Origin of the sequence: Synechococcus sp. PCC 7335 (assembly GCF_000155595.1) — a bacterium.
GTDB lineage: Bacteria > Cyanobacteriota > Cyanobacteriia > Phormidesmidales > Phormidesmidaceae > Phormidesmis.
This window is the reverse complement of sequence record NZ_DS989904.1, coordinates 2,158,914-2,202,211: the sequence shown is the minus strand read 5'-3', so window position 1 is coordinate 2,202,211 and position 43,298 is coordinate 2,158,914. Positions and strand designations below refer to the sequence as shown.

Below are 43,298 nucleotides of genomic sequence, written 5' to 3'. Positions count from 1 at the left end.
CTGATGATTCAGCTACTAAACTATGTGCGCGGGCCAAGTATTCAGTGAAAATATCCGTCTATCACACACCTGAGGAAGTCCCCACTGACTCCGTTCCCGACTGCGCGATCGCAATCGACGTGCTGCGAGCAACCACCACTATAGCCGCTGCGTTTAATGCGGGTGCCGAAGCTGTTCAAGTCTTTAGTGATCTAGACAAACTGCTATCTGAAAGTGAAAGCTGGCCTGCCCTAAGTCGAATCAGAGCAGGAGAAAGAGGCGGTCAAAAAGTTGAAGGGTTCGATCTAGGGAATTCTCCTTTAGACCACTCGCCCGAACAGACCGAAGGCAAACGTCTATTCATGAGTACAACTAACGGTACCCGCTGCCTACAGCGGATTCAAGAAGTACCGATAGTGCTTACTGCTGCGCTTACGACTCGTCAGGCTGTCGTCGACTACCTGCTAGCCAACCAGCCCAAAACCACCTGGTTAGTCGGCTCCGGTTGGGAAGGTGAATACTCTCTTGAGGACACTGTCTGCGCTGGGGCTATCATCCAAAGAGGTATTGAGCAAGCCAATCTCGAGCTAGCAAGTACGATTGGCAATGATGCCGCCCTAGCTGCCATGAGTCTCTACTGCCAGTGGCAAAATCGGTTGGACAAGCTTCTACATCACGCAAGTCATGGTCAGCGTCTCTTAAGCAAAGACAATACCGCCGATATCAACTACTGCGCTCAGCTGGACATTCTAGATATCGTTCCAATTCAGCAGTCTCCGGGCGTTCTAGTCTGGAAACAGACTTAACACTTGCCTTCTACACCTAAACTAAGCTCTTGCACTTACTAGAGAACTGCGCCTCAGAACTGTGCCTCCGCTAGGCCATCAACGTTATATAAACTAACCGCCTAAGTATCTAAGATTCTTAAGCATCTTAGATAACGACTACGCTCTCCCCAGTATCAGATGCTCGCCGTAAAGCATCGCCTACTCTCAGTGCATATACACTTTCAGCCGCGCTTACATATAGCGGGGTCCCTTCAGTCAAGTTATCTAATATTCCCTGCGTATCTTTCACAAACAGACCCCGACGGGGCTCAATAGCAATCACACTCGTCCCCTGGGCAGTCATTAGCATCCCTTCGTTCCTATCAAAAAACAGTTTGCCTTGTTCGCCTTGCACTTCAATCTCTCGGTGATAAACCATCAGTCCTTCCCCTTTTCCATAGACCAGCTCTGCAATTAGCCCAGACTCAAACTGTAGCCGACCAGAACTTAGCATCTGTCTAAAGTAGATATCCTCTGCATCTTCTACTATTCGAGTCTGGCAGTTTACCTGGTTTACTCTACCGAACAAATTTGTTAGCCGGTGCACTCGCGAAAGCGCTCCACAGAAGGGAAAGCCAAAAAGTGCTTTCTGATAGGTCCACTTTTTAGGCGCAGGGGTTTGCGGATTAATCGTGCGGTAGCCTACATAGCTTGGTTTGCCAACTTTAGAAAGGTTTGAGCGCATAGCTAGATGCAGCCCACCCAATAGCTCGATATGTTCCACATGTAACAGTAATTGTTTCTGGGCCGCAAGCTTGACTAGCTGCTCTGCCTGTTGCACATCAAAAGATAGAGGATATTCCACCACTACATGCTTATCAGCCTCTAGCGCCGCCTTAACCACTTCACCATGCAACGAACTTATTGTACAAACTACAACCAGATCAATAGATTCGTCTGCAATCAGCTGCTGCCAGTACGCTATTGCTTGCATGCCATACTGATTTGCAAACTGTGCAGTCCGCTCAGTACTGTTTTCAGAAACGCCACTTCCAGAAACACCTACAAGATGTGATCGTTCATCTGCTAAGAACGCCTTTGCCCTTGCGCTAGCCGCATAGCCCGTCCCTACCAGTCCAACTCGAATAACTGACATATAAGTCTAAGCCGATAAATCATTCATGCACCGAGTTCAACCATCACATAATCTGGCTCCGACAAAATGTCCACTGCGTTCTCTAATTAGTTTTTCAAAGAAGCTCAGCATCGAATCGTATTTTCCAAAGCAACATAGACTCAATTAAATAGAGAAGACTCTCAATAGAGACTTTTTTGCGCCATCAACAGCCGCCGAACAGCTACATAAGTAAAGTTTATAGAAAAACAACTACTGATAAAATTAACCCCTCCAAAATCGTATTTAGTTGTTTAGCTAAATAAAGCAGTAACAGCTTCAAAGACTCCAGATAATTGAATTACAAGCCATATTTTCACTGTCTCACTCGCCATTAACCATAAGCAAAATAGGATCTTTCTTTAGAGTTAGATTACTAATACCTTTCAACCATCCACCTCAAGATAGTTACAGCTAAGTAGTTTTCTCGTAGTATCAAAATATGCTGTTAATTGACTTATCTATCCAGTCTTTCTGGCTAAACTAAGAGAGTTTAGTTAACAGCAAGGCAAACCAAGAGGATGTTCGCATGGCTAGCTACAAAGTCACTTTAGTTAACGAAACAGAAAACCTAAATACCACTATTGAAGTGGCAGATGATGAATACATTTTAGACGCAGCAGAAGAGCAAGGCATTGACCTGCCTTATTCTTGTCGTGCGGGTGCGTGCTCTACCTGTGCTGGGAAGCTCACAGAAGGGACTGTAGATCAATCCGACCAGTCTTTTCTAGATGATGATCAAATTGAGGCAGGTTATGTGCTTACTTGCGTTGCCTATCCGACTTCTGACTGTACAGTTATGACTCATCAAGAGGAGGAGCTGTACTAAACAATGTAGTGCAGCTTTAGAAGAAAGCCTCAGCCTCGTCGATGAGCTGAGGTTTTTTTGTAGCAATCACTGATACGCGAGCTTTGCGCTCAAATTACGCTAGAGTCGATTTCTAATCACAGCAAGGAGTGATGGCAGCCCCTATGAGGGAGATATGAAGTCTTCGTTCCTCATAGGGCATATTAGGATTAGATTGATAGCATTAGCAAGGATTAAACAGTCAGCCTACTAGTTAAAACGTGAGGACTCTTCAGAAATGAAAGCCATGATTTTGGCCGCAGGGAAAGGTACAAGAGTACGACCAATTACCTACACCATTCCCAAGCCAATGATTCCTATCTTGCAAAAACCCGTAATGGAGTTTCTGTTAGAGCTTTTGAAAAACCACGGTTTTGACCAGATTGTGGCCAATGTCAGTCATCTTGCTAATGAGATCGAAGGCTACTTCCGGGATGGCCAGCGATTTGGTGTTGAACTGGCCTATTCGTTCGAAGGCCGAATCACCGATGGCGAACTAGTCGGTGAAGCAATCGGCTCAGCTGGTGGGATGAGGAAGATACAAGACTTCTCACCTTTTTTCGATGATACGTTCATCGTCCTCTGTGGAGATGCTCTAATCGATCTCGATCTTACTGAGGCAGTCCGCCAGCACAAAGAGAAAAATTCCATTGCTACTATTGTTATGAAGCAAGTACCTCTTAAGCAGGTACCTAGCTATGGTGTGGTAGTTACTGATGAGAGCGGTAAAATCAAATCCTTTCAAGAAAAGCCGACCGTTGAAGAAGCGCTTAGTACAGATATAAATACTGGCATCTATATCTTTGAGCCGGAGGTCTTCAACTACATTCCTTCTGGTCAAGAGTTTGATATTGGGGGCGATCTCTTTCCGAAGCTTGTCGATGCCGGTGCGGCTTTCTATGGCATCCGTATGGACTTTGAATGGGTAGACATCGGCAAAGTTCCTGACTACTGGCAAGCTATTCAAGATGTACTTACCGGTCAGGTTAGAGGAGTAGGCATTCCAGGAAATGAAATTAGACCAGGCGTATTTGCCGGGCTCAATGTCAAGGCTAACTGGGAAGCTATAGAGATAGAAGGTCCAGTTTACATCGGCGGCATGACTCAGATAGAAGATGGTGCCAAAATAGTAGGCCCTAGTATGATCGGTCCGAACTGTATGATCTCTAGTGGAACCATCATCGATAAGAGTGTCGTCTTTGAATACTCTCGAATTGGACCTGACGTTCGCTTAGTCGATAAGCTTGTCTTTGGACGCTACTGTGTTGACAAGACTGGGGCGTCTATCGATGTTAAAGCTGCTGCACTAGACTGGCTAATCACTGATACCCGCCAGGATATTGTCGCCGAGCCGCCCATTGAGCATCGGGCGATCGCAGAACTCCTGAACAAGACTATCGCGAAGTAGATTGAGGTAGATTCTATCTCTCTAGTAAGGATAGTGTGGATCTTCAAAAGCCCTAAGCAACGATAGCTAGTCGTCTCTGAAGAACTCAAAAGGCTTTGTTTCACAAGGCTTGTAGTCTCTAAACCCATAGGTGAAGTTGCAAGGAAACGCTCTAGCCCCTGCAAAATCTGGAAAATGACCACGTCTCATATAGCGTTCAAAAGCCGATCACTACGGGGAACGTCGGTTCCAGTTCGCCTACTCAAGAGCTAAAGCTCCCGTTGCAGCAGGCGTCTTAGTCCCTCCGAAAATGGGAGGTTTTTCCAAGGACGACTAGCCAACCTGGCAGACAGAACAATAGCAAGTATCTCTACTTCGCTATCGGACGGCATGACGACTAAAAGCAAAAAAATGGACTGAACCGTTAGTGGTTCAGTCCATCGCAGCTATGAGAACAGCGCTATCAAAATGCGCTTGGAAAACTACATTACTGAAGAACCAAGCGTACATTTGCGTTCTGTAGACCAGGACGCTTAACTTCAGAGAGCGTTTTGTTCACAGCATACTTCTGGTTGATAGAGTTGATTAGCTCTGTCTGGTTGTGCTTTTTAGCAACACCCCAGAGATCAGCAATCAAGTCGAAAGAACCATCAGCATTGCGAGACCAGCCGATATCGTAGTCGCCTTCAAGCACCGCGACAATATCAGCACGAACGTTCTGTCCGTTGTAGCCACGAATGCTGTCTTCTGTTTTCACAGTCACACCTAGGTCACATAGTGAAGACTTCAAGATTTCAGCATCGGTGATCTTAGTGCGTAAAGTACTGAAATGAGACATTTGAGTTTCCTCCTGGAAAGAAATTGAGAGACAACGAAGTTAGAAATCGAAAGTAGTCAGTCATCAAACGAAGCAATGCCTGACTTGTTGAACCGTCAACCATATCACTATCAAAAGTAATACGACTGACCCTTCTTCCTGTAGGAGCAGGAAAAAAGACTGTTAGAACTCCATCCGCTGGTATTCCGCAACCGATGAAGCCGCTGGTCGAGCCCGCTGTCGAGCCCAATCACGCAGGGCTGTTACTTGCTCACTCATCGTCCTCGACAGCGGCAGCGTAGCGCGAATCGCCGCAATAATATCAAGCTGAGTGAACTCTCGCCCTTGCGCAAACGCCTCATACATCGCAGAGATTAATCCCTGCTCAATTTCAGCGCCTGAAAAACCTTCACATACTTTACTCAACTGGTCAAAGTCAAACCGTTCTATATCACTACGGCGCTTACCCAGATGAATCCTAAATATCTCTTTCCTTTCCTCTTCGTTGGGAAGATCAACAAAGAAGATTTCGTCAAATCTGCCCTTACGCAAGAACTCGCTAGGTAACCTTTCAACTCGATTTGCTGTTGCAATTACAAATACAGGTGAAGTTTTTTCCTGCATCCAGGTTAGAAAGCTGCCGAATATTCGGCTAGACGTTCCACCATCTGAATCAGCTGACCCTGCACTGCCTGCAAAAGCCTTATCAATCTCATCAATAAACAGAACAGCAGGCGATATCGATTCTGCTGTCTTGAGCGCCCCTCTTAGATTAGCCTCAGAGCGCCCGACCATGGAACCATCATAAACACGCCCCATGTCCAAGCGCAGCAAGGGTAGACCCCATAGCCTAGCTGTTGTCTTAGCGATTAGGGACTTTCCACAACCCGGAACGCCCAGAATTAGCATTCCCTTAGGCTGGGGTAACCCGTACTCGCGCGCCCTCTCAGTAAAAGCGTTCGATCGCTGCTTTAGCCAGTGCTTTAATTCTTCTAGGCCGCCAACAGAATCTAGCGTCTCATCTTCCTCTATATAATCTAGAATCCCATTGCGACGTATTAGCTGCTTCTTCTCAGATAAGACGATATTGACTTCGGCTTCTGTTAGCTTTCCTGCCATCACCCTGGACTTACGAAAAACCTTTTCAGCTTCGTCACGGGTTAATCCTAAAGCGGCTTTCAACAGTTTCTCGCGCCCCTCAGTACTGATACTAGAAACACCAGACTTTTCAAGTTCTGCACTCAAAACCTGATTAAGTTCTGCCATACTAGGTAGCGTGAAATCTAAAACAACAACTTCTTTCTCCAGCTCTATCGGAATTTGCTGAACTGGAGACATCAGTATGATTGTCTTTTGCGTGCCGCGAAAGCTTTCGATGGCGTCTCGCAGACTACGGGTTACTTCGGGGCTATCCTTAAAAGGATGCAAATCTTTGAAAACAAAAATACTTGGGTCCTTCTGGCGCATTGCCCAATTAACTGCTGCCTGAGGAGAAACCGTATTGTTTTGCTGGCCTGAACCCCCCTCTTTCCCGTACTCGACGACACCATGTGTCATTGTCCAGGTGTACATACGCTGCTGGGGCCTTTGCTGGGCAAGCGCTGCTATTGATCTTTCTGCCCGCTCTTCTTCAAAGGTGACCAGATAGATCAGTGGATATTGAGCTCGGATTAATACGTTTAGCTCTTCTCTCATGGCGATCGCCCCCAAATAAGACGATTTAGAACATCTATCTCGAATAGAATCAACAGACTAAGACAGAAACAACAGACTTTCCGTAGCCGGGCTAACAAACTGAGCCTTTTGTAATCTCATCCGCTTCAAGCAGTGATCAGCTCACCCTCATCAGGGCTTCTGGACTCTCTACTTGTCTTACAACCAAGGTTAGAGATCGTACTGAGTTCAGCCAGCTCGTCTATCACCTTAGAACCATGAGAGGTAACTAGAGCCAAGCCATCCTTCTGGACGGTCACAGCAGCGTTACACTCTGGGCAGTTGTGAATTTGATGAGCACTTCCATGGATATGAGCAGCGCTTTCTACGAGTTCAGCATTATTCATATAGAACTCAATCGCTCGCTGTGCCATTGATGACATGGTTTCGCCATCGACTGCTGCTCGGATCTTGAACTGCCGATGCAGCTCGTCCGAAAGATAAAATGTGACCTTTTGCTTGTCTGGCATGTCCAATAGAAATAATGTGACCCAGATGTATACATACACTATCGGCCTTGGCATGAGAACGTCAAGGCGTTATGCCAGCTTGACGGCAATAAATTTAAATAAGTTTACAATTTGCCAGTTCGCTGGGTACCCTCCTACATGTAGCCAAAGTAGGGCATGCAGCTAAAGTAGGGATGCGATATTGCAAAGTAAGGAGGCATTCTTACTTTGCAGCTAGAGTTGCCACTTAGTCCGCAACGGTTTTAGCTGATGAGAGTGTCATAAGCAATTCTACGAAAGCTATAGCTAGAGCCAATCCTTAGCAAATCACTCTCAACAGTAGTATCCTTACTGCGCTAGGTTAAAGCGCTAAGTCAGACAATGCCGAATCAGGAACCAGCTTTAGAAAGTGCATTAAAGCATTTCTTCGGGCACGATCAGTTTCGCTTTGAACAACGCTCTATTGTTGAGCAGGTTCTTAAGAACAAAGACGTTTTAGTCATTATGCCGACAGGGGGAGGAAAGTCCCTTTGTTATCAGCTGCCGGCATTACTTAGGCCCGGTACTACCATCGTTATTTCTCCTTTGATTGCTCTTATGCAAGATCAAGTTGTTGCTTTAAAAGACAACGGCATAGAGGCAACTTTCCTGAATAGTACGCTTTCTTTTGAAGAGGTGCGATCACGTCAGAAGGACTTACTCATGGGTAAGATCAAGATTCTGTACATCGCACCAGAGAGACTTTTCACATCCTCTTTTCATGATTTTCTAAAGCAACTTAGCCAAAAAGTCGGCATCAGCACTTTTGCTATCGACGAAGCTCACTGCGTTTCAGAGTGGGGACATGACTTTCGTCCTGAATACAGACAACTCTTTCAGATAAAACAGCTATATCCTCAGATCCCAATCATCGCGCTGACTGCGACCGCGACACAAAGAGTTCGCACTGATATCGTACAGCAGCTGCGCCTCAACGACCCAACTGTATATATTTCCAGCTTCAACAGACAAAATCTCTACTATGAAGTCATTCAAAAATCCAGAAAACCTTACCAGCAGCTTTTAGCAAAGATCCAACAGCACCAAGGGAAAGAGAAGGGTGCAGGAATTATATATTGCCTAAGTAGAAAGCATGTTGATGAAGTCTCTAATAACCTAACGAAAGATGGGATCTCAGCTTTGCCGTACCATGCCGGCCTCACTAACACGCAAAGAGAAAACAACCAAACGAAATTTATTAGAGATGATGTTCAGATCATCGTTGCGACCGTGGCCTTCGGAATGGGTATCAACAAACCAGACGTCCGCTTCGTCATACATTATGATCTTCCTCGCAACCTTGAAAGCTACTATCAAGAATCGGGTAGAGCGGGCCGCGATAGTGAAGCAGCAAGCTGCACTATTTTATTTGGCTGGGGTGATGTGCATACGGTCAGATATCTCATCGGCCAAAAAGCAGATCCCGGCGAACAGCGGATCGCTCAGCAACAGCTCAATCAGATAATTAGTTATGCAGAAAGTCCTATCTGTCGACGGCAAGTCCAGCTAAACTACTTTGGAGAACAATTTATTCCGCCCTGCAACAACTGCGATAACTGCCTCAGTCCAGTGCCTATAGAAGATTGGACTATCGAAGCGCAGAAGTTCCTTTCTTGCGTGTATCGCTGCGATCAGAGATTTGGCATGAACCATATCGTTGATGTTTTAAGAGGATCAAACAAAAAGCGTATCTTCGAACTTGGACACGATCGGCTGACCACTTACAGCATAGGGAAAGAACGCACCGCGGATGAATGGAGAATGCTTTGTCGAGCGATGATTTATCAAGGCTATTTAGAAGAGACAACTGATGGATATCCCATTTTAAGATTAACGAGAAAGAGCAATCAAATTCTTAAGAAGTTCGTTTCTGTAAAGATTCCAGTCACGCAAAAGATCGCTCAACCAATCGCTTCAAAAGAAAAAGTAACCAGCACTGAACTTAATGAGGAGTCTGTTTCTCTTATGAGACAGCTCAAAACCCTTCGCAAGGAATTAGCTGATCAACAGAATGTACCACCCTACGTCGTTTTTTCCGATTCTAGTCTTCGCCAGATGGCGCAGCTGCGTCCTCAAACAGCCGATGACTTTTCCAAAATATCCGGCGTCGGTAGTCGAAAACTCATCCAGTACGGCAAGATTTTCACCCAAGCTATTCGTAAGTTCTGTAGCGATCACAACCTAGAAGTTAGTACTGAATCTTTCTCCAAAGAGCCCACAGTAGTAGACAAAGGCAGCTCAAAATCCGACATCAGTTCAACACATCTTAAAACGCTAGATCTGTACCAGAACGGATTATCACCATCGGATATATCACTTACCCGTAACATCCGGCTGAGTACAGTAAACGGACATATTGCTGAGCTAATAAGCGCGGGCTATCCAATAGATATAAACAAACTAGTAGACAGAGAAAGACAAACCGTCATTAAACAGGCAATTGCTAAAGTCGGTCCACACTCATTGAGAAACATTCGAGAGGAAACAGGAGAAACCTACGATTATCAAGAAATCAAGCTTGTTCGAGCAAAATGGGAGCTGGAAATGCCCAGCGAGTAATTTAAAACAATTAAGGAGAAATAGACTGAAGTTCTATAGTTTGTTCTATCAATGCTGTGCCAGTGATAATGTCTATAGGCGACCCCGTTCCTTATGGTAGCCCTGACACTGACCACGAGTAGTCTTATTCAGATTAGTTCCAAGGGCGCGAAAAAGGAATGATGGCAGGACCTGCTGGGACGATATGGTAGGAACCTGGCGAACTAGATTAAGCTGAACTCGATGTGAGTCGCTTAACGTAATGATTGAGCTAAACGTAATGATTGAGCTAGCTGTAAAACAGTAGGGAATATCTTTCACAGAGAAGAGACTACGTGCGTTCATACGTCTTTCTACATGTAGCGGATACAGCTATTGAGACTACTCAACTAACTATCGAGAAACTATCCGCTAAATCCTACAATGCTATACCCTCTAATATCGGTTTTCTTTACTCTATGTTTGATAGCTTGACTAAGCAAATGATGATATGAATGGCATCTAGCAGTCTATACATCGACATCACGTCTGTTGGCACAATCGCTATTCGTAAACAGTAGCTATGCCCAGGGCTATTAACCTCAAAGCCTTAAGCGCGCGCGTTTATAACTCCGAGTACGAATATGTGATTTGAGACAACAGTACTATGTGACGGATCTTTTATTGGTTGTATCTGTCTAGTTAGGTAGGAATAAATACGTAAATTCGTAATTGGCCTTCAAAAGCCGTGTAATTTTCTACACCATATCGGACGCAGTCACTCAACCAAAATGCTCTTTAAACACACGTTATTTCCACTATTGGAAGCAGGATTTAGCTTCCTTGATAGGGTTTTACATACAGCGCTATACCTTACTGGCTCGACAGTTCACCCAATAGATAGCCTGTCTAGTATTGTAGTGATTGGCTTGCGTCCATCAAATAGATCCCTGTGATTGGGTATGGGCAAATTACGTACCCAGAGTTGACATATTTTTAATTATGGTTTTATTGTTAGGTGTCAATACGTAGTCAAGTAATTTTCATCTGATGAACTCAAGATTGAGTTAGTTCAGTCTTGCTCTCCTGATGATGGCACTTACTACCCCTTTACGTCCTAAAAGTTTAAGGTTTTGACGCTGTTAAGTTCCTTGTAATCGTTTCTTCTATCTTCGTAGCTCTATCTACATAAGTTCATCTGGCATCTGACGGCAAGGTGTCGCTTAAAACTTCATGACAGAGTAAACGTTGTTAGATTCAGCCTCTGCCGTCGGCAGATACTGTGTGCAGGTAGTACAAACAAGTCGCCAGAGCTGACAAGCTCTATCACATAGCGTCTGTTCATCCTTTTAAGCATACCCATTTACTTTCATCTACTCTCAACTATATTCCTATATAACCTTATCTAACTTCTACCAGTGTCTATCAGTGTTTGTTGACAGGTAACCACTGCACTTGCTAGGTCGCAACTGTCACATAGAACACTTTTTTGAACAGACTTCTATCTTTGTGACGAGTCATCTGTACATTACTTGCGTTCAAGTTGCTACGGACGCTCTATGTTCTTACGGACATACCACTTTTGTACAGCTTTTATATGAGTACTACCACGGTAGGTGAAGCTGCTTGGGTGAAATTAAGTTTGACCTGTACTGACTTCTTCACAATTCCTTTACACAGAATTTCTTCTAAAGCTCTTCCCTCTCAGTTTTTACACCCTCTCTAGGGTGCATCTTCCGATGCCTACATATTGGTAACAATAGGAAATCACAATGGAAATGAACACTCACAACGCTAGCCATTCCAACAATCAGATGTCGGGGCATGCTTCACTCATGAGTTTGGTGCCAGAGTCTGCGGTCACCCACAAAGCAGTCAACAATGGTTCCTGGTTCAATCCCAATACTTGGGCCTCAAAGCGAGTCCCTGGCGACAACGCGAATGTTTTGATTGCAGAAGGCGTCAAAGTTAACTACGACAACGAAAGCGATGCTCGCCTCAATACCGTTCGTATAGACGGTACGCTCGAGTTTGCGCGTGGTAAAGATACCAAAATGGTTGTTGAAACACTAGTCAACACCATGAAGGGAACGCTCAATATCGGCACAAAGAACAATTCGATTGCTGCTAACAGAACGGCTTCCATCATCATTACTGGCGAAGGGAAGATTGATACCAAATGGGACCCAACTCAGCTTAGCCGTGGCGTTATCAGCCACGGTAAAGTGAATATCTATGGTGCAGACAAAACAGACTTCATTGCTTTGAAAGGAGATGCCGAAGCGGGCGATCGCGTCCTCGAACTAGACAAGGTTCCTTCCGGTTGGCGAGTTGGCGATAAGCTGGTTCTTGGGGGTACTCGATACAATCGGTTTGGCTCTAACGAGAACAACAGTCGCTATGGTGATGAAGAGCTGACTATCACAAAGATAGAAGGCAATCGCATCAGCTTCACCAACGACGATGTCAAATCTGGCCAGAAGAAAGGTGAGCTCAGGTTTGACCATACTCGACCAGACATTCCAGAGAAAGGGCGACTCAAGCTCTACGTTGCCAACGTCACGCGCAACGTCTCCTTCGAGACCGAAGGGGGAGCAGACCTAGCAGACAACCAGCGTGGACACGTCATGTTCATGCACAACCCGGACGTCAGTGTCAACAACGCTGGGTTCTACAACCTAGGTCGTTCAGACAAGTCCAAAATGGTAGACGATCCGAAAAGGAATATTGACGGCTCACGCGGCTATGGCAAAAACCCTAGAGGGCGCTATAGCATGCACTTCCACCGAAACGGTGCGGATGATATCAACGGCCAGGCGGCAGTCGCTAGCGGTAACGCAGTGGTCGGTAGTCCTGGTTGGGGTATCGTTCACCATGATAGTCATGCGCACCTGTCGGACAACGTGGTGTTCGACGTCGCTGGCGCTGGCATCGTCGCCGAATCTGGCAACGAACTAGGGTCCTGGAAGAACAACATCACTATCAAAACGACTGGACCAGGTAGGTTTGTATCGACCAGCGAGGTCCAGAGACGCGAAGACAAGTTCGATATGGGCTTCAAAGGAGAAGGGTACTGGGTGCAGGGGGCTGCGCAAGTCGTCATGGAAGACAACGTTGCCATCAGTGCTCGGGATTCGGGTATCACCCTGTTCGGTGATGGTCAGGGTAACGAAGCGCGCGATGTCAGCACGATTCTGGTCAAGAACTTACCTCAGCGCATCCAAGACCTCTTCCCTGCTAACAAAGAGAAGGTCGATATCACCGATGTGCCGTTGAACAAGTTTAGTGGCTTTGAAAGCTACAACACAGATGTCGGCATCAACGTCTGGTCTCAGATAGCTAACTTCGATGGTCAAATGGAGCTAGATAACAGGGCACCTAACGCTATGCATAGCGGACGCGCTACTATCGACAACTTCAGTGTCTGGCAAACCCGCAGACAAGGCATCAACACAGACTACAGTTCAAACATCGACTATGTGGATGGCCTGATTGTTGGCGACATCGAAGATCCCGATGGTGATGGCATTGTTCACAACCATGCTACTAATGGACTTCGCTATATCGACTTGACGGTTCGCGGCTTTGGCGAAGGTTACAACGCTGAGTTCCCCGATGTAGAGAAGAACGGCATCGTTGAGACCTCAATTGAAGACAGTCTGTTTGGTAACAATACGTACAATATCGCAGAAGTAGGTGAGTTCAAACAAACCTATTATACTCTAGACGACTTTGCCACTCTCTTAGAGATAGACAACACTGAGTTTGAGATTAGCCAACAGAACAACAAACTGCCTGTTCCTAAGTTCAGCGGGACTACCGTAGGTGGGCTATCGGCAAGCTTCGATGCGAGTAAGTCTTACGACCCTATCAAGTTGAAATATCCCGGACCTAGTAAGGGCATTGCTAGCTATGGATGGGACTTTGATAATGATGGAGAGATGGATGATTTTGGCCGTACGGTCACGCACCACTTCAAGAAAGCGGGTAAGCATGACGTCACTTTGCGCGTGCTAGATAGCCAAGGGGCAGCACAAACGCTCACTCAAACCGTTGAGATCAGTCCCAAAGCCTATACCAATCCTTTCAAAGATGGAGAGATCAATAAAGGCACAAAACTCAGTGGCGCTAGACGCAGACGTCTAAGCAGTTTATCGGCAGGAGATGGATGGAAAGGGACAGATTTTGTTCGTGTAAACAACGGCAGCATACAGCTATCTAACCCTAGGCGCAGGCGAGCCGGGTTAGGACAGATCATTCAGAACGATAGTATTCACAAAGGGAAACAGACCCTTAGCTTCGGCCTGAAGAATATTGAAGGCAGCAAGGACAAGGTAAGAAGGAACAAAGTAACTGTTGAACTATGGGGTGTCAACGGTCAGTTCGACGGCCTCTTAGCAGAGGGTGATGGACCGACCCAGGCTGGTACCATACCAATGAATCGGACGTTGTTGTTTGGAAAAACTTACGGCGGTAACGACAAGAACGGCTTCTTCAACTTCAAGGACTTCACCGAAACGGTTGATCTGGGCAAGGGTTACCAGCATCTGGTGGCTAGAGTCAAGACCGATAGAACCAATGACCGAGGGGATTCTGTTGCGCTGTCTTACTTTGAGCTAGGTACTAAAGGCGAGCCCCAAGGAATACTTCCCATAACAAACACATTTAACTTGACTGAGCCACCCGAGCCAGCTCCATCTGGTCCAGCTCCAAAATTAGCTTCGCTTCGCCGATCACCTAGCATGGTTGCCTACTTTGATTTCAATGAAGGTAAAGGGCCCTCAGCAATTGATTCTAGTCGTTCTGGGGTAAAGCACGAGGGCGAACTAAAAGGGGACTCAATCTGGGTAAGGGGGCTCAAAGGCGATGGCGTTGCTTTTTCAGGGAATGGCGATGTTCGAGTTGCCGACTCGCGCAGCATCAATTTGGGGACCTACCAAGAGCGTACCGTATCTGTTTGGTTCAAAGCGGATGAAATTTCGAACAACAGTGGTAAGCAGGTTATCTACGAAGAGGGAGGCAAAATACGCGGGCTAAATATGTATCTAGACAAAAACCGACTCTTTGTAGGCGGTTGGAATGCCCCTCGCAGTGAAAGTGGCTGGTCTGGAACATGGCTAAAGACCAATAACGTTTCTGAGGATACCTGGCATCATGTGTCGCTAGTCCTTGATGGCGACGGCAAGCTCAGACCCAATTCGATTAGAGGCTATCTAGATGGCAAACAGTTTGGTGTTGGCGCGGCTTCTCAGCTGTGGAGTCATACAGGCGGTGTTGGTATTGGTGGCGTCGCTGGCAGTAGTCGCTTTCACGATGGCAAACGTACAGGTGGTGGATTGACAGGTCTAGTTGATGAAGTCTCTGTCTTCAACAAAGCGCTCAATCCGGGTCAGATTGAAACGCTTGCAGACCAGAATCTTTTGTAAAGTCCAACGCTATAGGACCATACCGCCTGATTGCGATATGGTCCTTACTCATACCTATATCATTAACTTTGGCTGCAGCCAAAGTTCTAGCTGCAGCCAGAAACGCCGGGCAAATAGAGAGTTTGCTTATGTATCTGTACCCCAACTTAGTTAATAAACGCTATAGAGTAAAACAAAAGGCCTTCACACACTCTCATGTGAAGGCCTTCTATGTGCGTAGAAGATATACGCAATTCAGTAAATGTAATTTAGTCAAAAAGCCTTTCGAGACCAAAGAACGTACCCAAGATTCGACCTACAGGCGAGAGCGCTAGGCCTACCGTATCTGAGATATTGGCTATTGCGGATCTAGACACAATCACAACATCGTCCTGACGTAGAGGTGGATTTGTTTCTTCATTAATGCCGTCGCTAAGGTCTACATCAACTGCTCTTCGTTCCACTGAGCCATCCGGATTAAGTCTGACTAGGCCTACCGTGCTTCTATCGGCTCTTTGAGCGTCAAAACCACCTGCTGCCAGTAGAACCTGATTAAGCGGCGTATTGGGCGCTACTTGAACCGGGCCGGATCTATTTGATTCACCTATGACGAAAACTGTGACTTCTTCCGGAGAAAAGTTAGCGTTGCCAAGCTCAATAGCCTCTTCTGGAGTTAAAGTTGTTGCTACTGGGATAGCAACCGTATCACCCGATCTCAAGGCAACATCATTTGACAGATTGCCCTCTTGTAGCAGCTCCCAAAGATTTACCTGCAATACCTGTGTTTGGCCGAAGCGGTCGGGACGGTAGACTTCAATCTGACGAATATCAGCTCTAGAAGTGATCCCACCAGCTAACCGTAGGGCATCTGTCAGGCTTGGAAAGGTGACAACACCATCGTCTCGAACATCTATGGTATAAGTGCCTGGACTTCCGACTTCGCCAACGACACCAATTTGAACTGCCCTTAAAGTAGTTGGGACTAAAGAAACAGTGGGCGATCGCAGATAAGGCGTATATCGCTGTGTAACTGCCTGCGCAGCATCTGATAGGGTAAGTCCAGCCAAAGAGATCTGACCCGTTACCGGTAGGCTAATAGTGCCATTGGGCAGCAATAGAAATTCCCCACTGTATTCAGGTGCCCCAAATACATCAATACGAACTTCGTCGCCTGGACCTAGCACATACTCGTTCTCAAACCCGAACGTGGTAACTGGAGCAGCAGCAGGTAGTGCTAATCTACCAGTGCTATTTGCAGGTTGTATTGTCGGCGGAAAAGACGAAGGTGATATAGGTTGGGGTGAGGCAGGTTGAGGCGGAGGTGAGACGGGTGGAGGTGAGACGGGTTGAGGCGATATAGGCGGAGGTGAGTCAGGTTGGGGCGAGCTGCTAGGTAAAGTAGGTAGGGGCTCTTGCTGCGAGATAAGAATTGATGGGTCAGGGGTTGATGTAGTCGAAGTAAAAGAAGGTTTGATTGTTTGACTAGTCTTGAGTGTAGCTACAGCTTGAGTCTGCTGAGGAAAGATCACAATACCAACACTGCATATAGATAGAGCAGCGGCGATGCGTTTGATGGAAGATGGCCAAAAAACAGACTTCATAGCAAACAATCAACTCAACGTAATGTTAGTTTCACACTCTCTCTAATATCCGATCGGCTTTTGTTTTCGGACATAGTTTAGAGAGAAATTCTTCTAAAGTTAATCAATCTGACCTAAACAAGCATACCTATACTAAGGCAGAGTAAAGATATACCAACATCAAACAAAAAACTCTTTGATCAGGCTACCTTCAATGTGCCTCATCATCATCTGGACACCATAGACGTCAATCAATAACTATCAACAACTATAAGACTGACTACGTACCCTTTCTGAAGTTAGTGTAAAGATAGCATCGAGTACTAACGATTAACTTTCCCCGTGTATTATAGTTTTGTCTTAAGTGGAGATACGCATTATCGGAAATCCTTGGTTTTGCGCTTTAGCTTACGTGTAGTGAGCAGGCGCAGAAGATTAGGTGGGGTTCAGTTATTTATGGACCAATTACTCTAGACCGCTTAAGTCTACGCTGACTGTGGGCTTTTGCATTCGATGCGTCTATTCAAGCAGGATAGTGCTCTATGAGTAGCTGCTGACTGCTTTGTCGAAGGCGTGTTTCTAGTATGCAGAGTGCATCTGCTCGATCTTGATGTATTCCAAGTCGAGCGACGTCCAGTAAAATTTCATTAAGTAACTAAATGCAGCAAACAATCACACCATCAAGTAGTGCTCTCCAGCCCTCCGAACGCGGACCGGGCAATCTGATCGTGAACGCTCTATCAAAGGTTGTATTCTTAGGTACCGCTCTGCTGGGTGCGGCCTTGGTCGCTACTGCTCCGGCTCAAGCTCAGTCTTTGAAGGGTGGCTATGAGCTATCGGGTGATACTCGAGTCGGCAGACCTAAAGCAGCAGCGCCTGCAATGGCGCCCATTAAGTTTTGGGGAGATATTGATGTGAGCACTACGGGTAGTTTCTCGGGTGCTACGCCTTCCATGAACCCTGAAATTGCAAAAATAAAGATAATGAAGGATGATTCAGGAGCATACTCTGCTTCTGCTATTTCCGACTTTATCAAGTTTGGCACAGTTAGCCTGGGTGGTAAGACTGGCATGCTAACCTTTGATTTGGACGAGACGCCTTTTGAAAGGACAAAGACATCGGATTCTCTTGAGCTAGCTTCTGCGTTCACTGGCAGTTTCAAGCTTGATGGCGAATTCTTTAGCACTGGCACTGGCTTCTTCTCTGCTTCTCAAGTAGAGGGAACAAGCTTCGATTACGATTTGACTGTAGGCGAACCTGTGCCTGAGCCTTTGACAATTCTAGGGACGCTAGCGGCAGTTGGCCTTCTAGGTGTTGGCAAGCGAGAGCTTGATAAATCAGGTGCTGAGAAGTCTGATGATGTCGTCTAACTAGTCTTGGAATAGTTTGGTTCTAGGATACTTTGATGGAACGTTTCGTTCTAACGCCAGCCCGGTCAAGTAAGTTCTTTTATCTGTATTTGATAGGGACTGTGGCCGGGCTGGCAGTTGTCTACTTGATGCTAGTCGATCGCATTGACAACGAAAGCTTGTTTGGCAACGGACTGCTTTTCTGGGGCGGCTGTCTCTACTTACTCTGGCAAAAACGACAAAAGCTCTTATTCGGTAGTGATCCTGTCTCTGGCAGCATTGGCCTATTGATAGTGACGGTAATGTTAGTTAGGACGGTTTCCCTACCTACTGAGGCTGTGCTGCTAATCTTTCCCTTCTTCTCTATGCTAGAAGTTGCCTTGCTAGCTTCAGGCTGGCGTCGATTAGGGCAGTTTAAGGATGTCTTACTTATTCTATTTTTCTTGGGGCTCCCCCAGCTTTTCATAGGGAGATTCATAGACATCTCTATAATCACAGCAAAGGTGTCTGCCTTTATGCTTTGGTACGTGGGCTTTGATGCTGCTCTAAAGGGTGTTTACATTCACCTGCCAGGCGGAAGCGTTGAGGTTTATCGTGGCTGTTCTGGGTTAGCAAATATGCTGTATATGCTTGGAATTGCTGTCATATTTAGTGTTTTTCTTCCGCTCAGTCGCTCCAAGAGGGTGCTTTCTGTTCTTGTAGCAGTGTGCTTAGGATTCTTTGTGAATGCCGTTCGAGTGGCTTTACTGGCTATATTAGTTGCGAACAGCACAGAAGAAGCTTTCGATTATTGGCATTTGGGTGGAGGCTCTTTAATTTTTTCGATGCTGACGGTATTGCTTTTTGGATGCTTCTATATCTTGCTGATCAAGTGGCAAACGTATAAAGGTGCGAGCAAACCTCAGCGAATTGACTTATGAAGCCTAAAGGATTATGGGTATCTGTTTGGTATCTTTTGTTGCTGGCTAGTTTTGGTGGTGTCTACTTTGCCCTAGCGGCGGTAATTATGAGGCCATCGGCTACGCAGGCAAAATCAGAACCCTTTCTTTTCCCAGCTCAAATACCTCTCTCAGGCTGGCAATCGATCGATACAGAGCCGATAGTCAGTTCTGATGTGCCCCAGCAAGGGCAACAATACCGATACCTGCAGAACGAACGTACCATGATAGTTGATCTTTGGTATGGGCGTAATGGTAGAGCTTGCCAACAGCTTTTACGGCGGAAGCTGACTCCTTCAGAGGTCCCTGCGTCGAGCAGCCAGGGAAGTGGCGACGGAGTCAATGAAGAGCAGGCCGATAGCGCTAAAACGCAGAACGCTGCAGGTTACGCATCATCAGTTCATGAGACAGCCCACGGTTCGTACAAACATATCAGCGGAATTGGGGAAGACTCTATACAGGCGGTAATTGATGCTAGAGGGGGGAGTGTAGTTACTCAAGAACAATTCATCCGTAATCGCTATCAGTACTTTCTTCGTCCCCGGTCAATGCTGCGATGGCTCACAGGGAGAGAGAGTATTACTGGCGATCACGACTGTTTGCTTACTGAGCTATCAATTCCAACCCAATCCACTTCAGCGGTGAGTACCCGCTCGCTACTGGAATCAACCTGGCAAGATATTTTTCAATGGGGCCAAGCTCAGTTATACGTAAGACACTAGAGCTCCCCTCCTTACTCAGCTTTGTTTGTTCGAGCCATAGTTGCATCGCTATCAGCACTAGAAAGGCTTTTGCTATTTTCATTGACCTCTTATCAATATGACTTCAACTCAAGATACTGCAGCTCCGGCGGAAAATGGCACTTCAGCCTCGGCGGAAAATGGGAAAGTGATCAGCCGTAGCCCGGCTGATAGTAGTGTGATTGATAGCGTAATCGCCGGTAGAGTCGGCTCACTTTGGGAATTTAGCCTAGGGCTGCTACAGTCCGTACGCGTTCTGCGTTTTGTTGGCTACGGACTGCTGCTACTAGCGCTTCTAGACCTAGCAGAGATCGTAATTCCTCCTCAATTTATGAACCCAACGTGGGAATTTCAAACAATGGGGGCGCTGGTTGAACGGGTCCCAGTCCCCTTAATTGGTTTAGGGCTTGTGTTTTTGGGCGAAAACAGCGGCCGTTCTAAGCGAGTAAAGCTCTTGCTAAGAGTACTCTCCTGGCTATCGCTACTTGTTGCTGTCTTGTTTTTCCTCTTAGTTCCGATGGGTGTATTAAACACAGTACGCATCGACGAAGAGAACCAGCAGAGATTAGATGTTCAGCTCAGTCAAGGAATTGCCGAGCTTGAAGCTGTGAGAGTTGAGCTTAATAGCGCTACAACTCCAGATGAAGTGAGGGGCTTACTGGGAGCGATTTCAGGTGGAGAAGCTCCTACGGTTGAGAGCAGGGAGGACGTACGCGAGGCTAAAGCTGCGTTAGAGACCGCGCTGGCAGAGGGAGAGGCTAGTTTGCAACGCGATGCAAACAATACGCTGATGGATCGACGCAGAAGATTATTTAAGCGCTCTGTTAAGTGGAATATCGGCGCAATCATCTCCGGTGCTTTGTTCTTTACTATCTGGAAGGGAACCGGTTGGGCGCGTCGTTAGGCTGATGCTTTGGCTAAGCTAAACCTGTCAGATTGAACAAGTGCGCTGTCTGGTTAGCTCATGGGGCAACGCTCTGTAGGTGCTGAGCGATTAGTGCGTTGATAGTTGATACATCAAAGCGATCGCGCGCTTGCGTTTGAGCAACCTGAGCAATCTGTTGGCACTGCTCAGGCTGATTTCGGCAGGCTGAAATTGCCTTTGCTAAAAGCTCGGGATTGTCTGGCGGACAGAGCCAACCATTCTTACCAGCGTCGACTAGCTCTGTCGCTCCACCTGCCGCCGCTGCAACCACAGGCGTTCCACACAGCATTGCCTCTACGATGACTCTACCAAACGGTTCTGGCGCTGTAGAGGTATGCGTAACTAAATCACAAGCGCTCATCAGCTGAGGAATATCTGAGCGAAATCCAAGAAACCTAACGCGATCTTGTAAGCCTAACTGCTCAACTTGTCGATGAAGTTCTAAGACATAATCGTCCTCTCCGAAAAGCGCATCTCCTACCAAGATAGCCTTGGTATCCTTTGGGCACAGCGTCAGTGCCTTCAACAATACGTGCTGACCTTTCCAAGGAGAAAGACGGCTGAAATGACCAACCCAAAAGCCTTCCGTCAGGGCTAAGTTTGCTCGCAGACGATGGATCTCTGAAGGCGCGATCGCATATTGACGACTGTCAAACCCGTTGTAAACTACCCGGCAAAGCTGCGAACGACCACCAGCGGCAACAAAAGCAGCTTGACTGGCTTGAGAGTTAGCAATCACTAACTTAGCAACTCTATTTGCTAGCGTCACAAGCAGTAGGCGATTGATTCGGCTGAAGTGATCGGGTGAAATAATATCGTGTAGGTGATATACCAGCGGCCGCCGACTTTGCAGACTCGCCAAAGCACCAACGACGAGCGCTTTTGGTGTGTTGGCATAAATCAAGTCGTAGCTGCGAGTCGCCTTTGCGACGGTCTGTACGAGCGGCAATAGCTGACTCAGGCTACGAAGGCTCGTAAGCAAATTGCTCTCCTTACGAACGTTAATCGCCTGCGTAGTAAACACAGTCGTCGAGATTTCGTGCTGTGCCAGTAGCTCTCGAAAAGGTCCATCCGCCAGAAGTCCTACTGTCGAGTCGCGGTAAGGCTTAGCAATATCTAATAGGCAAAGCTCAGCGCCTCCTGGTGTGCCGCTTTGATCTAGAAACAAGATTTTCATCGAAGGATGTCTATTAAAGGACTATCAAAACGTGAAGGCGGCTATGGTAGCAAAATAGCTAAAGCAATAGTAGTGACCTATTCATGAGACCGGCATCAATAGAATATCTCTAACCCTTTGAGTGATGGTAGGCCAGCTGAAGTTCCTGACAGCGTAGTCACGGCAGCTTGCCCTATCTGGCAGATCAATTTCTCCGGTAATTGCCTGTTGTAGTCTCTGAGTGATTGAACGTGTATCAGCAGCTTCTGTAATCAGCTTAGGCGAGAGATCACTTAGCACCTCTGGCATACCGCCGATGGGTGTGCAGATAGCGGGTGTTCCACAAGCCAAAGATTCTAGCAAGACTAGGCCAAATCCCTCTAAGGATTGACTAGGCATAACCGTCAGATCGGCGGCCTGATAAGCGATAGGTAAGTCCGCTTCAGGCAAAAAGCCTAGAAAGCGCACATTATCCTCTAATCCTGAGCTTTGTACTTGTTCTTCTAGCTGCGATCGCAGCGGTCCTTTACCGGCAATTGCTAGCCAAACCTCTGGCGTAGTCTTTGCAATCTCCGCTAGTGCTTCTATTAAGTTATCTAGCCCCATACGATGAACCAAGCGACGGGGAGTAAACAAAATGAAGCGATCCTGTGGCCAGTTCAATTGGGTGCGGGCCGAGGCGCGATCGCAACTCATTTGAAACCATTCAGTATTCACTCCACCTGGAATAACGTGAATCTTGTGCCAAGGTACCCGATACGATTCGTGCAATATTTGCCCAAACGCTTTACTGAGCACAATAAACCGGTCACAGCGCCGATAGACCTGCTGCTCAATCCAACGCTTCACAATTATCCCAAGTGCACTTGCCCCTTCCTTATCACTCTCTAGCGCCCAAGGGCCGTGAAAATTGAACGTAATCGGCACTGAAGCAGGAAACAATTTCATCAGTGGAAAACTATAGAGTGCAAAGTGAAGATTAATCGCATCTACTGCACCTAACTTCCTCAAAGGGCTGTTTAGATAGTTAGCTCGACTCTGTCTAAATCGCTGCCAGAGGGAGCACTCTGGATCTGCCAAATTAGTCAGCGCCACCGGAAAGTCTGCGGCTGACTCGGGTAGCCCTACACCGCAGAGCTCCACATCGTCCTTAAAAGACAGATTATACGCTAGCTCATAGACATAACGGTCTAACCCTCCTGGTGCAGTAGGAAACCACGCATTTCCAACACAGACAATGGAGGCAGATACCGCATTTACACGTTCCATTTTCGTTTAGGTCTCCCCTATGGGTATTGGTTATACTTCCCTAACATTCTTTGAGCTAAAGTCTTCAAAGCCGTTATAAACTTCAAGCTCTCACCAAAGATTGAAGTCTTGCTGTTGGAAGGGGGAACTTTACGCTTCTAAGCTTACAGTTTAAGCTTACAGAATAGAGAGTCGGTATGTTAACAACGAAATGATATGGCGAAGTATCGATTATTCATGGAAAGGTATCAGTTAGTCAGGATTATTTCCATATGAGTCCGGCGCTCTTCAACCCAAGCATCTACGGCGATCTTTCTTCCAGGGCTAAGCAGCTCACTAAGCAAGCGATTATTAGACTTAACTACCTTCTAGGCAACTACCAAGAAGCAGTTTGGCTAGTGGGTGATGGCCGCAGCGGCACCACCTGGGTGTCTAATCTAATCAACTGGCACGGCCACTACCGAGAGATGTTCGAGCCGTTTCATCCGGCACTGGTCAGTGGCCTTGAATCATTTCAGATGCATCACTACCTAAGGGCTGATCAGGCTGCTCCTGATGAAACCAAAGTCCTAGAATCTATTTTTAGCGGTAGGTTCTATCACGAGCGACCAGATGCGCTCAATAAGCGCTTTCTATACAAGGGACTCTTAATCAAGGATATTTTTGCCAATCTAGTGATTGCCTGGGTCAAGCGAAATCTACCCCATGTAAAGCCTGTTTTCGTGATTCGTAATCCGTTCGCAGTCGCGCTTTCCAAACAGAAAAGAACTCGAGGGGTTTGGATGACGGACCCTAGTGATTTTCTATCTCAACCAGCGCTAGTAGACGATCACCTAGCGCCTTTTAGAGAAGTTATTGAGCAGGTTGGCGACGACTTCATAGAAAGACAAATACTGATCTGGAGCATTATTCACTATGTACCGTTTCGGCAGCTAAATCGAAGGGATGCCTATGTTCTGTTCTATGAAGATCTTTTTGAGGAACCTGAAAAAGAACTCGCTAATCTCTTCGGCTATCTTTTTGAAAGTCAGTCTGTGACGTTAGAGCCTAAACTGCTAGCTAAGATACGCAAACCCAGTCAGACGCCTGGTAAAGATAACAATATCCTTTTGGGGAAATCTCCTATCGAAACGTGGAAGAACGAACTGTCTTCTGCTCAAATTGATCGCGGCATGGATATACTTAGTCGCTTTGGCCTTGATAAAATCTATGGAACGAGATCAAGGCCGGATAAAACCTTTGTCGATAACTTGATTAGTCGTTAAGCGATTAGTCATTGAGCGTCAACTCTTCATCCTCTAACTTACAACAGTTAAGAAATGCTTTTATTCTTAGTGCCCCTGAAAAGTTCAAAGATGTCGAACTCATGGGAAAACACATGCATGCTGCTAGAAAGATCGCTCAAGTCGATATGTGCTCAAACGAGTTCGGACTTCAAAGTTTTAGTCGTTTGTCATGAGCAGCCCTCGCTTGAGTTCCAGCATCCTGCTATCGAGTTTTTAAGCGTAGATTTTGCCACTCCAAAGCCGATTAACTATGAGGATGAGTTCCCGATGCGAGAGGCGAGAAGGGATAAGCATCGAAAAATCTTGCAAGGCATTTTGCACGCTCAGCAAGTTCAGCCTTCTCACATCATGTTGATGGACGCAGATGACTTAGTTTCTAATTCCTTAGCGGCGTTTGTTGAACAGCACAAATCTGAACCTGGCTGGTACATCGATAGAGGCTTTGAGTACTTTGAGGGAAATGGACAGCTATTTCCTATCAAGCATCGGTTTTATGGAAAGTGTGGCTCTTCTCATATTGTCAGATTTGACATTCTAGAAAAGATAGCTCAAACAACTTCGCTTGAAGAAATTAGTCCTAGGTTCTTACATCACCAAGATGTTCAAAAGTTTGTCAAAGAGCAAGGGTTTTCCCTATCACCACTGCCTTTCCCAGGCGCTGTGTATATCACTAACCACGGCGATAACATGTGGGCTTCGCAGGGAGTACTCTTAAAAAGATATGGTCAAACGCCAAAAGCGTTTATATTGTTTTATCTTAGAAAGCTTTTCAAAGCTATCGTTTCACAAAAAAAGAGTGCCGCGCTAATCCAGGAGTATGGAATCTATGATGTCCCTTCCTAAGGGCATTCTTTCTCTCTAGGCAACCTACTCAACTCTAGAGGCCTACATAACTATCATGACAATGCCTACCGATCGCTCTTTCAAGTTTCTATTGGTCTCGCCGACTTATGCTTGCAGACCTGTGACTGGCGCGGGTCAGCGGACGTCACTTATCTTTAATACGCTAAAAACGTTAGGTAGCGTCGATGTTCTGCTCGTAGGAGATGTGAAGTACGAGAAGTTTATAGCGTTTTTCCCTGGCGTGAATGCTTTGCATATTGCTAAACCCGGTGAACGTTCGGAATTAGGGTTGTGGCGGTTCTTAAGACCGTTGAGTCCAAAAAGAATTGATGCGATCGCCATCCGCCTAGGGGCTAAGAAATTCATGTACGAGCCTGACAAAAACGTTCAGCAGGTGCTAGAAGACCTTCAAAGTAAAACCGATTATGATCTAGTGGTAGGCCGATACCTGCGGCCAACGGTTCGCTCAGGTGCGCTTCATGCTAAAAAAGCGCCGCTTGTTTTAGATATAGATGATCGCGACGATGTCGTCTATAAGTCTCGGTTGAATCTACCTGGACTCAATCCAGTTCAAAGGGCGTTTTTCCAATCGTACTTCCGGCAGACGCAGGCCGTTACCGCAGAGCTGTTACCGTATTGCGATCATGTATGGCTTACCAGTGAAGCAGATGCACAAGAAGTCGACCATCCCTCTAAATCTATTCTGCCTAATATTCCTTACACGTTGAATAGCAGCGCTCGAGAAGCCTTTGAGGAAAATCAATCGTCTAAGACGGTCTTGTTTGTAGGTAGCTACGCCCATAGAGTAAATGCAGAGGGTGTTGAGCGCTTTATCTTGAACTGTTGGCCAAAGATTCACGCAGCAGTAGAAGATGCCACCTTGAGGATTGTGGGATCTGGCAACTGGCAAGCCGCAAAGGCTAAATTCTATCACATTCCAAACGTCGAGATTGTTGGATTTGTAGATGATCTCGCAGAGGAATATCAAAATTCGGCCTTCACAATAGCACCTTTGTTTGAAGGGGGCGGTACTAAGATCAAAGTGTTAGAAACCTTATTTTATCAGCGGACAGCCGTCATCACGGACCATGCTCAATACGGATATGACAACCTTAAGCACAAAGAATCCCTTTGGGTGGCTGCTACTGAAGCAGACCTAATCGAAGGGTGTATTTATCTACTGGGCAATCCTGACTTGCGCGCCAAAATGGCGGCTAAAGGCCATCAGACCGTAGTCAAAGAATACTCATTCGAGCGATTTGCGAACCTGGTTCAAACGTCTATTAAGAAATTAGTGGCATCTACCTGATCAGGCGCTTGCATCCTACTTCTGATCGTTCCTAGTGTAGAAGTAGAAGCCTGATGCAAAAAGTAGAAGTTCCTCAGCTTACAGGTAGTGTAGCTGACGCAATAGCTCTCCCGACTCGTCGTATATTTCAGCGAGCTGTTGTTCATTAAGCTGTTGCTTCCACTGCTCGGTTAGACTAGCGTTGAAAGTTGATACGGCCGCCTCGAATGACCGACGAGAATTCTCATCTTTGATGCCCAAGAAGTCCATAATTTTGTCTGCTTCGCCTACCGGATCCGAGCCAAAAGATTCGTATCGGACCTCTAGTAATTTTTCTGAAGGCAGATTGCGAGTAGCTGTGATCGCTTCTTCGGTAAACCTATGCCAAGCCCATATACAGCGGTGGATATCACTGGTTGTCTCAAATTCATCGCGTCTTTCAGGCTCGACCCAGAACTGAGCGTAGGGCCCATAAGGATATCCTCCAGGTTCATATTTGCCAGAAGTCGCTGCGCGCTTAGCTAGCCACGGCTTTTTACTCAGCGAGAGCGCAGCGTCGCGCCCATCACGGATGATATGAATAAACTGAGCGTCTGGAAACGCTTCATTCAAAAAAGGAATGATACAGCAATTGCGAGGTGTTTTTTCGACAAAGCGTAAGTCACCATCGGCATGAAGTCTCATCAGCCACGCATATACTGTGCGATAAAAAAACTTTGCCTTGGTATGACTCCAGAGCCCTTCATACACACACCTAGCAGCCGCTTTAGTTGCTATTGGCTCGAAATGATAGGACAGCTCAGGCACTTCAGCGAGACAGTCTCCTAGGAATGTAGTTCCAGAGCAGGCTGCCCCGATCAAAAAGACGGGCCGACTCAAGTTTGGAAATAGCGTCGACCAAACTCGATTTATCGTCAGTGATCGCTGTTTGGTGCGGTATTTATCTCTATCCATGCCCGCCGTTCGTTTGGCTAGATATGGCAGAGTCTTCCATGTGACAGGCTTAGCCCAAGAGTTTGGTCGTGAAGGAGAAGAACTCTCTAACATAGTTATTTCATCGCAGTTATTTCACCACAGTCTATTTCACCACAGTCATTTCACTATCGTTTGCTTTCGTGTCGACTGCTTCGACGCTTAATCATCAAGCGCTTGCTTCTGAACCAATTGACTCAATCGTCAGCAGCTGGTCAGCCGCAATATTGCTGAGTACCTGCGATCTACCATCTGGCCACTCGACAGTCACCGTAGTTGCCTGCTCATGACTACCCAATCCAAAGTACATCCGGTAGTGACCTTGCGAAAAATAAGAGCCTTCCGAACTACCCACTATTTGCGTCTGGGTGCCCGCTGGCGTCTCAATAGAAACAGAGGCTCCAATCGCTTCTAGATTACCTGGTGTCCCTTTGAGTACTACTGATAGCCAATGAGCGTCAGAGAGCTGATTTTTGCCCTTGTTTCTGAAAAGACGTACTTCCCACTTCTTGCTAGGAGGATCTTCTCCTTTAAACCGATCTACCGATCGATTGAAGATTGAATCTCGCCGTTGCGCCATTAGTAAGTCTCGAAATCCATCATTATCGTAGTCGAACCATGAGCAACGAGCTTTCTGATATCTCATTCGATCCCAACCAATCAATCTGTTTATGCGCTCTCTGACAACGGCCGCTTCATTAGAGAGTACCTGAATGCGCTCAAAGGTATGGTCGGGTTGCTGCCGGTATAGTCCGCCTGGAATGACGTGCAGATCACTATATCCGTCATTATCATAGTCCACCCAGTTCGCACATAGACTGTAGCCCGGCAACCCTTTCTCTCGAAGGTCCTGCATCTGGTAGCGATTGTCTTCATTTTTTTGTAATAGATAACTTTTGAGCTTGCCTGCTATATAGATATCAAGGCTGCCATCTTCATCAAAATCAACAACGGAAAATTGTTTGTTCCTAGGATCGGCTAGATTGCCTATAGGTTCAGGAGTAAAGGTATTGTCTTGATTATGATAGAAAGAGAGCTCTCGATTCTGGATAGCAATCACATCTGGATGATGATCGCTGTCGGCATCAAGCCAAACAAATTCGCCAGGTCTAGGTAAGTTCAACCCAACTCTTGGAGCAATATCTTCGAACGTTCCATCAGGTTGCTGCTGAAAGAGCTGATGAGTGCGCTCTAACCCATCCGAGGCGTTTCGACCGCAAGAGTTGAAGATATCTAAGCGTCCATCACTATCAAAGTCCACCCAAGCCGACTGTCTTCCTGGGCAATCGTCCTTTATAAGCTGATACTGAAAAACTTTATCTTCGAAGGAATCACTCTGATTGATAAAAAGCTCATCATAAAATTCTTCTGGAAACAAGCGCATTTTTCCATGAATACCCCCTCTGCCCACAAATACATCCAGTAGACCGTCATCATTAACATCTGACCACGACATACTGTGGCGATCGCGCCACATCAGATCAAAACTATGGGCGTCTGGCGTTACATCATCTCGTCCAACAAAGATAGCTGATAGTGGTAAGTTGTCAGCTATTTGAACTTGGTGAGGAATCTCAAGAACTACCTTATTAGAGCTACTTTCTCTAGCCTTTATATCCAAATGACCACCAGGACTGATATCGAACTGTATTCGACTAGCTATGATTCCTGATGGAAGTTCTGTTTGTTCGACATCAACCTCAGCCTGCGATTGTCCAACAAACTCCACAACAGCAGAGAGCTCAATAGATCCGCTTGCGTTCCCGTAAGCTTCAGTATCTTTAGCAACCAAGTGAAGCAGATTGTCTTGTCTATAGATGTAAAATCCAGGTGCATCCATCTTGGGCGATCGCCCCGAATTCTCTAACCTAGGGAACTGTCTATCCTGACTAAGTCCAACATCTGCCAACACTTCTACAAAATTCCCAGTCCCATCTCCCATTAGCAAGCTTTGCTGAGCGCTGTGATTAGTCGTGAAGATATCTAAGTTTCCATCTTGATCGACATCGGCAACCCCAATATCGTTGATGTCATAGTCAGCAACTTCAATCGGCACAAGCTCAAATTGAGACCCTAGCTTAATAGAGACAGGCTCAAAGAAGAAAGAGATTGCAACCATGGCTACAAAAGCAAAAAATGCTAAAAAGGCCAAACTAACTATTGCTTTGCGACGTTTCATCAGCTTCTTCAACTTGACTTGCTCTAAATGTGTACTCTTGGTGCTTCAAGGCTTGATTTACATGCGCTATAGTTCAGGTGATTTGATTCACAGTAGTACCTCTTACAAACGGTATTGTGTCAAGCGACTGAATCTTCATTTCTAGTTTAAAGGCTAAAGTTTAAAGGCTAAAGTTCAGAGATTCAACGAAAGTTTAGATAGTTCCTATTGAGGCTCTAAAGTGTTTCGCAGGCAAGGTCATAAGCGCGTCACTACCTATCGCTCTAGTCTCTGTGCTCTAGTGTATGTATATATAGAGTTCGCTCAGTTACGCAATATACTTCCTTAACTTTATCTTTTGCTCTACACTTTAACCTTGCCCTTCGCAAGCCCTTAAAGCTCACTGCTCGAAGGTATATCAAAAGGGAAGCCTTAGAGTAGCTTTAACCCACCCAAAGCTAAGGAATTAAAAGTGGCCGATAGACCTATTTTCATCGTTGGCAGCGAGCGCTCTGGAACAACATTGATGCGATCGCTCATCAACGCCCACCCAAACATATCGTGTGGGGAAGAAACCCATTTCCTCTCTGGATTAGAAGGCATCGTCGGTTCCAAGTGGCGGCTAATGAAAGATTACCCCTTTGAGAAAGAGTACTGGTACGAAAAGATTAGAGAGCTATTCGACGGCTTCAAAACAGAGACCGCGCAAAAGCAAGGCAAATCGCGCTGGGGAGACAAAACACCTATCTATGTTCTTAAATTAGATTTCATCAATGCGCTTTTTCCAGACTGCCAAGTTATCCATATGATTCGTGACGGTAGAGACGTTGTGGCTTCTAGTATGGATAGATGGGGCTATAGAAGAGGGCTAAGCGCAACCAAACGCTGGGGGAAAAGCGTCAGGGCAGGTCAAGCCTTTGGTCGTAGCGTACCGCCAGAAAGATATATCGAAATTAAATACGAAGATCTAGTTCTAGACTCAGAATCTACTATGCGACTCGTATGTGAGTTTCTCCAAGAGCCCTGGGAGCCGTCTATCTTGGAGCAGGGAACTTATAAAAGTGCGCTGACTGAAAAAAGGAGACAAGCAGCCGGTAATAGCGACGCTTCGTTTTATACCTCTCGTATTGGTGTCGGCAAGAAAAAGCTTGACCCCTTTATCAAGAGCCTATTTCGCTACTATTCTGGCTCTCTTCTCAAGGAACTCGGCTATTCGTAAGAGTTTGACCTATTAAATTGAACCTATCAAACTAGGAAGTTATGAAACGGGCGGCTCTCTTTAGCACAGTGAGGGAGTTTATCTTTCACTGAAAAATATTCGACCTGTAAAGTTCCAGTGAAACCGCTCTATATGGGCTGTGGGTTGCAGTAGAAGCACCTGTATATTATGAACATGTACGTGTTTCTACTAAACTTCAAGGTGCCTGATATGTTCTTGCTACCGAGGTTTTGAGACGTATTTCTGTCTACTCATACCCGGGTCCTTAGATGCTGCTTCCCCTTTTATAAATCTGTGTATCTCCTTAGGTCAGCTGCCCGTACGTACCTCAAAAGTGCTATCGGCTACTGGCCGAGTCGTCATTCAGCCAAAGACTCTAGAGGTACCTGTCACATCTCCTGTAGACCATAGGTTGTTGAACCCAGAATCTACTACACAAGCTTGATGCCACGGTAGACCCAGTAACGTGGGCCCAATACCACAGTGATCTACTTAGCCCAACTCATGCAATAGCTATTTCTTACAAGCTTTAGGTGCACCGAGTCTATCAGTACACTTCCCGGCAGCACTGACCTGTCAGTAAGCACCTGTTAGTACTCAACCTGTTAGTACTCATTAGTGCCAACGTCTTGTCAGGGCTTACAACTCACGAACTACCCCGCAGAGACTACTAGGTGCTTACCGCTGCGCACGAATTCGTGTGCGTACGCCTACACACAAGTAACACAACCTCGTGTAGGTACATATCTCGCAACGGACCTCCGTAACCCAAACAGAACTTGTGCGGAAATATCTTTGCATTCTTATATCAGTTTCTTGTGCCTTAAAAAGTGTCAGAAAAAACAGTTTTAGAAACAGACCGTTAACTACTTGCTAAAGAGCAGTCGCCATCAACGCACTGCCTAATGCTTACCACCCTCTTTTGTTCTCTCCAAGAAAGTTGCCATGTCGTCTCATACAGATACCTCAGTTGCATACGAGCAGTTCATGTCTCCCGAGTCTTTGTATCTTCCGGAGACGAGCCAAGATATTGTCGGGCAACGTCAGGTAGGACCCAACGCGCTTTTGTTTGTCGATACAGCTATCGATGACTACCAAAGTTTGGTCTCCAATATAGCTCCCGTAGATAGCACAGTCGTACTGCTAGACTCTACCAAAGACGGTGTCGCTCAAATCAGCGAAACGATTGCGCAGTACGCCGCTCTCTCTAGCGTTCAGATCTTCTCCCATGGCAGCTCAGGTAAGATGCAGCTAGGGGCAACCGAACTTAGCCTCAGTACCTTAGAAGGCTACCAGGACGAGATCACAGGATGGAGTCAGACTTTAACCGATGATGCCGATATCCTACTCTATGCCTGTAACCTAGCAGCCGGAACCGAAGGCGGTGAGCTGATAGCAACGCTCGCTGAGCTGACCGGAGCGGATGTGGCCGCTTCTGACAATCTTACTGGCAGTAGCGCTTTAGGCGGAGACTGGCAGCTCGAAGTTAGCACCGGTAGCATCGAAACAGGTCTTGCCCTTCAGGCTCAGGCAATAGCCAATTACACCTCAGTACTAGCATTACCCCAGAATGGCGTTGTCCTACACCTAGAAGCAGACAGCGGCGTTACGACTGATAGCGATGGCATCGTCACTATCTGGAACGACCAGTCTGCGTCTGGAAACGACCTAGCTGGCTCTGGAGACCCCCGTTTAGTCACGGGTGAACTCAACGGCCACGACGTTGTTCGCTTCGACGATGCAGGAGATAAGCTAGAGCGGATCATGAACCTAAACGATCTGCCTGGCGGCAACGCTGATAGAAGCGTCTTTATGGTGGCTAAGTACAATAGCGCTGGCTACGGCGGATTTGCTTATGGCGACGATGATTTCAATCAGACCTTTGGCCTGATTGTCGATCCGCTAGGCGAATTGGTCGTTCAGGGTTGGGGCAAAGGAAACGATCAATTTACCGGGAGTGCTGGTACAGGGCAAGGATGGCTTTCTCAAGCTGCCATCCTAGAGTCCGGTACCCTCAGCCACTTCAAGAACGGTGCCGTTATCGATGTTGCTAGTCACGACTTCAACACTGACCTGCAACAGCTAGTGTTAGGCGCCGAGATTGATAGTGCGCCTTACGTTGATATGGACGTTGCTGAGATCATCGTCTACGACCGCGCGCTATCGGAAAGTGAGCAAAACGATGTGCAAGACTTCCTGGCTCAGAAGTACGGCCTGGAGACTGTTCGCAACGACTATATCGTTCAGACCAACCCCGAGTTTGTCAACGAGCAGGTAGTAGGTGGGCTAACACTGCCGATTGATTCGGTCACGTTGCCAGATGGTCAGATGCTCGTACTTGAAAAGGGCGGGGCAGTCAAAATTCTAGACCCGCAGGCAGCAAACCCGGTTGCCGCGCCCTACCTTACTCTGAACAACATCAACACAGCTGGAGAGCGGGGTCTTATCTCTATCGCGTTGGATCCTAGTTTTGAGGCGAATGGCTTCTTCTACCTCTACTATGCCTATGACGCTCAGCCTAATGTTCAAAATCCCGATATACGCTTTCGTATCTCTCGGTTTGTGCATGATGTAGACCATGCTCACGTCGAAGAAGAAAAGGTAGTCTGGGAAGCAAATGAAGACATCATTGATAGCAACCACTATGGTGGTAGTTTTGGGTTTGGCCCAGATGGCTACCTCTATATAGCTACAGGAGATATCTTTAACGACCCGGCTTCTGCTCAAGATCTAACTAGCTGGGCTGGAAAGGTCATCCGCCTCGACCCTTCTGGTGTCGATGGACCAGGCGGTGAGTGGGTGCGCGGAGGTAACAACGACCACCTCATTCCGGACGATAACTTCGGCGTGCTCAACGACCCTAACGACGATATCCTCGACGAAATCTGGGCCTACGGACTACGTAATGCTTTCCGCGGTGGCTGGGACCTAGGCGGAGAGCCTGGTAGCGAACGCTTCTATATCGGCGAAGTCGGTGGTAATGACCAAGCAACGGCCATGGAGGACTTGCATGTCGCAACCGTTGCCGACAACGGCGCAAACTTTGGCTGGGACGGCTCAGTCGAAGGCTTCACCGGTAACCCTGCCTTCAGCGACCCTCTCTATTCTTATAATCATGCCGGCGCGAGTCCCAACGGTGGTGCCATTGTTGGCGGTACGGTCTATCGAGGTGACCTCTACCCTAGTATCTTCGAAGGCGCTTACTTCTTCGCCGACTATGTTCAAGGTTGGATTCGCTATCTTCAGTTCGATGACAATGGCAACATCATCGATGCAGTCCCAGGGACCCCTGAAGTAGATGCCTTCAACTTCGATAATTCAATCGGCGGTCTAGTCTCACTGCGAGAAGGGCCAGAAGGCGCACTCTACTACACCGACCTTTTCAGCGGTCAACTACGCCGCATCGCCTACAACGGCAGTGGCAACCTAGCACCAACTATCACCACCGCTAGAGCTAATACTACAAGTGGTGCGCCAGACCTCGCGGTCACCTTCACCGGTGCTGCTATCGACCCAGAAGATGACGAGCTTAGCTATCTTTGGGACTTCGGGTTCGATGGCGATGCTGACGGGATGAACGATACCAGCACAGACGCTAACCCAACCTATACCTACACTGACAACGGGGCCTATACAGCCAGGCTGACTGTCTCCGATGGTATCAACACCACTAACTCTGAACCGATTCAGATTGCGGTGGGTTCTGCGCCAGTAGTGAACATCACGACTAACCAAAGTAGCGGTTTCTTCAGGGCAGGCGAGACGCTGACTGCAACCGCAACGGCTACTGATGATGGGCCTCTAGACGAAAGTAGCTATGAGTGGGACGTGCGGTTTATCCATAACGCTCACTTTCATACAGAAATTAGCGACCATATCGGCTCTAGTGTTAGCCACGTCGTCGAAACGACAAACCATGACTTCTCAGATGCTACTGGCTTCGAGTTCTCAGTGACCGTCACTGATTCAGATGGACTACAAACCACAGAAGTAATCTCGCTTTTCCCCGAGAAAGTGGACCTGACGTTCAACTCCAACTTACCTGGCGGCGGTATCGACCTCACGCTAGATGGGTTTGCAAGAACCGGTCCTTTTATCTACGACACGGCTATCGACTTCGAGCATACGATCGCCGCGCCTGAAGTCGTCGCCGTTGGCGGAGACATCTATACATTCGATAGCTGGTCTTACGGTAGCGACACCGACTCGGCAGAGCAGGTCATTACCGTGCCTGATGCTAACCAAACCATCACCGCGAACTACATCAACAACGGCGCAGCGCCCCTACCTAGCGATGGATTAGTCCTTCACTTGGATGCGAACTTGGGTGTAAGCACTGATGGCGATACTGTCACAGAGTGGACCGACTTATCCGGCTCTAATAATGATCTAAGTGGATTAGGCGATCCGACACTAGTCACAGGAGCGCTCAATGGACAGAATGTGATTGAGCTTGATGGTGACGGCGATCAGCTCTCTCGAACACTTGCGCTCAACGGTTTACCTGATGGCAATGCAGATAGAAGTCTGTTTGTTGTTGCCAAGTATGACGGTACTGGCACAGGCGGGGTTACCTATGGCGACAATCGAACGAATCGTGCTTTTGGGGCTGTTGTAGATGGCGATGGAACACTACTAGCGCAAGGTTGGGGAGGGGCTAACGACTTCGATAGCAACGTTGCTGGTACTGGCGAAGGCTGGTTACTTCAGGGGCTCGTACATGAAGATGGCACATTAAGCCATTACAAAGATGGCGTGCTAATCGACACTCAAGCTCATGCATACAACACTAGAGTGATCGGTGGCGACGGTTTGGTTATTGGATCAGAGATTGATGGTGCACCATTCGTCGATATGAATGTAGCAGAAGTCATTATCTACGACCGGGCACTTTCAGAAACTGAGCAGCAACAGGTTCAAAGCTATCTACAAGACAAGTATTTCGGGTCTACAGATGGTCAACCAGTCGCTGCTCTTGATAACGCAACCACTACTGCAAATGTGCCACTGTTGATTACCGAAGCTGAATTGCTAAGCAACGATGAGCTAGGCGATACCCCAACAACCATCACTGATGTCGATACCCTCAGTGCCAACAACGGCACTATTGTCGACAATGCTGATGGCACTTACACCTACAGACCAGCCGATGATTTTGTTGGTCAAGATACTTTCAACTACACCATTACGGACATTGACGGTGATACTAGTAGCGCTGTAGTGATAGTCGAGGTGAGTGCTGCTGATAGCCAGCCAATAGCAGTGGATGATAGCGCAACGACTGGCGAAGGCAACGCGATTACTTTGAGCGAGATCGCTCTGCTAAACAACGACAGTTTGGGCGATGAGCCAACCACTATCACTGCTGTTGATACTACGAGTACTGAGGGCGGCGTGATCGTTGATAACGCCGATGGCAGCTATACTTACACACCCGCTCCTGGCTTCGTTGGTATCGATAGCTTTGACTACACCATTGCCGATACCGACGGCGATAGTAGTACCGCCACAGTCAGCGTAGAAGTCGTCGACTACCTACTAGACCTCAGTGGCTATACGGTTGAACTAGTCGAGAACAAGCCGCGCCGAGTCATCGAAAACGGCTTCGTCTTCGATGCCACTGCTACCGGTGGTCCTAGCGCTCACTTCCATCAGCCCGGCACCCCAGCGTTCCTAACCCAGCACAACGTCGGTGGTAACGGTGTGCAGATTAACTTTGTCCTGACTCGTGCCGATGGCTCAGCCTTTAGCTTCGAACGCTTCGACTACACCAGCGGTCTACACTTCAACGGTGATGTCAACGCAGGCTTCACGGTTACCGGTACGCTAGCTGACGGGGGTGAGATTAGTCAGCGCTTTGGTCCTGCAACGAGCTTAGATATGTTCGAGACAGCGCTACTCAGTGGAGAAGGCTGGCAGAGTGTGACGGCAGTCAGGTTCTTAGGCGATCGCATTGCCACTAGCGAGACGGACACCATCACCCAAGAGCTCAACCTTGACAATCTGGTCATCAGAGGGCTTCAACCCGTCGCCGTAGATGATACAGCGACAACTGATCAAGACATTCCACTACTGATCAGCAAAATAGCCTTACTGAATAACGATAGCCCTGGTAACGGTCCTATCACACTTATTGAAGTAGACTCGACTACGTCCAACAACAGTACGATTGTTGACAACGCCGATGGCACGCTTACCTACACCCCAGCAGCAGGGTTTATCGGCACTGATACTTTTAACTATGTGATTACAGATGCAAACGGCGATATCAGTGTCGCTACTGTCACAGTAGAAGTGAAAGAGACTATAGACAATCAGCCCCTAGCGGTTGCTGACAGCGCGACTACAGAGCAGGATGTAGCTGTCGTGTTGAACGCAGTTGACTTGCTCAGCAATGATGATTTAGGTGATGCACCAACAACCATCACTGCTGTCGATACTGCAAGTGTCAGCGGTGGAGCGATTGTCGACAATGCCGACGGAACCTATACCTACACACCAGCTAATGGCTTTATTGGCCAAGATACTTTTGACTATGTCATCACAGATGCGGACGGCGATAGTAGTACAGCAACGGTATCAGTAAACGTTGTTAAAAGTAGTAGTCTTCCCTTAGGTGGACTTGTTGTTCGCTTAGATGCGGGCACTGGGGTAACAACCGACGGTAACGGCGTCGTTACCCAATGGAGCGATCAGTCCGGCCTCGGTAATGATGTTCTAGGCTCAGGTAATCCTACGCTATTAACGGGTGCCCTAAACGGACGTGACGTTATTGAACTTGACGGATCTGGTGATACGCTCACTCGGTTGTTGAATCTTAACGGCTTGCCAACTGAGAACGCTAACCGCAGCCTGTTTATCATTGCTAAGTATGACGGCTTTGGATATGGCGGTGTAACTTATGGTGACAACCGAAAGAATCGCGCCTTTGGAGCAATTGTTGATTCTGACGGTAGCTTAGGCGTTCAAGGTTGGGGCACTAGCAACGATTTTGATAGCGGTGTTGCAGGGACCGGCAGTGGTTGGCTGATGCAGGAGGTCATACATGACAACGGCGTCATGAGCCACTACAAGGACGGTATGCTGATTGACTCACAGGTACATACTTATAGAACAGACGTTGCTAACGGTGAAGGACTATTCATCGGCTCTGAGCTAGACGGTACGCCTTTTGTTGATATGAACATTGCTGAGGTCTTGATATATGACCGTGCACTCTCTGATACCGAGCGTCAGCAGGTAGAAGGCTATCTTCAAGACAAATACTTTGGTTCTGTTAATGGTCAGCCAGTTGCCGGCGATGACACGGCTGTCGTGGATACCGGTGGCGCCGTTAATATCAACGTACTGAGTGACGATAGCTTCGGAACTGATGGCCCAGGGACTAATGCGATCACACTGAGCACTCTGGCAGCCAATGGGACAGCTACCCTAAATGATGGTGGCACACCCAATAATCCTGTTGATGACACGATTGACTATGTGCCAGATGAAGGATTTGTCGGTCAAGATAGCTTTGCTTATACCATCACAGATGCGGATGGTGACACGAGTACAGCTAATGTCACGGTCGAGGTAACCAATAGCAATCTTCCAGTCAGCGGGCTAGTCGTCCATCTAGATAGCGCCATTGGAGTTACTACCGACAGCAGCGGCGTTGTCACCGGCTGGGCCGATCAGTCCGGATCTGGCAACGATCTTATCGGCTTTGGTGACCCGATGCTCGAAACAAACGCACTTAATGGTCACAGCGTAATTAAGCTTGACGGCAGTCAAGACAAGTTGGCCAGAGTACTCTCACTCAATGATCTCCCCGAAGGTAATGCAGAGCGTAGTCTGTTTCTGGTAACTAAATACAACGGCAACGGTATTGGTGGCGCAACCTATGGCGACAACCGCCGTAATCGAGCCTTCGGTGCTGTTACAGATAGTGATGGTACGTTGATGGTTCAAGGTTGGGGAGGTATGAATGACTTTGACAGCAACGTTACTGGTACTGGTGACGGCTGGCTACTCCAAGAAGTGGTGTATGACGGCAACACACTTAACCACTACAAGAATGGCAGTCTAATCGATACGCGAATACATACCTACGCAACTGATGTAGCTAATGGTAATGGGCTCGTGATTGGCGGAGAACTTGATGGTACGCCTTTTGTTGATATGGAAGTTGCTGCGCTGCTCATCTACGACCGAGCACTGTCTGAAACTGAACGGCAGCAGGTAGAATCCTACCTTCAGGGTAAGTATTTCGGGGTAAGCAATAGTCAGTCTACTGCGATCACCGATGGCGCTAACACCGAGGCAGATACTGCGGCTGTGATTACAGAAGCTGAGCCACTAATCAACGACGGTCTAGACCTCAGCAGCTATACGGTTGAACTAGTCGAGAACAAGCCGCGCCGAGTCCTCGAGAACGGCTTCGTCTTCGATGCCACTGCTACCGGTGGTCCTAGCGCTCACTTCCATCAGCCCGGCACCCCAGCGTTCCTAACCCAGCACAACGTCGGTGGTAACGGTGTGCAGATTAACTTTGTCCTGACTCGTGCCGATGGCTCAGCCTTTAGCTTCGAACGCTTCGACTACACCAGCGGTCTGCACTTCAACGGTGATGTCAACGCGGGCTTCACCGTTGTGGGTACGCTAGCTGACGGGGGTGAGATTAGTCAGCGCTTTGGTCCTGCAACGAGCTTAGATACGTTCGAGACAGCGCTACTCAGTGGAGAAGGTTGGCAGAGTGTGACGGCAGTCAGGTTCTTAGGCGATCGCATTGCCACTAGCGAGACGGACACCATCACCCAAGAGCTCAACCTTGACAACCTAATTGCCAAAGCTCTTTAAACCGCAACCATAGTGATCTCAATACTGCCGTTGAAATCACTATGGTTGTATTTGCCTGGAGCACAGAAACTATAAAAAAATTCCTACCGTGAGTTCTTTCACGGCAGGAATTTTTGGTGGATTGTATGAACTATTAATGGACTATGGCTCGTCTACAAGTACATTTGCACATTCACATCTGCACATTGCTGCATTCAAAAACAGCTAAAGACAACTGCCTATCGCCATCATAGTTTCATCCACCTATGTGACGGCTACGAACCGACGTCAGCGACTAAAAACCACCTTGTGTATTGGGAAGCGTATCGAAGCTAATACCCATGACATTAAAGTCAGAGTTATTTTCGCCATAGCTTTTACCAATAGGAGATCCTTGTCCATAGCCAAAGCCAGTTGCTTCTATGACTAGCTCAGCAATTGGCTTTGACGTATCAATCTCAATCGGGTAAGAGCCATAGCTACCGTTAAACTTCTTATCCTTGCCCAAAGTGCTGAGTTCAGGACCGATCAAACCATCGCCTATCTTCTTTCCACCGGCACCATACGCTGTCCACTTGCCGGTTTCATCGTTACCGTTCTTTCCTTCGTTGAAACCCAGCATGCCTACTTTCAGTTCAACGTTGTCAACCAATGTGTCAAACTTTAGTCTTAACTTTTCGCTAACGCCCCTCAAACTACCATTTTTTGCATAGTAGTCGATTTGACTCCACCGATCGTTGGTACTAGAGACCCCAAACCCTTTGTCAGCAAACTGAGTATCGTAGACAACTTTCGCACCAGACCCATTCAATCCAATCGCTGAGAGCCGGACACTGCCACCCCAAAGGTTAGAACCGATAACATTTTTATTGGCGGAAAGGTTAACGCGCTTACCAACTAGATCGTTAGGTTCCTTAGGAACGACAACAGGTGGCTTAGGAGCGACAACAGGTGCCTTCACTTTGACGTTGACGGTAGCAGTACTTTTGTCTCCGTTAGCATCTCTAATTGTGTAATCAAATGTATCAGTGCCGCCAAAGTTTTTATCTGCGACATAGCGAATGACATCGTCGTTAGGATTAGACGTTCCCTGAGTTTTGATACTCACACTACCGTGATCTGCTGAGCCAACAGTGACAAGACCCCCAGCTCCGTCACCGCCAAAGCTATCATTTCTCAATACATCAATATTCACGCTCTTTCCAGCGTCCACTGATGCACTATCTTTAACAGCTTTCGGCTGATCATTAACTCCCTTAACGTTGACTTTCACAGTCGCGCTACTGGTATCGCCATCAGCGTCCTTGATGCTGTAGCTAAAGCTGTCTTGACCGAAGAAGTTTGCTTTAGGAGTGTAGGTATAAGTGCCGTTGCTGTTCTTGGAAATTTTGCCGCCCTTGTTGCTGTTGTTCGCCACAGAGGTCAGTGTTGTCGGTCCATCACCTAGCGTATCGTTGCTTAGTAGATCCTTGGCTTTTAGCACTAACGCATTGTCTTCACTAGTTGAAAGGCTATCATTAACTGCATTCGGCTTCTTGTCGGTAACAACAGGTGGTTTAACAACAGGCGGTTTAGCAGGTTTATTGATAGGTGGTTCAACAGGAGTGAAAATAGGCGGTTCAACAATTGAAGGCTTTGTGACCTTGACTTTGACAGTAGCTGTACTAGTGTCACCGTTCGCATCGGCGATAGTGTAGTTGAATCGGTCTGTTCCAGTGAATCCTTTGTTTGGAACGTATCGAATGAGATCATCTAACGGATTTCCAGGAGTGCCTCCTTTCCGAATAGTGGCAGTCCCATTCGAGGCATCACCTATCACAAACTGGTTCTTGCTAGGGCCGTCAGCACCGAAAGAGTCATTTGCTAAGACATCGATATTAATCCCTTGATTTGCCTTTGTTGAGACGCTATCAGCGTCGGCACTAGGCAAACTTTCAGGTGGTTTAGATGGCTTAGAAGGACTAACACCTTTAACACGCGAATAGGTAACACTTTGCAGATTGAAATCAGAATTGTTGCTTTTACTAGCCGTTCCGGTGCCATTACCGTAGGCAGTAGCAAGGATTTCTAGGCTTGCAATGTCTTTATTAGAATCAATCTTAAAGCTGTAGGTATTATCTCCTAACTTCTTGCTTGAGCGTGGATCTAATTTTCCACTAGCTACTAAATTCTTCTTAACATCATAAGCTTTCCATTTCCCCGTTTCCGGTAGATTTCGCCATTCGCTCGTTTCCATGCGGCCTAGGGCAATATTGACACCCCGCACGCTGCCGTTGAAGTTAACTTCAAGTACTTCACTCTTTCCAGACTGGGCATCATAATCAATCTGGTTATCGTAACGGTTGCCTGCAACAGCGATGCCTCCCCAACCCACAGTAGTACGACCTTTAGATCCATCGGCTTTGTAGCCGGCTACCTTAACACCGTCTCCCCACATCTTATACCCTAGGCCATTTCCCAAAGAAGCCTCAGTGGCTTGCAAGGTAATAGGAGCGGAAACTTTGGGAGCAGTGATAGATTGCATGAGCGTCTTATCTAGGCGGGTGTAGGTCATATCTTGAATGCTAAACTCAGAGTCATTTTTCAAAGCCTTATTACCTGTTGAGGCAGTGGCTTCTAGCGTCAAGCGGGCGAATTTTTTGTTGGTTGCGATCGCCAACTGATAGCTGGTTTTGCCTACCTTAGTTGCTGTCGAATAGTCGAGTGCTCCAGAGGCAACCAAGCTGCCATCAGTGGAAAACGCTTTCCAAACACCCAAATTAGTAGGATCCTGTTGCGAAGATACCCAGCCAAGCGTCAAGCTTGCTTGCTTAACGTTTCCACTAAAGTTGATTTCTAAACGTTCACCAGCGCCCTGGGTTGCATCATAATCTACTTGATTGTCGTACCGGCCTCCAACAATTCCAAAGCCACCTGCTTTACGGTAGCTAACTCGCGCACCAGAGCCATTGAAGGAGTAGGCATTTATCGTGACATCATCTTCCCAACTCTGGATGCCAGTGGAGCCATCCAAGAATTTAGGAGAAGCTTGAATTGTGGTAGGAACTTGATTGCTCATAAAATTTCCAAAAAAGGTTGTTAGTTGATGAGACGAATGTGAAGTAACTGCAAAAAGCAACTGAAAATCAGCAAACAAGCGATAGCTGAGTAGACCATCCTCGGATTCAAGGATGGAACTTAAAAATTGTGCTCAACCACACTTAAATTAGGCACTCCAAAGGTACCGAGCAACACAACCTTTAGGTATGCTGAACAGCAGCCAGTAGTCAAATAAGGAACATAGTCACAGTAGAATTGCTTTAAAGACGCACCGATAAGAAACTAGCCTTCTTTCTCAAAAAGAAGGTCTTCTGTTGCCATAGAGAGGTAAAAAACAATAGGAGCGTGCGTTGAATAATCACTGAGAACTTATGCTAGTGGAACTGTCTGTGAGAGAAGCAAGCATAGCCGTAGTTGCCAGCAATCCCAACGACAGAGATAAACTATAGATAGTCGGCCTCTAACTAATTCTTATCGCTTGGATAGCCCTGTCAATTCATATTCAGCGCAGCGTATTACTTGTTTTTCGTGAGTTTTCGATCATCTTCTACGTATATCCGCCAAAGGCATTACGGGATATATTACTGGTAGATGCGAGGGCATTGTTGATGCAGACTACATTTTTAAGTAGATGAGAGCTATC

At 47.1% G+C, this 43,298-nt stretch carries 24 protein-coding genes; 14 read left to right on the top strand and 10 right to left on the bottom strand.

All coding sequences use genetic code 11. The features are described from left to right. Positions 1 to 44: 44 nt before the first annotated feature. The gene (locus S7335_RS09550) at positions 45 to 785 is read left to right on the top strand and encodes a 2-phosphosulfolactate phosphatase family protein (protein WP_006457270.1); all 741 of its coding nucleotides are present in this window, start codon (positions 45 to 47) and stop codon (positions 783 to 785) included. A 127-nt stretch (positions 786 to 912) separates the two neighbouring features. Here S7335_RS09550 and S7335_RS09545 read toward each other — a convergent pair whose 3' ends face one another. Beyond that, complete coding sequence (locus tag S7335_RS09545; protein WP_006453745.1) at positions 913 to 1,902, bottom strand: Gfo/Idh/MocA family protein; 990 nt, start codon at positions 1,900 to 1,902, stop codon at positions 913 to 915. 547 nt (positions 1,903 to 2,449) lie between these two features. Between S7335_RS09545 and S7335_RS09540 the strand changes: the two genes are divergently transcribed. After that, a complete protein-coding gene (locus tag S7335_RS09540) occupies positions 2,450 to 2,749 on the top strand; it encodes a ferredoxin (RefSeq protein ID WP_006454866.1) in 300 nt (99 codons plus the stop codon). A 256-nt stretch (positions 2,750 to 3,005) separates the two neighbouring features. After that, positions 3,006 to 4,175: a sugar phosphate nucleotidyltransferase gene (locus tag S7335_RS09535; protein WP_038015996.1), complete on the top strand. Its 1,170-nt coding sequence runs from the start codon at positions 3,006 to 3,008 to the stop codon at positions 4,173 to 4,175. A gap of 466 nt (positions 4,176 to 4,641) precedes the next feature. On the opposite strand, the gene S7335_RS09530 is transcribed toward S7335_RS09535, so the two are convergent. The 3 genes from S7335_RS09530 to S7335_RS09520 all read right to left on the bottom strand — a co-directional run bounded on the left by S7335_RS09530 (position 4,642) and on the right by S7335_RS09520 (position 7,154). Then, positions 4,642 to 4,992 carry a DUF1257 domain-containing protein gene (locus tag S7335_RS09530; RefSeq protein WP_006453681.1) on the bottom strand — a complete coding sequence of 117 codons (351 nt, stop codon included), beginning with the start codon at positions 4,990 to 4,992 and terminating at the stop codon, positions 4,642 to 4,644. Positions 4,993 to 5,154: 162 nt separating this feature from the next. Beyond that, on the bottom strand, positions 5,155 to 6,666 hold the full coding sequence (locus tag S7335_RS09525; RefSeq protein WP_038015993.1) for an AAA family ATPase: 1,512 nt from the start codon (positions 6,664 to 6,666) through the stop codon (positions 5,155 to 5,157). 125 nt (positions 6,667 to 6,791) lie between these two features. Then, a complete protein-coding gene (locus S7335_RS09520; protein ID WP_006456173.1) occupies positions 6,792 to 7,154 on the bottom strand; it encodes a hypothetical protein in 363 nt (120 codons plus the stop codon). Between the two features lie 360 nt (positions 7,155 to 7,514). Between S7335_RS09520 and recQ the strand changes: the two genes are divergently transcribed. Both recQ and S7335_RS09510 read left to right on the top strand, forming a co-directional pair. Beyond that, the gene (gene recQ, locus S7335_RS09515) at positions 7,515 to 9,731 is read left to right on the top strand and encodes a DNA helicase RecQ (protein ID WP_006457512.1); all 2,217 of its coding nucleotides are present in this window, start codon (positions 7,515 to 7,517) and stop codon (positions 9,729 to 9,731) included. A gap of 1,730 nt (positions 9,732 to 11,461) precedes the next feature. Further along, positions 11,462 to 15,115 (top strand): G8 domain-containing protein, encoded by a 3,654-nt coding sequence (locus S7335_RS09510; RefSeq protein WP_006457476.1) that lies wholly within the window; start codon positions 11,462 to 11,464, stop codon positions 15,113 to 15,115. 248 nt (positions 15,116 to 15,363) lie between these two features. Here the strand turns inward: S7335_RS09510 and S7335_RS09505 are convergent, their stop codons facing one another. Then, entirely contained in the window at positions 15,364 to 16,695 is a 1,332-nt protein-coding gene (locus S7335_RS09505) for a polysaccharide biosynthesis/export family protein (protein ID WP_006455502.1), read from the bottom strand. 638 nt (positions 16,696 to 17,333) lie between these two features. Here S7335_RS09505 and S7335_RS09500 point away from each other — a divergent pair. The 4 genes from S7335_RS09500 (at position 17,334) to S7335_RS09485 (ending at position 20,605) form a co-directional block, all read left to right on the top strand. Next, positions 17,334 to 18,044, top strand: a complete 711-nt coding sequence (locus S7335_RS09500) for a PEP-CTERM sorting domain-containing protein (RefSeq protein ID WP_006455966.1) — start codon at positions 17,334 to 17,336, stop codon at positions 18,042 to 18,044. A 35-nt stretch (positions 18,045 to 18,079) separates the two neighbouring features. Beyond that, a complete protein-coding gene (crtA, locus tag S7335_RS09495) occupies positions 18,080 to 18,943 on the top strand; it encodes a cyanoexosortase A (RefSeq protein ID WP_050765824.1) in 864 nt (287 codons plus the stop codon). Continuing rightward, the gene (locus S7335_RS25865) at positions 18,940 to 19,683 is read left to right on the top strand and encodes a cyanoexosortase A system-associated protein (RefSeq protein WP_006454665.1); all 744 of its coding nucleotides are present in this window, start codon (positions 18,940 to 18,942) and stop codon (positions 19,681 to 19,683) included. Before crtA ends, S7335_RS25865 begins: the two co-directional genes overlap by 4 nt. A 97-nt stretch (positions 19,684 to 19,780) precedes the next feature. After that, a complete protein-coding gene (locus S7335_RS09485) occupies positions 19,781 to 20,605 on the top strand; it encodes an HpsJ family protein (RefSeq protein WP_006456127.1) in 825 nt (274 codons plus the stop codon). A gap of 58 nt (positions 20,606 to 20,663) precedes the next feature. Here S7335_RS09485 and S7335_RS09480 read toward each other — a convergent pair whose 3' ends face one another. Together S7335_RS09480 and S7335_RS09475 are read right to left on the bottom strand one after the other, a co-directional pair. Then, a complete protein-coding gene (locus S7335_RS09480; RefSeq protein WP_006454122.1) occupies positions 20,664 to 21,803 on the bottom strand; it encodes a glycosyltransferase in 1,140 nt (379 codons plus the stop codon). A gap of 81 nt (positions 21,804 to 21,884) precedes the next feature. Next, the gene (locus S7335_RS09475; RefSeq protein ID WP_006453862.1) at positions 21,885 to 23,051 is read right to left on the bottom strand and encodes a glycosyltransferase family 4 protein; all 1,167 of its coding nucleotides are present in this window, start codon (positions 23,049 to 23,051) and stop codon (positions 21,885 to 21,887) included. A 251-nt stretch (positions 23,052 to 23,302) separates the two neighbouring features. Here S7335_RS09475 and S7335_RS09470 point away from each other — a divergent pair, with 251 nt between their 5' ends. The 3 genes from S7335_RS09470 (at position 23,303) to S7335_RS09460 (ending at position 26,468) form a co-directional block, all read left to right on the top strand. After that, positions 23,303 to 24,295 (top strand): sulfotransferase domain-containing protein, encoded by a 993-nt coding sequence (locus tag S7335_RS09470; RefSeq protein WP_006453869.1) that lies wholly within the window; start codon positions 23,303 to 23,305, stop codon positions 24,293 to 24,295. Between the two features lie 90 nt (positions 24,296 to 24,385). After that, complete coding sequence (locus S7335_RS09465; RefSeq protein WP_157620156.1) at positions 24,386 to 25,159, top strand: glycosyltransferase family A protein; 774 nt, start codon at positions 24,386 to 24,388, stop codon at positions 25,157 to 25,159. A gap of 55 nt (positions 25,160 to 25,214) precedes the next feature. Continuing rightward, entirely contained in the window at positions 25,215 to 26,468 is a 1,254-nt protein-coding gene (locus S7335_RS09460; protein WP_006453790.1) for a glycosyltransferase family 4 protein, read from the top strand. A 78-nt stretch (positions 26,469 to 26,546) separates the two neighbouring features. Here the strand turns inward: S7335_RS09460 and S7335_RS09455 are convergent, their stop codons facing one another. Then, entirely contained in the window at positions 26,547 to 27,494 is a 948-nt protein-coding gene (locus S7335_RS09455) for a sulfotransferase (protein WP_038015989.1), read from the bottom strand. Positions 27,495 to 27,588: 94 nt separating this feature from the next. Further along, positions 27,589 to 29,538, bottom strand: coding sequence for a CRTAC1 family protein (locus S7335_RS09450; RefSeq protein WP_198011363.1), 1,950 nt, complete (start codon positions 29,536 to 29,538; stop codon positions 27,589 to 27,591). 511 nt (positions 29,539 to 30,049) lie between these two features. Here S7335_RS09450 and S7335_RS09445 point away from each other — a divergent pair. Then, positions 30,050 to 30,796: a sulfotransferase gene (locus S7335_RS09445; protein WP_038015983.1), complete on the top strand. Its 747-nt coding sequence runs from the start codon at positions 30,050 to 30,052 to the stop codon at positions 30,794 to 30,796. A 945-nt stretch (positions 30,797 to 31,741) separates the two neighbouring features. Next, complete coding sequence (locus tag S7335_RS09440; RefSeq protein ID WP_006457450.1) at positions 31,742 to 39,637, top strand: tandem-95 repeat protein; 7,896 nt, start codon at positions 31,742 to 31,744, stop codon at positions 39,635 to 39,637. Positions 39,638 to 39,911: 274 nt separating this feature from the next. On the opposite strand, the gene S7335_RS09435 is transcribed toward S7335_RS09440, so the two are convergent. Next, positions 39,912 to 42,674, bottom strand: a complete 2,763-nt coding sequence (locus tag S7335_RS09435) for a tandem-95 repeat protein (protein WP_006456953.1) — start codon at positions 42,672 to 42,674, stop codon at positions 39,912 to 39,914. Between the last annotated feature and the right edge of the window lie 624 nt (positions 42,675 to 43,298).

What these genes read in the sequence shown, in the direction of transcription:
- S7335_RS09545 (WP_006453745.1), bottom strand. Translation starts at nt 1,902, where the DNA reads ATGTCAGTTATTCGAGTTGGACTGGTAGGGACGGGCTATGCGGCTAGC.
- S7335_RS09540 (WP_006454866.1), top strand. Translation starts at nt 2,450, where the DNA reads ATGGCTAGCTACAAAGTCACTTTAGTTAACGAAACAGAAAACCTAAAT.
- S7335_RS09535 (WP_038015996.1), top strand. Translation starts at nt 3,006, where the DNA reads ATGAAAGCCATGATTTTGGCCGCAGGGAAAGGTACAAGAGTACGACCA.
- S7335_RS09530 (WP_006453681.1), bottom strand. Translation starts at nt 4,992, where the DNA reads ATGTCTCATTTCAGTACTTTACGCACTAAGATCACCGATGCTGAAATC.
- S7335_RS09525 (WP_038015993.1), bottom strand. Translation starts at nt 6,666, where the DNA reads ATGAGAGAAGAGCTAAACGTATTAATCCGAGCTCAATATCCACTGATC.
- S7335_RS09520 (WP_006456173.1), bottom strand. Translation starts at nt 7,154, where the DNA reads ATGCCAGACAAGCAAAAGGTCACATTTTATCTTTCGGACGAGCTGCAT.
- recQ (WP_006457512.1), top strand. Translation starts at nt 7,515, where the DNA reads ATGCCGAATCAGGAACCAGCTTTAGAAAGTGCATTAAAGCATTTCTTC.
- S7335_RS09510 (WP_006457476.1), top strand. Translation starts at nt 11,462, where the DNA reads ATGGAAATGAACACTCACAACGCTAGCCATTCCAACAATCAGATGTCG.
- S7335_RS09505 (WP_006455502.1), bottom strand. Translation starts at nt 16,695, where the DNA reads ATGAAGTCTGTTTTTTGGCCATCTTCCATCAAACGCATCGCCGCTGCT.
- S7335_RS09500 (WP_006455966.1), top strand. Translation starts at nt 17,334, where the DNA reads ATGCAGCAAACAATCACACCATCAAGTAGTGCTCTCCAGCCCTCCGAA.
- crtA (WP_050765824.1), top strand. Translation starts at nt 18,080, where the DNA reads ATGGAACGTTTCGTTCTAACGCCAGCCCGGTCAAGTAAGTTCTTTTAT.
- S7335_RS25865 (WP_006454665.1), top strand. Translation starts at nt 18,940, where the DNA reads ATGAAGCCTAAAGGATTATGGGTATCTGTTTGGTATCTTTTGTTGCTG.
- S7335_RS09485 (WP_006456127.1), top strand. Translation starts at nt 19,781, where the DNA reads ATGACTTCAACTCAAGATACTGCAGCTCCGGCGGAAAATGGCACTTCA.
- S7335_RS09480 (WP_006454122.1), bottom strand. Translation starts at nt 21,803, where the DNA reads ATGAAAATCTTGTTTCTAGATCAAAGCGGCACACCAGGAGGCGCTGAG.
- S7335_RS09475 (WP_006453862.1), bottom strand. Translation starts at nt 23,051, where the DNA reads ATGGAACGTGTAAATGCGGTATCTGCCTCCATTGTCTGTGTTGGAAAT.
- S7335_RS09470 (WP_006453869.1), top strand. Translation starts at nt 23,303, where the DNA reads ATGAGTCCGGCGCTCTTCAACCCAAGCATCTACGGCGATCTTTCTTCC.
- S7335_RS09465 (WP_157620156.1), top strand. Translation starts at nt 24,386, where the DNA reads ATGTCGAACTCATGGGAAAACACATGCATGCTGCTAGAAAGATCGCTC.
- S7335_RS09460 (WP_006453790.1), top strand. Translation starts at nt 25,215, where the DNA reads ATGACAATGCCTACCGATCGCTCTTTCAAGTTTCTATTGGTCTCGCCG.
- S7335_RS09455 (WP_038015989.1), bottom strand. Translation starts at nt 27,494, where the DNA reads ATGTTAGAGAGTTCTTCTCCTTCACGACCAAACTCTTGGGCTAAGCCT.
- S7335_RS09450 (WP_198011363.1), bottom strand. Translation starts at nt 29,538, where the DNA reads ATGGTTGCAATCTCTTTCTTCTTTGAGCCTGTCTCTATTAAGCTAGGG.
- S7335_RS09440 (WP_006457450.1), top strand. Translation starts at nt 31,742, where the DNA reads ATGTCGTCTCATACAGATACCTCAGTTGCATACGAGCAGTTCATGTCT.
- S7335_RS09435 (WP_006456953.1), bottom strand. Translation starts at nt 42,674, where the DNA reads ATGAGCAATCAAGTTCCTACCACAATTCAAGCTTCTCCTAAATTCTTG.